Here is a 47,097-nt window from a genome sequence, read left to right as displayed (position 1 = left end):
TAGATAAAGGTTCAGTAGAAATTACAAAAGTGGACAAAGACAGCCAGAAGGCATTAGAAGGCGTAACATTCGAAGTGCAAGATGAAAAAGGCAAAGTAGTAACGAAAGTAAAAACAGGTAAAGAAGGAAAAGCGAAAATTTCAGATCTATCTGTAGGGAATTACAAACTAGTAGAAGTAGAGAATTTACCAGGATACAAAAAATTAACAGAGCCAGTATCATTCGAAATTAAAAAGGGTATGACAGAAGTCTTATCATTAAAAGTAGAGAATGAACAGTTAGACAAAGGTTCAGTAGAAATCACAAAAGTAGATAAAGATAGTCAAAAAGTATTAGAAGGCGTAGTTTTCGAAGTACAAGACGAACAAGGTAAAGTAGTAACGGAAGTAAAAACAGATAAAAATGGTAAAGCAAAAATCTCAGACTTATCTGTAGGAAAGTACAAATTAGTAGAGAAAGAAAGCTTACCAGGATACAAAAAATTAACAGAGCCAGTATCATTCGAAATCAAAAAAGGAATGACAGAAGTTCTATCATTAAAAATAGAAAATGAAATGGTAGATACGGGAAATGTAGAAATTACAAAAATAGATAAAGATAATAAGGCACCGTTAGCAGGTGTAGTCTTTGAAGTTCAAGACGACAAAGGCAAGGTGGTAACGAAAGTAACGACAGATAAAGCTGGAAAAGCAACAGTTTCAGATTTATCAGTAGGAAAGTACAAGTTAGTAGAAGTAGAGAGTTTACCAGGCTACAAAAAATTAGAAAAGCCTGTACCATTTGAAATTAAAAAAGGTATGACAAAATCTTTAACGTTCACTGTAGAAAATGAAATGGTAGATACGGGGAATGTAGAAATTACAAAAATAGATAAAGACAGTAAAGCACCATTAGAAAATGTTGTATTTGAAGTACGTGACTCAAAAGGAAAAGTAGTTGCAAAAGTAACAACGGATAAAGAAGGAAAAGCAAACGTTTCAGATTTATCTATTGGAAAGTATGAGTTAGTAGAAGTAGAAACACCGACAGGATACAAGCCACTAGAAAAGCCAGTTTCATTCGAAATTGAACAAGGTAGAGTTACAGCATTACAATTGACTGTAGAAAATGAATTAGTGGATGTAGGAAATGTAGAAATTATAAAAGTAGACAAAGAAACGAAAGATGCTTTAGCTGATGCTGTATTTGAGATTCAAGATGAAGCAGGACAAGTAGTTGCTAAAATAACGACAGATAAAAAAGGACAAGTACAAGTTACTAATTTATCAGTTGGAACATACAAGTTAGTAGAAGTAAAAGCACCAAAAGGATATAAGCAATTGGTAGATCCGATTACTTTCCAAATTGAAAAAGGCATGACAAAATCTCTTACTTTAACAGTAGAAAATGAAATGTTAGACAAGGGAAATGTAGAAGTAACAAAAGTAGATAAAGATAGCCAAAAAGTATTAGAAGGCGTAGTCTTCGAAGTACAAGATGAGCAAGGCAAAGTAGTAACAGAAGTAACGACAGATAAAGAAGGAAAAGCAAAAGTTTCAGATCTATCAGTAGGAAAATACAAATTAGTAGAGACGAAGAGCTTACCAGGTTACAAGAAGTTAACGGAACCAGTATCATTCGAAATTAAAAAAGGTATGACAAAAGTCTTATCATTGAAAGTAGAGAATGAAAAGTTAGACAAAGGTTCAGTGGAGATTACAAAAATGGCCGCTGAAAGCAAGGAAGTCTTATCAGGAGCTGTGTTTGAAGTCCATGATGACAAGGGAAAAGTAGTAGTGAAAGTAACAACAGATAAAGATGGAAAGGCAAAAATCGCAGATCTATCTGTAGGTAACTACACACTAGTAGAAGTAGAAGCACCAAAAGGATATGAAAAATTAACTAATCCAATTCCATTTGAAATTACAAATGGAATGATAAATGCAGTTCAATTAGAAGTATTAAACAAATTGAATCATTTAGCACCACCAGGTCCAGAAACACCAGATCCAGAAAAGCCTGGAACACCAGATCCGGAGAAACCTGGAACACCAGATCCAGAAAAACCTGGAACACCGAATCCAGAAAAGCCTGGAACACCGAATCCAGAAAAGCCTGGAACACCAAATCCAGAGAAACCTGGAACACCGAATCCAGAAACACCTGGGACACCAGATCCAGAAAAACCTGGAATACCGAATCCAGAAAAACCAGAAAAAGAATTACCAAAGACAGGGCAGAAAATGCCTGTGGAACCATATATGGGAGCACTTCTTGTAATGATGAGTTTTGGGTTACTCGTATTAGGTAGAAAACAGCAGAGATAATAAAGGTGAAAAGGTATCCTCAAAGTATTTGAGGATACCTTTTTTATTTGACATAAAAAAGGTATTTAGCAAAAGAACTCGATACAAATAAAAACAAAAAGGAATACAAAGTTTACCCTATTTTCTTAATGTGGCTATATCAAAAAAGTTAGTTATATATATTTAATGTGAAAGTAAAAGATTAAAGGCCTTCTTAATGTTTGGATGAAAAAAGAGTTATCTTTTTAATTAATTTGAGTACTTTAGGAAAGAAGTCTATTTCCTAAAGTACTCAAAGGATGATAGTCCAATAGCAGGTGGGAGATGAAAATCGTTTTAGCACTGTAGTAGCACCTTAAAATGTAGATAGGGGAAAATAATGTAAAAAAACTATTGTATATTTAAAAACCTTATGTTACATTTGTGTTACAAAAAAGTTACAAACTGTAACTTACATTACGGTTTGTTTTCTTTTGTTTTCCGGTATGTTACGAAATGAGATTCGTAGCAAAACAACCGAGAATATGTAAAGTTAAAAAAATAGCAACCTAAAAATAGTTTTTCTATGTGTATAAGAGTGTGTGTAGTAAAGGGCCTGGTGAGATCTTTACGCACATTATTAAAAATCCTTTCTGTCTTAAAAGAAGAAGAAACCAACTATTTAGGGGTTTTAAGTAATGATAGTAAATGAAATGTACTTCCTTTCCCACACACAACGTAGTACATATTTACTTTCAGTCTAATTACTACACAGACTTTTATACATATGCTGTTATTGTTTTAGGGATATATAGGAGGAGAGAAAATGAAAAAGTTATTAATGGTAATTGGACTTACGTTTTTAATGTTAGCTGGATGTAGTAATGGTAATTTTGAAAAAGCAATGGATGAAGGAAAGACCGCGTTAACAAATAAAGAATATAAAAATGCCTTATCATCATTTGAACAAGCGCTAGATGAGAAAAAAGATGATTCAGATGCAAAAGTTCTAGTAGAACAAACGAAAGCAATGATTGAAGCTGTAAAGTTAAAAGAAGAAACAAAGATAGAAGAATCAATCAAGTCATTTGAAAAAGTAGAGAACATGAAGAATGGAAATACTACGCTTATAAAACAAGCAAAGGAAGAACGAACAGCATTACTAGCCATCTTAGAACAAAAAAAGAAGTATAGCGAGCAACTGACGAAAAGTGAAGAGTTAATAAGTAAGAAAAATTATGCAGAAGCAAAAGATATATTAAATAAGCTAGTTGCAGAAACAAAAGATAACAAGAAACTTGAAGAATATAATAAAAAAGCGGTAGGATTAGTTACTAAAATTAATGAAGAAGAAAAAAATGCAAAAAGTGAAGCACCAGCGAAGGCACAAAAAAACACTGCAGTAACGACTCAAAAGGTAGCAACAGAAAAGAATCAAAAAGCAGAGACAGAAAAAAATCAAAAGGTAGCGACTGAAAAGAACCAAAAAACTGAGACAGAAAAGAATGAGAAGGTAGAGGCAGAAAAAAATCAAAATGCATTTACTTTTGAGAAAGCTAAAGAATATATTAAAAATGAATATAAAGAAGACTATGATTACACGCTAGAGAATACGCAAGTAGAGAATGGAAAGAAATATTATCAAATTAGAGTGCGTACGACATATAAAATAGAAGGCGCAGCTGGACCAGGATTTACTGGAGTATTCAAAGTATTCGAAGATGGTACAATTATTGAACTGCACTAAATTGATGGAAAAGGTATCCTCAAAGTATTTGAGGATACCTTTTTTAGCATAAAAAAAAGCATCTAGCAAAAGTACTAGATGCAAATAAAAACACAAGGGAAGACAAAATTCTTCCCTTTTCCCGTATGTAATTATATCAAAAAATTTATAAAAAACTAGCTATATTTAAAATATAATTTTTAAAAAAATTATATACATAAATAATTGCAATACTCGCAGTTTTATCTTTCTGAAAAATCCATTTCTTTAATTTTGAATATTAAGACTAATGTTGATAAATCTTCAGATAATTAGAAAATATATCCAAAAGGATATATAATATTGCTTAAGAGATAGTGTTAATGGATTACATATATTTCATTTGGTGTATTAATTGAATATCATAATTTTTAATTTTATTAAGCAAGAATCTCGGTTACTTATTGCATTTCTAACATAGGGTGAGATAGAAAAATACAATAGTGTGGAGGTTTTTATAATGACGTTTGTTCTTAGTAAAATGAGTGGATTTAGCATAGAAGAAAAGGTACATGAATTTGAATCTAAAGGATTCCTTGAAATCTCAAATGAAATCTTTTTACAAGAGGAAGAGAATCATCGCTTATTAACACAAGCACAGTTAGATTATTATAATTTGGAAGATGATGCGTACGGTGAATGCCGTGCTAGATCTTATTCAAGGTATATAAAGTATGTTGATTCACCAGATTATATTTTAGATAATAGTAATGATTACTTCCAATCTAAAGAATATAACTATGATGATGGCGGGAAAGTTAGACAGTTTAATAGCATAAATGATAGCTTTTTATATAATCCTTTAATTCAAAATATGGTGCGTTTCGATACTGAATTTGCATTTAAAACAAATATAATAGATACAAGTAAAGACTTAATTATAGGTTTACATCAAGTAAGATATAAAGCTACTAAAGAAAGACCATCTTTTAGTTCACCTATTTGGTTACATAAAGATGATGAACCAGTAGTGTTTTTACACCTTATGAATTTAAGTAATACAGCTATTGGTGGAGATAATTTAATAGCTAATTCTCCTCGGGAAATTAATCAGTTTATAAGTTTGAAGGAGCCGTTAGAAACTTTAGTATTTGGACAAAAGGTCTTCCATGCCGTAACGCCACTTGGAACAGAATGTAGTACGGAGGCTTTTCGTGATATTTTATTAGTAACATTTTCTTATAAGGAGACAAAATGAGAGAGAATAAAATAATTATGATTTCTGGAGCCAATAGCGGTATAGGTCATGCTTGTATAAAATACTTTTTAGAAAAATCATTTCATGTAATAGCTCTTGATATTAATAATAATAACTTAATAGATTATATGAAAACAGATATGCCTTTGAAAGTAGTGCAAATTGATTTAAGTAATAGCGAAGCGATTCATAATCTTTTTACTCAATTAGATTTAGAAAAGCTTTCTCCTGATATATTAATAAATGCAGCTGGTATTCGAGAGATAACACCTGTTTTACATTTATCCGATGATATGTTTAAAAAAGTAATTGATGTAAATTTAGTAGCCCCATTTATCCTTTCTAGGGAAGTAGCTAAGCGATGGTGTGAATCGAAAATAAAAGGTTGTATTGTGAATATAGCATCGGTTTCTGGATTAATGGCTGAACCAGAGCGAGCTGCTTATGTGGCATCAAAGCATGCCTTAATCGGATTGACTAAACAGATGGCTATGGAATTTGGGAAGCAAAATATAAGAGTAAATAGCATTTCTCCCGGTGTTATTAGAACTGAACTTACAGAAGAATACTTTAGTAATAAAGCCTTGATGTCTATGATAAAAAGTAATCAATCTTTAGATACTTGGGGGTTGCCGCAGGATATTGTTTCATGTATTGATTACTTGATTTCTGATCAGGCCCGCTTTATTACTGGTTCTAATTTTGTAATTGATGGTGGTTGGACTGCAGGGAAAAATTTGTAATTGAGTGTTTTTGAGGAAAAGCACCTGTCCTTTTTTAGGCTGGTGTTTTTCTCACTATAAACCGAGTTTTTATTGGAGGGGGATTAATTTGCTTCAAAAAAGTTTTAAGCAAGAGAAAACGGTACCGGCCTTAAAGATGATAGCATCAATGGTTATCTTTGGATCAGTTGGATTTTTTTCTGTTCAAACAAACTTACCTTCGTTTGAATTAGTGTTTGTAAGGTGTATTTTTGCGACAATATTTTTAAGTGTATGCTGGTTGCTTACAGGGCAATATAAACAAGATAAATGGGAACGAAAAGAAGTTATTCAAGTTTTAATATGTGGTTTTTTCTTAGTATTTAATTGGGTTTTCTTATTTAAAGCCTTTGAAAATATGTCAGTTACAATTGCTATCTCAGTTTATCATCTTGCACCAGTAATTGTACTGTTAATTGGAAGTATCGTCTTTAAAGAAAAATTAACATTAATATCTATCATTTCAATAGTTGTGTGTTTTGTGGGAGCTTTATTAATTGCTGGTATCGATGGGAGCTTTTCTTTCGGTTCATTAATGTCTTCAGGTATGATATGGGGATTTCTTGCAGCTCTCTTTTATGCATTTACAACTTTATTTGGTAAAGGGATTAACAAAATGAGTGCGTATGCAATGACATTTTTACAAACATTCTTGGGGATATTTCTTTTAATACCATTTATAGATTTAGATGCTTTTAGTGGCCTCACTCAAAGTAATTGGACATATATTATAGCTACTGGTTTTATTCACACAGGGATAGTGTATTATCTGTTTTTTGATAGTTTACGCCATTTATCTACAAAAACAATCTCAATATTAGTTTTTTTAGATCCGGCAGTGGCAATATTATTAGATACTGTACTTACTGGATTCCGTCCAACTTTAATGCAAATAACAGGAATTCTTTTTATTTTTATTGGCATGACTTTAACATTAAAAAAATCTAAAGATAAAAAACTGAGCCAAAAAGAAAAGCGAATTGAAAGCGATGCTAGTATATCTCAACAATAATGAAATATATTGTGTATAAAACGATAAACCTTGCATGAATCATGCAGGGTTTATTTGGTTCAATATAATTCATATTTATAATATGTAATTTTAAAAACTGAGGTATGTTTTTTAACATGCTTTTGATTCAACTATTTTTATTTGACTATAAATTTACAAAATTGTATATAAAACCTTATTTTTTGATAATATATAAGTAATAAATTCATAGAATTGGAGTGATGAGATGCAGCCGTTAGAAAGGGAGATTCATTCTAATATGCTGAAAGTGTGGAGGATTCACGCTTTAATTGGGGCGGCAGTCATACTAACAGTCGTAATTGCGTATTTCTTTTTTATGATTAACTTTAACTGGTGGGGCTGGTTGTTTGGACTATTAGTAACAGGAGCCATTATATTTATTCCACTTGATTATTTTGTGTTTCCAAATTTACGTCAGCGCTATTATAGTTACAGATTAAATGAAGAAGAGATTGAGATTCAAAAGGGAATGTTCGTTGTAAAACGCGTACTTATTCCGATGATCCGTGTGCAGCACGTAACGATTGAGCAAGGGCCGATTATGAGAAAGTATAATTTAGCAGAATTACACATTTCAACAGCCGCAACTTCTCATAGTATCCCAGGTTTAACGAAAGAAGAAGCAGAACAGCTGAAAAGACAAATTGGAGAACTTGCGAAAGTGAGTGATGAGGATGTATAAGAGGCAACATCCGATCACGATATTGTTAGGTATTAGGGTTGCGAGTTTGTTGCCACTTATTATTCTTGTTTTATTTAAACCTGATGAACAAGTGGAACCTTGGTATTTATTTTATCTTTTTCTTCTGGTTGTTTTATTCATCATGGCTATTTTTTCAGCAATTAAATGGTATTTTAAAGTGTACTGGATTGAGAATAATATTTTACATATAAAGCACGGTGTTTTTGTAAAGAAGGAAAGCTATTTAAATAAAGAGCGTGTACAAAATATTAGTACGTCTTCTAACATCATTTATCAAATGCTCGGACTTATGAAGTTAAATATAGAAGTAGCCGGTGGTGGTAATGAACCAGAAGTGATGTTGGCTGGTATTAAAGAAGACGAGGCAAAACATTTAATTTCTTTATTACATAAGAAAGAAACTACTGTAAAAGAAGAAATAGAAGAGGAAGAAAGCAAGACGGTTTATCAGTTAACAGCGAAAGAGGTTTTAGCCGCAGCGATTACATCTGGTCGGTTCGGACTAGTGTTCTCTGGGCTAGTACTTCTTTACACAAAGTTTGATTTTGTTCTTCCTGAAGGATTCACAAGTAAAGTAGAAGCGTATGTGATGGGAAACGGTGTTTATAAACTAATTGTAATTGCATTAATTTTAATGGCAATTTCGTGGATTATTTCCACGGCTGGATATGTGTTGAAATATGCAAACTTTAAAATTGAGCGAAAAGGGGAAGAGATTCGTATCGTTCAAGGATTATTTGAAAAGAAAGAGTTTGTCTTAAAATTGCACCGCATTCAAGCGATTACTGTAAAAGAAGGTATGCTTCGCCAGCCGTTTGGCTATTGTGCTGTTGAAGTGGAAGCAATTCAAAGTATTGGAGCAGCAAGTAACGAAGTAATGTTGCATCCATTTATGAAGAAAAAAGATGTACAGCACCTGATCACATATTTAGAGTTACCATATGAAATCGAAGCGGAGATCGTTCACTTACCCAAAACAGCGTTGCGTCGTTATTTCATTATGGGCTGGTTAATAAGTATCATACTCACAGTTCTAATTGCCAGCGTGAGTATATATTTTAAACAATATATTGCGTTGTTTGTTATTTTACCGTTATTTATCGTGTTTTCGTTACTTGCGTATGCTAGATATAAAAGTGGCGGTTATGAATTAAGAGAAAATCAACTAACGGTTGTATATCGTAATTTTTCGAAATATACAGGAATAATGCGAAGAAGACATGTTCAAGCAGTAGGTTATAATCAATCGTATTTTCAAAGAAAAGATGAATTATGTACAACTCTTGTAGCGGTAGCTGGGCGCGGTTATGAAGTAAAGCATATGAGAAAAAAAGATTCACTTCGTATATATAATTGGTACAAAGAAAAAGGAAACACCGGTGTGTAATGGTGTTTCCTTTTTGTTATTAAATGGATATCTTTAGTCGAATCGTTGATATATTTCAAGATGTGATAGATATATTCGAAAAATCGTTGATATATTTCAAGATGTGATAGATATATTCGGAAAATCGTTGATATATTCAAAGATGTGATAGATATATTCGGAAAATCGTTGATATATTCAAAGATATGATAGATATATTCGAAAAATCGTTAATATAATTTCACGTACTGCTAGTGTTGTATTACTTTTTAATTAAACTAACACATCAAAAGTAGTCACAAAAGAAGGACGAGAGAAAATACTCTTTTGCTGTTCGGCATGTGGATGCGCTGGAGCTTGTCCTTCTGCTTGTGTGGGACGTTTTTTATGAGCATTTTCGAATGAACGTGATTCTGTCCAGTCTTTAAAGTTTTGCTCTGTTTCCCACATCGTTAAGATGACATATGTATCGTTACTTAATGGGCGTAAAACACGGATCGCTTGGAATCCTGGTTCGTTTTCAATAAGGCCTGCGCGGTTTTTAAAGCGGTTTTCAAATACTGGGCGACCTTCGTCTGTGACAGAAATGTTGTTACAAACGATATAGCCAGATTGTCCTTTAAATTCACCGACAGCATCTAGTACGTCATACTGAAGTGAGCCTTCTACAGATTCTTCTGTATTTTCTTTATAAAACATATTTTTCTCATCATTTTTTGCAGTGAAATGTGATTGTTCTAGAGGTGTTTCGTATGAAATAATCGCCTTCATTTTAATGCCCCCTTAATAGTTTGTTTCTATTATATCAACTCTCTTAAAAAACTTCGAAGATTATATACATAAAGATACTTCTTTTTCAAATAATAAATGTACCATCATTTGGAAAGAAGGACGATGTATGAAGAAAGTAAAGTGGACTTTATTAGGCGGCGTCGCAACGTTTGTAGTAGCAATTGTACTCTATAAACTTATCGTGTTAGCTGGTGGCTATATGATGGATGAAAAGCAGCTCGTTTTCCACTCTTCATCACGTATTGTTGACCAGAAAGGAAAAGAAATTACGAAATTATACGTAGAAAATAGGGAACTCGTACCAGTCGAGCAAATTCCGAAGTATGTGCAGCAAGCGTTTGTTGCGGTGGAAGATTCCCGTTTTTATGAGCATCAAGGAATTGATTATCCGTCTATATTCCGGGCTCTTTATAAAGATACGTTAGCTGGAGAAAAGGTAGAGGGCGGTAGTACCATTACGCAGCAACTCGCTAAAAACGTCTTTTTAACTCGTGAAAAAACATTTACGCGCAAATTGAAGGAAGTTGCAATTTCTCTTCAATTAGAGCAAAAATATACGAAGCAACAAATTCTTGAAATGTATATGAATCATATTTATTTTGGTCATGGGGCTTACGGTATTCAAGCGGCAGCAAAGTTGTATTTTAATAAAAATGTTGAGGATTTAACAGTAGAGGAAGGGGCAATGCTTGCAGGCCTTCCGAAGTCACCAAACGGATATTCACCGTACTATTCTGCAGAGAAGAGTAAGGAACGCCGTGATCTAGTGTTGTCACTTATGCATAAACAAGGCTATTTGACTGCAGAAGAAAGCGTTCGTTATCAAGGGAAGACAATTGCTCTATATAAAAATTTAGATGAGAATGAGCTTGCATATATGCCGTATATTGATATGGTCATAGATGAAGCCGCCCGTTTATACGGATTGTCTCATCAAGAAGTACTTCGCGGAGGATATACGTTTGTCGTACCTATGGATGAAAAGATTCAAAAGGTAGCATATAACCAGTTTCAAGATGCAAGGAATTTTCCTGGGAAAGAAGAAGGGGCGCAAGGTGCGTTCTTATTAATGGATAATCGTACGGGAGGGATTAAAGCGGCGATTGGGGGAAGAAAGTACGTCCCGAGAGGATTTAATCGTGTTTTTGCCAAAAGGCAGCCCGGATCTGTTTTAAAACCACTTATCGTTTATGCACCAGCACTAGAAACGAAAAAGTATAATCCGTATTCTTTATTAACAAATGAAAGAAATTCTTTTGAAGGGTATGAACCTCGAAATTATAATCATGAGTATTCAAAAGAAATGACGATGTATGATGCGATTTTAGAGTCGGCAAATGTACCGGCAGTTTCTTTATTAAATGAGTTAGGGGTAGAAGAAGGAAAGCAATATTTAGAAAAAGGGAATGTTCATATTGCAGATGCTGGTTTAAGTACAGCACTTGGCGGATTGAAAAATGGTGTTTCAACATTTGATCTTGTAAAAATGTATCGTTCATTTTTAGCAAATGGAAATATTATCGAGCCGCACGTTATTGATAAAGTATTAAACAGACACGGTGCAGTCATTGGGGAATCTCCAAAAGTAGAGACGAAAATCTTTTCGAAGCAGACAGCATGGTATATGACGAAAATGTTAGAAGGAGTTGTGAAGGAAGGAACAGCGAGAGTTGGTGTATATAACGGTGCGTTAGCTGGGAAAACAGGTACAACTTCATTGCCAAATGACGATAAGGGAGCAAGAGATATGTGGTTCGTCGGCTATACACCGAACTTAGTAGGCGCTGTTTGGATTGGTTATGACCGCACGGATAAGGAGCATCAGTTGCAAGGAGAAAGTGCATCTGCGACAAAATTATTTAAGAAAATTTTAACGAAGGCTAATGTAGAACATAAAGAGAAGTTTATGAAGCCTGAAGGTGTGGAAACAATCGGTGCTCCGATTCGGCTGCGAAGAATTGAAGATGTAAAAATGAAACTATCATTTAGTCCTTTCGGTTTATTTAAAGCAAAATTAAGCTGGACGCCACTTCCAGATAACAGAATTATGTACCGAATCTATAGAGTGGAGAATGGAATTCATACGCATGTTAGCACTGTAAACGGTGCTGGAGAATATGAGGAAAAGTTCGTTAACATATTTTCAAAACCGAGCTTTTACGTTGTACCATATAACACACAAACGAATCGCGAAGGAGAAAAGTCAAAAGTAGCTAAACCATAGTTTTTCTCTGTGTTATAATAAGAATGTTGTGAAAATAGTAAGCGTTTTTAAGAATGTTTGTGTCAATTTAATGAACAACGTACATAATATTATGCATTTTGTTTTTACAAGCTGTATAGTAAAAAAAGATAAATATCGAGCGTATTCGAAGCATTGGTAAGGAAGGGAGCAACGGTCTTGGTAAGAACTATAAATGAGACATTTTTAAAAGCATGTAGGGGGGAGCGTACCGATTATGTACCAGCATGGTATATGCGTCAAGCAGGTCGTTCACAGCCGGAATATAGAAAGATTAAAGAAAAGTATTCTTTATTTGAAATTACACACAATCCAGAGTTATGTGCTTACGTTACAAAATTGCCGGTTGATCAATATAACGTAGACGCAGCAATTCTTTATAAAGATATTATGTCACCACTACCTGCAATTGGTGTGGACGTAGAAATTAAATCAGGTATTGGCCCAGTTATCGATAATCCAATCCGTTCTTTACAAGACGTAGAAAAACTAGGGGAAATCAATCCAGAAGATGACGTACCATACATACTAGATACAATTCGTTTATTAACGACAGAAATGTTAGACGTACCGTTAATCGGTTTTTCAGGAGCTCCATTTACATTAGCGAGCTATATGATTGAAGGCGGTCCATCTCGTAACTACCATAATACGAAAGCGTTCATGTATGCAGAGCCAAAAGCTTGGTTCGCTTTAATGGATAAACTAGCAGATATGGTTATTACATATTTAAAAGCGCAAATTAACGCAGGAGCAAAAGCAGTTCAAATTTTCGATTCTTGGGTTGGAACAGTAAATGTAGCAGATTATCGCGTATTTATTAAACCAGCAATGGAGCGTATTTTTGCAGAAGTTCGTAAGATGGGTGTACCGATGATTATGCACGGCGTAGGAGCTGCACACTTAGTGAATGAGTGGCACGACTTACCGCTTGATGTAGTCGGCTTAGACTGGCGCTTACCGATTGAAGAAGCACGTGCACGTGGCGTTCATAAGGCGGTACAAGGTAATATGGACCCTTCATTCTTACTTGCCCCATGGTCTGTTATTGAAGAACATGTAAAAGGTATTTTAGATCAAGGGATGAAACAGCCGGGTTATATCTTTAACCTAGGTCACGGTGTATTCCCAGAAGTAAATCCAGATACATTAAAACGTTTAACTACATTTATTCATGAATACTCTAAAGGGCAGTTAGCGAAGTAAAGGAGCATTGCTGTATGAAAAAGAAAATTGGTTTGCTTGTAATGGCATACGGAACGCCATATAAAGAAGAAGATATTGAACGTTACTATACACATATTCGCAGAGGAAGAAAGCCAAGTCCTGAAATGCTGGAAGATTTAACAGAGCGTTACCGTGCAATTGGTGGTATTTCTCCTTTAGCTACTATTACATTAGAGCAAGCTAAGAAGTTAGAGAAGCGTTTAAATGAAGTACAAGATGAAGTAGAGTACCATATGTATCTTGGCTTAAAACATATTGAACCGTTTATTGAAGATGCGGTGAAAGATATGCATAACGACGGAATACAAGATGCAATCGCACTTGTTCTTGCACCTCACTATTCTACGTTTAGCGTGAAATCATACGTTGGACGAGCACAAGAAGAAGCTGAGAAACTTGGAAACTTAACAATTCACGGCATTGATAGCTGGTATAAAGAGCCGAAATTCATCCAGTACTGGGTTGATGCAGTGAAAGGCATATATAACGGTATGTCAGATGCAGAGCGTGAAAAAGCAGTATTAATCGTATCTGCACATAGCTTACCAGAGAAAATTATTGCAATGGGCGATCCATATCCAGATCAATTAAATGAAACAGCGGATTATATCGCGCGCGGAGCTGAAGTAGCAAACTATGCAGTAGGCTGGCAAAGTGCAGGAAACACACCAGATCCTTGGATTGGTCCAGATGTACAAGATTTAACGAGAGAACTAAATGAAAAGCACGGTTATACTTCATTCGTATATGCACCAGTTGGATTTGTTGCGGAACATTTAGAAGTTTTATATGACAACGACTTTGAGTGTAAAGTTGTAACGGATGAAATTGGTGCGAAATATTATCGTCCAGAAATGCCAAATGCATCGGACGCATTTATTGATTGTTTAACAGATGTTGTATTAAAGAAAAAAGAATCTGTACTGTAAGAAGAAAGGGGGAGCCTGCTTGAGGAAAAAAGTTGTGATCGTCGGCGGAGGCATCACTGGATTAACAGCAATGTATAACTTACAAAAAAATATTCATGAAAAAAACTTGCCGATTGATACATTACTTATAGAAGCATCGGGTAAACTTGGCGGAAAAATTCAAACCGTTCGAAAAGATGGATTTACAATTGAGCGCGGACCAGATTCTTTCTTAGCACGAAAAGAAAGTGCAGCTAGATTAGTGAAAGAATTAGGTCTCGGCGATGAAGTTGTAAATAATCAAGCCGGTCAATCATTTATCCTCGTAAACAATCGGTTACATAAAATGCCGAATGGATCAATGATGGGAATTCCAACGCAAATTACGCCGTTTCTATTTTCCGGGCTGTTCTCCCCAATTGGTAAACTAAGAGCTGGCTTTGATCTATTAATGCCGAGGTCAAAGCCAGTATCTGACCAATCACTCGGACAATTTTTCAGACATCGTCTTGGAAATGAAGTGGTTGAAAACTTAATAGAACCGTTATTATCGGGTATTTATGCAGGGGATATTGATGAAATGAGCTTAATGTCAACATTCCCGCAAATGTATCAAATTGAGCAGAAACATCGCAGTATTTCACTCGGTATGCGTACGCTCGCTCCGAAAGAAGAGAAAGCTGAACCGAAAAAGGGAATGTTCCAAACAGTGAAAACAGGTTTAGAATCTATCGTAAAATCTCTCGAAGCAAAGATGCATGAAGGTACGATAATAAAGGGAACTCGCATTGAAAAAATTGCAAAACAGGGTGATGGTTATACGATTACTCTTAGTAACGGAAAAGAAATAGAAGCGGACGCCATCGTAGTGGCAACTTCGCATAAAGTATTGCCGTCCATGTTTGCTCAGTACAAGCAGTTTCGTTTCTTCCGTAATATTCCATCCACATCCGTTGCGAATGTCGCACTTGCTTTCCAAAAGTCCGCAATCCAGCGCGATATTAATGGTACAGGATTTGTCGTATCACGAAATAGCGATTACACCATTACAGCATGTACGTGGACGCATAAAAAATGGCCACATACAACGCCAGAAGGAAAAACACTCCTTCGCTGTTACGTTGGACGTGCTGGTGATGAAGCGGTTGTAGAACAAACTGAAGAAGAACTCGTTCAGCTTGTACTAGAAGATTTAAGAAAGACGATGGATATTACAGAGGATCCAGAGTTTACAATCGTAAGTCGCTGGAAAGAAGCGATGCCCCAATATACAGTAGGTCATAACGAGCGAATGAAAAAGCTCACAACATTTATGGAGAAAGAGTTACCTGGTATATATTTGGCAGGTAGCTCCTATGCTGGTGCTGGACTTCCAGATTGTATTAATCAAGGTGAGGAAGCTGCAAAGCGTGTATTATCTCATTTGGAGAAAGTAATAGATGCTGAATTAATCGCACAATAAACTATAAGAAACGCCTTCAATCATATTGAAGGCGTTTCGTTTATTATATAAAATATTTATTCGCCAATAAACATATATAAGTTATTTGGCTTTATAACGGCATCTCCTGCATAAATAACCCACTCTGTTAAGTTATCAAAATCTAAATGATAACTATTTCCTTCACTCATATCTTTTATAAAATATGGTTCATTAATGAGTATTCCTTGAATGAAATCTTCCGTAATGTTTTGCATTTCAAACCACATATGTTCACTTTTTCCTTCTTCGTAGGAGACACCAAACTTAGTAAGGAAACGAAAATCTTCATTTGATTGTTCAATATGAAAAATGTTGCTGAAATACCCGAAAGTATTTTTCGCATTGTAAGCCATACGAGCCGTTTCACTATTTGTTTTATAGAACATGAGCCCTGTAGCTTCCTCGTGTTCTTTGAAAAAACTTTCAATATATTCTTCTGAAGTATTAAATTTGAATAAGAGAACGGATGGAGATTGATGGTATTCATCTCGGGCATCCATTCCGCCTAAGAATGTATTTTGTGCATCTATTGGTTGTAGTTTCACTTCTTCATCCTCGATTGAAGATAATTGGTCCATACTCGTTTTATGCCCTATATAAGATAATCCTTTTTCCCACGGAACAGCGACTGTATGTATAGAACCTTGCTGACTATGCGCGATAACGATAGGCTCATTCATAGGGACTTGTCCATTCTCAACGGCATTATTAGCAAATGTTTGAAAGAGATCGCCAATGCCGTAGTAGGAAGAAATGCGATTTGGAATAATTAACTCTATTTCAGTTACGCCTGCTCTTAAAAGACCATGTGTATGAAACCAATATTGCGTAGGCTCATCATCTTTATCGTCTTCATAAACAGAATGAATAACGTACAAGTCAGGAATGTCAGGTAATAATTCATTTTCAACGTGATATTCAATATAGCTTCTAGATATCACTTTCATTGCTGCACTTGAATCGATTACAAATAACAAATCTTGGGCGAGATTCCATAAAAACTGTAACTGCTGGAAAAAGCAGTCCAGTACATCGCCTACAAATAGCGTACGAGTGAAAATTTCAGTGCCGAAAGCCACATCTTCAAAATTACGATCTACAATTGTAGAATCTTGTCTATTGTACATTTTATATTCTTCTGGGTCGTTCGCCTCATCAATATGCAGTTCATACGGTATGACTGTTTCACCCATATGTAATTCAACAATAAGGCTTGTCTCATCACTATAAACAATTTTTAACTCATCAACTTTAGTAGCGATAATTTCTAGTCGGTGTTTTAACTGCTCAATTGTAATTCTAGTTGGTATAACAGCAATCATATCTGAAAAATGACGTTCTAATGTTCCATTCATAGCTGCGCGGTATGTTTCTGTTTGCACTTCCATCCAATCACTCCTATTCAAATGAATCCATTTTACATGCCAATCAAATATCGATATTTTCTGTTTTCTCTCTCTAACATTATAGAGTGCATTTGTAGAAGGTGTAAAATTATTATTTTGTATTATAGTTTGAAAGCTTGTAAATTAAATAAATCTTTTGTAAAATTTGTCGAAATATAGTTCTATATAACGAATCATTTGTTATGATAGAAATGCTGAGAAAATATGAAATAGGGAGAGGAAAATGGCTGTGAAGAAATTGTTAAGCGTCTTTTTATCATTCTTGCTATTGCTTTCATTTACTGGAACTTTAGCGCAAGCAGAAGAAACTGCTTCTATGTCAGTAGAAAAAGCAATTCAAGTATTTAAGCAGCAAGGGAAAACGAAGGGGATTGTGGAAGGATATATTGTTGGATATACGCAAAGTTCTTCTAAATATACGAAGGATCCAGCTAAGTTTGATGATACAAACGTAGCAATTGCAGATTCGCCAAACGAAACGAATCCAGACAAAATCATGCCCGTTCAGTTGCCAAAAGGTGATGTGAGAACGGCAGTGAATGTAAAAGATCACCCTGAAAATATCGGGAAGAAAGTTAGTTTGACTGGGACTCTTGAATTATATTTTAGTAACCCAGGTCTAAAATCAGTAACAGCTTATAAGTTTCAAGGTGAAGGACAAAACCGTGTTAGCGATGTAGTAGCTTCACCGAACGGCGGAGAAGTTGCTAAAGGAACAGCGGTAACGTTAACGACGAATACAGAAGGGGCAACAATCTACTATACGTTAGATGGCTCTAATCCTACTAATAAAAGCGTTCGTTATAATGGACAAATTATAGTGAATGAAAATAGTGTAGTGAAAGCAATCGCAGAAAAAGAAGGACTTACTTCTTCAGCAATTTCGACATTTTCATTTATTATCGTAAATAATGAACAGGTTCGTATTCATGACATTCAAGGAAAATCACATATGTCTCCTTACAACGGGAAGAAAGTAAACAATGTGGAAGGCGTTGTCACAGCGCTTGATAAAAACGGCTTTTATATAGAAGATAATCAGCCGGATAATGATCCAGCTACTTCAGAAGGTATTTACGTATATAAAAAAGATGCGAATGTAGCAGTAGGAGATCTTATTCAAGTTGATGGAGTAGTAGAAGAATATGTTGGACCAGGATATGCAGAGCGATTTGAAACAGACTTAACGACGACAGAAATTAAGGCGAGTCGCGTTGCTGTAATCGCAAAAAATCAAACTTTGCCAGCACCGATTGTACTTGGAGAAAACGGTGTGAAAATCCCGGACCAGATTATTGATAATGATGCATTTGGTTTATTTGATCCAAATGAAGATGCAATCGACTTCTATGAAAGTATAGAAGGTATGCGTGTTACGATGCCAACACCAAAAATTATTACACCTCAGAAAAACGGGAATTTATATGTAACAGTAAAAAATGGTGGAGATAAAATAGTAACACAATATGGGACACCTCTATTAGATGAAAATCAATTAAACCCAGAGCGTCTTTCTGTAAAAGTACCTCGCGATTATGTAGCAAAAGTAGGAGATACTTTCACTGGAGATATAACAGGGGTAGTAGGATATGATTACGGTTCTTTCCGTATTTCGCCAATAACAGAACTGCCAGCTGTAGTGGATGGTGGATTTAAGCAAGTAGGCGCAAATATTCAGCCACGTCTTGATAAGTTAACGGTTGCTACATATAACATTGAAAACTTCTCAGCGAATAAAAAAGAAACAACAGATGAAAAGGTAAAAGCGTTAGCGTATTCTATTAAATACAACTTAAAAATGCCAGATATTATCGGTGTAGAGGAAATGCAAGATAATAACGGATCAATTAATGACGGTACAACAGATGCGTCATTAAGCGCAAAACGTATCATTGATGCAGTCCTAGAAATTCGTGGACCGAAGTACGAGTATGTAGAAATCGCTCCAAACAATAATCAAGACGGAGGAGCACCTGGAGCGAATATTCGCGTAGGCTTCTTCTATAATCCATCACGCGTGAAATTAGCGACGGTACCAAAGTTACTTGATAAAAATGTTGTTCGTATTGGAGACGAAAATCCATTATTTGAAAGTACCCGTAAACCGTTAGCGGCAGAATTTACGTTCCAAGGACAAAACATTGTTGTCGTTGCAAATCACTTAAACTCAAAACTAGGAGATGCAACGCCATTTGGAAAAGTGCAGCCGCTCGTATTAAAAAGTGAAGACAAACGAATTCAGTTAGCACAAGAAGTAAATCATTTCGTGCAAGGAATTCAGAAAAAGAATACGAATGCACCAGTTGTCGTGTTAGGTGATATGAACGATTTCGAGTTCTCTAAACCACTAAAAGCACTAGAGGGAACAATCTTAAAAGATATGTTAAACGCAGTGCCAAAAGAGAATCGTTACACTTACATTCACGAAGGAAATGCACAAGTGTTAGATCATATTTTAGTAACAAACAATATCGCACCGCACACAATTGTAGATCCAGTGCACTTAAACTCAAACATAATGAAAGAGCACGGACGTGTAAGCGACCATGACCCAGTACTTGCTCAAATTGATTTGAAGAAAGCTTCTTAAAGAAAGGAACGCTTAGGTGACTAAGCGTTCTTTTTTTTCATTGTTATAGAATAGTATAAAGAGATGATTCCTTTTTTTGTAATCTAATGATAAAATTGATTGAATATTTAGTTTTTTAAAGGGGGACATCAATGCAGTTACAAATAAATGGAAAGTTAATGAATCAGCTTGCAATTTTTTTTAGTACGATCGTCATGCTTCAGTTTGTAGCTGATGTAACAGGACTTACAAGCAATCTAGATATTACGTATAACTTAATTAATATAACAGCTTCTTATATAACATTTAGTTTGGCGGTTATTTTCACTTTAATAGGTGCAAGAAGAGAATTAAGTAAATATGCAATTGTTTCATTATGTTTAGTAGTAGCGATTAAAGCGATTTATTTTGTAGCGGTTGTTATTTTATGGGGATTGGCTGGTACACCGTAAGTGAATAGTAAATAAAACCCTAATTTCCAATATAGTAAGGAAATTAGGGTTTTATTATACTTGAAACGCCTTTCTACACCGCTCTCTTCTTTGCAACCTTCTTCTATATTTTTTTCTATCACGTTTTACTCCTTGTATATACATGATTAAGCTAACGAGGAGGAAGAAAGTGCATTGCATCGTTAAAATATATGGCGACATGCCATGCAACGGTTGTTTTGGGTCATATAAATGAAAAGGCGCTCCGCCTATTGTAGGGAATATCGTATTTAGCAGGACGTATGGAATGGAGGCAACTGCAAATGGGAAAAGAATCGCCATATAGTCCTTTTGTGACCACGCAGATGCTGCAAGTCCTAAAAGGGCCATTAAACCTGCAAATAAAAAATTAATTCCGATATATACAGCAATGTAAGTGAGGGGAGATTCGTAATATAAGTTTGCAAACATCCCATTATCATTTATAATGCCTGAACCAGCAGTCGGTTCTCCGTCTGGAATGGTTAATTTGCAAAATAATAACGATAAGATGAATGGAAATGTATAAAGAAATCCGCCACAAAAGAATGTAACGATATATTTCGTTACTGAATAAGGGAACAAAGAAATCCCTTTACTTACAAACGGTTTAAAACCATCTGATTTATCCGAATTGTAACTTGTACTAAAGGGGAAACTAGCAATAACGGGCATTAATAATAAATAAACATCCATTTCATTGTCGCGAAATCCAATCCATTTAACAGCTGTTGTTACAAACGCATCCGTTCCATCCCCAATGTAACGAATTACATAATAATAATGGTAAATAAAAATAAGAGCTAGTCCACTAAACATAATAATTAAAGAAACACGATTACAAAAAGCTTGCTTTATATTTAAACGAAGCGCACGCATCATGACTGAAAAAGCCTCCACTATTTTGATAAACTTGTCTATTTTCTATATTACTATTAATTGTAAAGATTTTCTTGTTTTTTTATTTGATTATTTGAAAAAGAGGAATTTTGTTGTTGTGAAGTAAGGTTTAGCTGAAATTAATTTTTCTAAAATATGGTTGACAATTAAGTATTACATTTGTAATCTTAATTGTAGATTACAAATGTAATACTTAGGAGTGAAACATACGATGACAAATCAATTACCTAAAATATCTGAAGCGGAATTAGAAATTATGAAAGTACTTTGGTCGAATTCTCCACAAACAGCGAATGAAATTATAGAAGAACTGGAAGATGCAATGGACTGGAAACCGAAAACAATCCGCACATTAATTAATCGATTAGTACAAAAGGAAGCCGTTTCTTACCATCAAGATAAAGGGCGAATGTATGCTTATTATCCGTTAGTATCACAAGATAATTATTTGCAAGTGGAAACGAAATCTTTACTAAAGCGTTTTTGCGGTGCAGCGTTTAAACCGTTACTTGTTAATTTTTTAAAAGAGGAAAAATTGTCTTCAGAAGATATTAATGAATTAAAACGCATTTTAGATGAGAAGACAGAGGAGAATAAGAGGAAGGATCGATAAAAATGATAAACACGCTTCTAAATGTATACCTTCCTCATTTTTTTGATTGGCTTATAGAAACGTCACTTATGGCCAGCATATTAGTTGGATTTATTTTATGTATAAAAGTTCTATTTAGAAATAAATTAACACCCCGGTGGCAATATATGCTGTGGATCGTATTAATGATAAGACTCCTTTTACCGTGGTCGCCAGATAGCTCTTATAGCATTTACTCATTACTTTCTTATAGTTCTAGCGTATCGGAAGTTATTCCAAAAAATATGCCGGCTACTGAGAATATAGTGAACATAGAAAGCGATCGAAAAGTGGAATTGGAATCAAATTCTGAAACTGTGACAAAAAATAGTGAACCTGAAGTAAACGCGAGTTCGGAACAACAGACTACATTGTCTTTATACAAAATTGCTTTGTATGTTTGGCTAGCTGGGGTAATCGTATTAGCAGCCATCACGTTTCTTACAAATAGACGTTTATATTCTTACATAAAGAAACAACCGGATATTACGGATGAACAGGCCATTACAGTGTTTAATCGCTGTAAGCAATCTATGAAAACGAAGAAGGCAGTTTCGTTACGTCTAGCGGGAAAGATTGCAAGTCCAACTGTGTTTAGTTTCTTCCGCCCAAAAGTATTACTATCAAAAAAACATATGAAAGTATTAAATGAGCAACAATTACAATATGTCTTTTACCATGAGTTAGCTCATATTAAAAGAAACGACGTAGCTGTAAATTGGATTATGTACAGTTTAATCCTATTAAATTGGTTCAATCCAATTCTTTGGTATGCCTATTTTTGTATGCGAGAAGATCAAGAATTAGCCTGTGATGCATATGCACTTACTTTTATTGATAAAGAGGAGCAAATTGCATACGGTCATACAATTATTACCCTCTTAGAACACTATTCCTATCAAGTACCAAGCCTAGCAAATTTAAGTAGAAATAAACGAACACTAAAAAGGAGAATCATTATGATTAAAAAATTCCAAAAGAAATCGTATCGTCTTTCTTTACTTGGAGTGATTGCGATAGCAGCTATAGCAGGCGGATTTTTATTAAATGCAAGGATAACCGAGGGAGATGAAAGACAGAAGGAAAAGGTTGTAGAAAATAAGCAATCTAAAGCGGCATTTGAAAAAGCGATAGAAACAGTATATGGTACACCAGAGAATGCAAGTAGAGAATGGGGTATGTCGATAAAGTCATATAAAAGAGATACAGATCTTTTGTATTTGGCAGAAAAGAATTTTACAAAAAAAGAATTTGAACAATATGTCCAATTATTTAAAGAGGCTAGCGAAATTCAGAAACAAGCAATGGTTAAGAAAAATGTGCCTGAGAATTATGATGGAGATACAAAGGAAATTAATCTTGAACGTTTGAATAAAACTGATCAAGAAAAATTAGCTAGTATTCAGAAGAAATTAAACCCTTTTAATGATAAATTGCAGAAGTCTTTAACATATACTATAGAAGAAGCAAAAGAACATGTACCGTATCAAATTAAGGAGCCAACTTATATACCTGAAGGTTATGAATTAAAGAGAGAATGGGCTGATTCATATTTTGGAAGAGATGTAGAATTAGTTATTAAATCAGAATATACAAAAGGGAAATATGGTTTTACAATTTACCAGTCAAGGATGTATATGGATGGTAATGTTAATGGTGGTAAGGATCCACTACACTACATGATGCCTGGAGAAGAGAATCTAGAAAGTTATAGTTTAGACGGGAAAGAAATGGTATATAATAAATATTCTCAAGGAGAGAGTAAGTTAAAAGGACTCAAAATGTTTGTACCAGCACAAGGTAAGAATAGTGAGTATCAGATTGTCATAGTGAATGATATTTTTACAAGAGATACAAAGATATACGAAGAGATAATCGATGATGAGCTAACTAAGAAAGAAATGGAGAAAATATTACTTTCTATGTCAAAATAATAGACAGTGTTCTTAAACTTTTAGTTTTAAGAACACTGTCTATTTTATTAAATTTCTAGTGGGATCTAGCCAGCAATTATTATGAATATATTCTAGCTTTCCATACAAGTATACTTTTTGATACACTATGGACAGTATGATATAACTTGACTGAAATCTTTTATACTGGAAATAATAAAAAGAGAACTTGTATAGAATGTAAGCGTGTGGTAATATCAAAGATGTACTGATTGACTATATTATCCAATTGGTCATTTTTGGAGGTGACAATGTGGCGATAGATCGAAAACGTTCTATTATTGAAGCTGCAACAAAGTCTTTTTCAGCGTTCGGTTATAAAGCAACAACGATGGATCAAGTAGCGAAGTTAGCGAATGTAGGAAAAGGAACGATTTATACTTTTTTCAAAAATAAAGAAGAGCTATTTGGTGAAATTATTTCTAATTTAATTACAGAAATGAAGCAAGTTGCAGAAAATGCAATTCGTTCAGATGTTTCATTTTTTGAAAATGTACATAGAGCATTATATAGCATCTTGGAATTTAGAAAAGAACATCAGCTCATGATTAAATTAATTCAAGAAGAGCGCGATATGGGAACGAAAGAAGTACAAGAAGTTATGCAACAAGTTGATGTGGAAATCGTTTCTGTTATTCAATCGTATTTAAAGATTGCGATTGAAAAAGGTGAAATTAGCAAATGTGATCCAGAAATTACAGCATTTATTATGCTTCGTCTATACGTATCGCTTATTTTTGATTGGGAAAAAAATCATGAACCGCTAGAAAAAGAAAAAATTGCAGAGTTATTTGAACTTTATTTACTAAAAGGATTGTCAAACTAAGATAATCCTTTTAATTTTATAAAAAAATGACCGAATGAACAATGTGGTCATATATTTAAGTTAAGGGGGGATATAGAAAAATTATAATCATAATGAGAAAAAGTTGCATAGTAATAAATTCGGGGATAAGGCATATGTATGAACAAGTATAGCCTTTTTGTTTGGGTAAAAATGACTATATGAACATTTTGGTCATTTTATAAAAGGGGGAGAAATTATGAAAGGGAATCAGTTACTTCGGAAAGAGTTCACGGAAATTATAAAAAGTAAAAAAATATTAATTCCAATTATTGCGGTCTTATTCGTACCGATTTTATATGCAGGGATGTTTTTGTGGGCCTTTTGGGATCCGTATAAACAGTTAGATGACTTACCAGTTGCAGTAGTCAATTTAGATAAAGGCGCAGTATTTGATGGGAAACCAATTGAGGTCGGAAAAGGGCTCGTTGATAATTTAAAAGATAATAAAAGTTTTAAATGGGAGTTTGTAAGTGAAAAAGAAGCAAAGAAAGGAATGGAAGGTAGAAAGTATTACATGTTAGTGCGCATTCCAGATGACTTCTCAAGTAACGCTACAACGTTACTAAAAGACAATCCAAAGCCATTAAACTTAGAGTACATTCCAAACGAAAGTTTAAACTTCTTATCTTCACAAATTGGAGGAACAGCCATTGAAAAGATTAAAACTGAAGTATCAAGCACGTTAACGAAAACATATGCAGAGAAAATGTTCGATTCTATTAAAGACGTCTCAAAAGGATTAGCAGATGGAGCGGAAGGGGCAAGTAAACTACACGACGGATCAAGTGAATTGCATGATGGTTCAAGTAAAGTGACGGATGGCCTTCATACACTTCAAGGGAAATCTGGGGAGATGAAGGATGGAGTTGGGAAACTATTTGATGGATCTGGGAAAGTGACAGCAGGTTTAAATACGTTAAATAGCAAAACCGGTGAAATGCAAATAGGTATCGGGAAATTAGTAGATGGATCAGGAAAAGTAACAGATGGTTTACATGTATTAAATAGCAATGCAGGTATCGGAAAATTAGTAGATGGGTCAGGAAAAGTAACAGCAGGTTTAAATACATTAAATAGCAAAACGGGTGAATTGCGTGATGGATCTGAGAAAGTGACCGGTGGCTTGAACAAATTAGTAAGTAAATCCGGTGATTTAAAAACAGGAACAACTGATTTATCAAATGGTATGGGAAAACTTGTTGAAGGGCGAAGTCAATTAGAAAAAGGGTCTCAAGAAATTCAAAAGGGATTGCAAGATTTAAATAGTAACGTACAAAAGTCTGCTGCAGGCTTAGAGGAAATGCAGTCGAAAGTTCCTTCTATATTGAATACAGTAAATGAAAAAATAGATGGAGCTGGGGCGAATATAAATCAGTTAAATGAACTTACGCAATCAACAGTAGGAGATGCTAAAACTGCAGCACAAGATGTAGCGAATTTACAAAAGCAAATTGAAAGTTTACCAAAAGAATATCAAGAGCAGTTACAACCGTTCATAACAAGTGCTGTAAAAAGTACAGCGACAGTTCAGCAAAAGGCTGCCGGAGTAGCAGGTGGAACAAATAAACTAAATGAAGAAGTAAAACAATTAAAGGGCGAAATACATCAAACAACAAATGGATTGCAAAATAAATTACCAAATCCAGCAGGGATGAAAGCTCTGGCAGATGGTGTTGAGAAACTAACGAACGCACAAAATGAATTTGTTAGTAAGTTTCATGGATTTGGTGAGGGATTAGATAATGCAAAAATAGGTGCTGATAAATTAAAAGATGGATCAGTTCAATTAATTGATGGAGTAACGCAATTACAAAGCGGCTCTGGAAAAGTAACAGATGGATTAGGTCAATTATCTGCAGGAGTAAATCAATTAGCAGATGGCTCAAGCCAAGTAACAGGTGGTTTAGGAACATTATCTGCAGGAGTAAATCAATTAACGGATGGCTCAAGCCAAGTAACAGGCGGTTTAGGTACATTATCTGTAGGAGCAAATCAAATGGCAGGTGGAGTAAATCAATTAGCAGATGGCTCCGGTCAAGTAACAACAGGCTTAGGCACATTATCAACTGGCTCAACCCAGCTAATTGATGGCGTTAATAAACTAGCAGACGGATCAGGAAAAGTAACGGATGGTCTCGTAAAAGTAAACGATGGTTCAGGTGAACTTGCAGAGAAACTTGGCGAAGGAGCAGAAAAAACTGGTGAAGTAAAAGGGACGGATAAAACGTATGATATGTTTGCAAGTCCTGTAAAAGTGAAGACGGAGAAAATGGCGGAAGTTCCAAACTACGGAACTGGATTTACGCCGTACTTCTTATCACTCGGTTTATTCGTTGGGGCATTACTATTATCAATTGTATATCCATTACGTGATACAGTTGGCGTTCCGAAATCAGGATTTAGTTGGTTTATTAGTAAGTTCGGCGTGTTACTATCAGTCGGTATTATTCAAGCGATAGTAGCAGATGTTATATTACTGTTCGGATTGGGTGTAGAAGTACAAAGCATTCCATACTTCATACTCTTTAGCATCATTACAAGTTTAGCGTTTATTGCATTAATTCAATGTTTAGTAACAGCATTCGGTGATGCAGGCCGTTTTATCGCCATCATCACATTAATTATGCAGCTTACAACGAGTGCTGGAACATTCCCACTAGAGTTGATTCCGAAGTTTTTACAACCATTCAATGCGTGGTTACCGATGACATACTCTGTATCAGGATTTAAAGCAGTCGTATCAAGTGGAGACTTTAACTTCATGTGGCAAAACATAGGAATGCTCATGATCTTTATCGTTGTATTATCACTTGGAACAATCGCCTCCTTAACTTTGATGCACAAACGAAAATTTAAAAATGTGGTTGAAAATCAATCGGTTGAAGCGTAAAAAAAAGCACCTTTTTGGTGCTTTTTTATTTTAATAGAGGGCATTTTTTCCTTAGTTCATCTATAAATCTTTCTAAAAGCTATAGAAACGAAAGAAAAGGAATTACAACAATTTACAGAGAAACATAGGGTAGAGGAGTTGATATGATGAGAGGCAATCTTACTTATTATTTTATCGTAAATCCGCTAATCATCTTTCTTGTTTATGCCCTTTCACCTATATTGTTTGATAAAGAAGTATATACAAGTATGAAAGATGCATTTGGAATACTTACGTTCTACTATGTGTTAATGGGTGGATATTACTTTATTGATATTTTAAGTGAAAAGATAAAGAAAACAAGTGATGGAGGATAAAAAATGACTGAAAGTGAAATGAAATTCCGCGATACGACCATTCGTAACTTTTTCGATAAAGAGGATCGTTTAAAATCGATTCCAGGTCAAAAGAAGAAAAAACTAGTATTGTTGGAGCATTTAATAAGCAAGTTAAATGCTGAAAATCAATATACAGAAAAAGAAATTAATACATTTATAAAACAATATCATGATGATTTTTGTACAATTAGACGTGAATTTATTGTACAGGGGTTTATGGATAGAGAGGATAATATGTACCGTATAAACGGGAGAGAAGTTTGGACGAAGTGGGAGGAGTTAAAATAATGAATCAGCGAGGGGATCCCCGCTGATTATAAGCCTGTGCTAGTCTTGCTGTTTCTTTGTAGTAAGTCTATGAACGCTTCAACATTCGAACTTGTAATGTATCCAAGCGTTATATATTCATCTTCATAGTAAAATATTATTTTTTTGTCAAAGATTCTTCTCTTCGTTTCTACGGATAATATTTTTTCATAATCAAATTCGGCAATGAATGTGTTTTTATATTGGCTAAAAAAGAGAAGTCTTCTATTAGTAGCAAGTAACATGCCAGGATACGGGACTTTATGCGTAATCATATAGCCAGTAAGTGAACATTTTAAAGTAGATAAAACCTTTTCTTCTTTATGTAATAGTTGTTTTGCAGCTGTTAAGATTGGATTCATTGCATACATTCCTTTTATTTTGATGTATGAATATTGTATCAAGAGTAAAAAGATTCTCAATATGTAATATTGCATATTGGACGTTTTATAGTTTTAATATTATTTTTAAAAAGAAAAAGTACGAGGTGATTCAATGATACGGTTAGTAAAAGAGACTGATGCAGAAGCAATTATGAATATTAGAAAAGAAATTATATTATCGGAAACTACTACAAAATTTTTCATAGTATCCCCACAGAAGTTACCGAATGATAGTAATGCAGAAAGAGAAAAGATACGGAAAAGCAATGAGAAAGGTAATCTTTATATCGTGTATGAAGTAGATAGGAAGGTAGTTGGCTTTTTACTTTTCACCCGATATGAACTAGAACGGTTACAACACGCAGGCACAATGGGAATGGGGATTAAAGAGGCGTATTGTAATCAAGGCATCGGCACGAAATTAATTGAATTTCTTATTAGTTGGGCTAAAGGGCAGAAAGGTTTAGAGAAAATTTGCTTAGGTGTAGTTTCTGTTAATGATCGGGCAATTAAAGTGTACAAACGTATGGGTTTTGTAGAAGAAGGAAGACAAAGAAAGCAAATAAAGTATGAAGATGGATCATATGGAGATGACGTATTGATGGGGTTTTATATTGAATAAAGGATATATGGTATTAAGAAAAGGAATGTACATAACGTAAATTTCTAAAAGTAGTATATTGCCCCTGCATTAACAGACTTTTTCCTATGTATAATATTAATATAGTAAAATCATAACAACCGATATTGCAGTTTCCAATAATATACTATATAATCAATTTAAGAAAACGTTTTCATGCAAAGGGGGAGAATTTCGTGTCGACTATAGAGGACGTGGCGAAATTAGCGGGGTTATCAAGGACAACGGTTTCTAGGGTGATTAATAATCATCCATATGTTTCAGATGAGAAGAAAAAAAGGGTTCAATTAGCAATGAAGCATTTAGGCTTCGTTCCTAATTCTGCGGCGAGAAGGCTTCGTAAACAAAAAACGGAAACAATTGCGGTGCTAGTTCCAAGGATTACAAATCCTTTCTTCAGTAGATTTATCGAAGCAATCGAGATTGCTGCTTCTGAACATAAATATAAACTGATTATTTGTCAAACAAGATATTTACCGGAAAAAGAGATGGAGTATTTACAATTATTATCTACGAAGCAAGTAGATGGGATTATTCTATGTTCACTAGAAAATCCGTGGGAAGATGTAGAGCCATACTTACAGCACGGTCCAATCGTGTTGTGTAATGAATATATTGAGGAAGCAAATATTCCAACAGTGAAGTTTGATCATGCGCAAGGAGCATACATAGCTGCGAAGCATGTGTTAGATCAAGGATATCGTAATCTTATTTTTTGTCGTGGTAACGAAACCAAAGTCGTTAGCCAGCAGCGAAAAATGGGCTTTTTACGTGCAATAACTGAGAAGAGCCGCCAAGTAGAAGCGATTGACTTTCTTGAAAACGCTTTCTCTTGGGAAGATGGAAAACGAATATTCCATGAAGTGTTAAAGGACAAAAAAAATCCTACCGCGATTTTGGCAGGAGGCGATGAGGTAGCAGCTGGAATTATCTCAGAGGCGAAGCACCATAACTGGAGCATTCCAGATGATCTCGCTGTTATCGGTTTTGATAATCAAATATTATCGCAGATTACAGAACCAGGTATTACGACAATTGAACAGCCAATTGATGAAATGGCCCGAAAAGTTGTCGACCTGATGATGGATAAAATCCATACGAAAAATTATCGAAAAAAAGAATTGTATGAGTTTGAACTGGAGCTCTTGGTGAAAGGTTCAACGATGAAGGATAAGATGTTATTAGCCTAGTAGACTATGTCTGCTAGGTTTTTTATGTTCACAAACTACTATTCTTCGTGAACGCAATCGTCACATTTGTTATGGTATGCTTCGTGTTGCTCATCAATTTCTTTCCCACAGTGCGCACAAGTTTTCGTCGGTAAATTTCTGAAAAACTCCATTGGTTGATCGATCATGTCAATCCCTCCATTTCCATTTCTTACTATCATTGTATTAGTACAAAAAATAAAAGTCAACAACTGTTTTATAACAAAATTGAAAATTAATGAAAAAGTTTAGGAAATGGATTATAGTTAACAATGTAGGATGTAAGTAAAAAACTTTCTCAAGTACGGAGAAAAACTGCATTCCTACTCGGTTTTAGAAAGGATGGATACATATGAAAATGACTGTTGTCGGCTTTTGGGGCGGCTTTCCAGAAGCGGGAGAAGCAACGTCGGGGTATTTGTTTGAACACGATGGTTTTCGTTTACTTGTAGACTGTGGTAGTGGTGTACTAGCACAGCTTCAAAAATATATAACACCATCTGATATAGATGCAGTTGTACTGTCACACTATCATCACGATCATGTTGCGGACATTGGGGTATTGCAATATGCGAGATTAATTACGAGTGCGACAACAAGGCAACTACCGGAATTACCAATATACGGTCATACGTTTGACGAGAATGGATTCCATTCTTTAACACATGAACCACATACGAAAGGAATCGCGTACAATCCAGAAGAAACATTTCAAGTTGGACCGTTCTCGATTTCGTTCTTAAAAACTGTTCATCCTGTTACATGCTTTGCGATGCGTATTACAGCTGGAGATGATGCTGTAGTATACAGCGCTGATTCAAGTTATATTCCTGAATTCATTCCATTCACAAAAGATGCTGATCTTTTCATTTGTGAGTGTAATATGTATGCACATCAAGAGGCTGCAAAAGCAGGGCATATGAATAGTACAGAAGTAGCAAGTATTGCAAAACATGCGAATGTAAAAGAACTTTTATTAACGCACTTACCGCATACAGGCAACCCATCTGATTTAGTAACAGAAGCAAAACAAATTTTCAGTGGCCATATTACGCTAGCGCATAGTGGCTACGTATGGAACTCATGAGGTGATATGATGTTATTTATTGATAATAAAGGAATTACAGACCCTAGAATAAACTTAGCGATTGAAGAATATTGTGTGAAAAATTTAGATATTAACGAAACATATTTACTGTTCTACATTAACGAACCTTCGATTATCATTGGTAAAAACCAAAACACAGTAGAAGAAATTAATGCAGATTACGTAAAAGAAAAAGGTATTCATGTCGTTCGTCGTCTATCAGGCGGAGGTGCAGTATATCATGATTTAGGAAACTTAAACTTCAGTTTTATTACGAAAGATGATGGAGATAGTTTCAGCAACTTCAAAAAATTCACAGAGCCTGTAACGAAAGCGCTTGGTAAATTAGGTGTAAATGCAGAACTAAGTGGTCGTAACGACATTTTAGCTGAAGGTAGAAAAATTTCAGGTAACGCGCAGTTCTCAACGAAAGGTCGTATGTTCAGCCACGGTACGTTACTATTTGACTCTGAAATCGATCACGTCGTATCAGCGTTAAAAGTAAAAATGGATAAGATTCAATCAAAAGGTATTAAATCAATCCGTAGCCGCGTTGCGAACATTACAGAGTTTCTAAACGAAGAAATGACGACAGAAGAGTTTAGACAACTGCTTCTAGAAACAATTTTCGAAGGAGAAACAGAAATCCCAACGTATGAATTAACAGAAAATGATTGGAAAGAGATCCACAAACTTTCTGAAGAACGTTACCAAAATTGGGATTGGAACTACGGAAAATCACCGAAGTTCAACTTACAACATTCACACCGCTTCCCAGTTGGACAAGTTGATGTTCGTCTTGAAGTGAAAAAAGGAACAGTAACAGAATGTAAAATTTACGGCGACTTCTTCGGTTCACTAGATGTTCATGATATCGAAGAGCGTCTAACAGGCGTTCAGTTCGATAAAGATGCATTCACTGCAGCTTTAGAAGGCGTAGATATCGCACGCTACTTCGGTAACATTACAACAGAAGATTTCTTACATTTATTCTTCTAAAAATGAGGGAGGCTGCCATAAAGGCAGCCTCTTTCTTTTTGTAGTTTTGTCGATATAATTCCATTTACCACAAAATGTATACTTACAGGACATCTGCCTCTTATAAAGGAATATATATATGAAAAGGAGGCGGATCGATATGAAAAGGGTCATACACATTGTAATATTGCTCGGATTCGTCATTGGGATTGCAGCGTGTAACAGTGAAACTTCCTCAAGTCGTACCCTGTTATCTATTGGAAAGCCAGCGCGGGATAATGTTATATATTTTACGCATACAGATAACAAACGAAAGATACAGGATATACAGGACAGGTTTCAAAATAAGGAATGGGAAAGAAATGAAACATTCAGCACTGTTAATAAAACGCCAGATGTCGTCTTATCAATAGATGAAGACAATACAGGGTTACCGACATTATATGTTACGGTGTATTTTCATGCAGATGGAGCGGACGCGATCAACTTGTTTGGAGAGCATACAATGTTAAATAAAGAGGAACTTAATAAACTTAGAGAAAAGATGAATGCATATTATCCTAAAATGATTTCTGGTCTAGTTTCATAAATTACTTGCGAATAAAATCCCCTTATTTTTCCAAAGTAAACTAAGAGAAGGTGATCTGTCTATATGCAGTTAATAGAATATCACTTGCTACTTTAATTTTCTTTTAATATAATTAATTTAGAATTTTTAAATATTCTAAATTTTATAAAGGTGGGGTTTTTGTGAATCTCGTTCAATCTTTGGCTGAAACGGCAAAAAAGAAGGGGGATAAACCGGCTTATATATTTATGGATCAGTCGGTCTCATATGACCAATTAAACAAAATGGTCACAAGGTTTTCTAGCAATTTAGCAGAAATGGGCATTGGAAAAGGGGACAATGTCGCATTAGTTGTTGGGAACTCACCACATTTTTTGGTCGGTTTATACGGAACAATGAAAGCTGGAGCAACTGTTATTCCAGTTAATCCAATTTATACAGCAGACGAAATGCATTACATTTTACAAAATGGAGATGTAAAAACAATCATCGTACTCGACGTCCTTCTACCTGTTATACAATCTCTTACAACAAGACTTCCTTCATTAGAAAACATCATCATATGCGAAACCTCATCAGATTTTAACCATACAGAAACCGAAAAAATGAAAACGTTTACTAGTTTTGTGGGGGCTGGAGACTTACAATACGAAGGCCCTGAACTAGATGAAGAAGATGTAGCGGTTATCCTATACACTTCAGGTACAACTGGAAAACCAAAAGGCGCTATGTTAACACATAAAAATTTATATAGTAATGCGAATGATGTTGCGTCTTATTTACAATTTACTGCTGACGATCGCGTCGTTGCGGCACTGCCAATGTTCCATGTGTTCTGTTTAACAGTTGCGGTAAATGCACCGATTGTGAACGGGGCAACAATTTTAATGTTACCGAAATTTAGTCCGAAAGAAGTATTCCGTATTTGTCGCACGTACGAACCAACGATTTTTGCTGGCGTACCGACGATGTACAATTATTTATATTTATTTGAAGAAGCAAGCGCAGAAGATGTGAAGACGCTTCGTCTTTGTATTTCTGGTGGTGCATCGATGCCTGTTGCTCTTCTGCAAAACTTTGAAAAACGTTTTAATGTTATTGTTTCAGAGGGATACGGTTTATCAGAAGCATCACCAGTTACTTGTTTCAATCCGCTAGATCGTCCTCGTAAACCAGGATCAATTGGCACAAATATTTGGCATGTAGAAAATAAAATTGTAAATGAACTTGGGGAAGAAGTACCTGTCGGCGCAGTCGGCGAATTAATCGTTCGTGGACCTAACGTTATGAAAGGATACTATAATGCACCAGAAGATACAGCTGCGACATTGAAAGACGGCTGGCTATATACAGGTGACTTAGCGAAAATGGATGAAGAAGGTTACTTCTATATCGTTGATCGTAAAAAAGATATCGTTTTAGTTGGCGGTTATAACGTATACCCTCGTGAAGTAGAAGAAGTATTATATACGCACGAATCAGTAGCGGAAGTTGTTGTAATCGGTGTTCCTGATGAAAACTTAGGAGAAGCAGTGCGAGCTTACGTCGTTCTGAAACAAACGAACGTAACAGAAGAAGAACTAATGCATTACTGTACGTTACATTTAGCGAAATATAAAGTGCCGAAAAGCATTGAGTTTTTAATAGAATTACCGAAGAATACGACTGGTAAGTTGTTAAGAAGAGCATTGAGAGAGAAAGCGATGCAAGTGTAAAAATGAGGCAACCATCTTTGAAGGTGGTTGCCTCATTTTTTTGTGCATTGATTAAGCTGTGGTGCCATATATTTAAAGCTTCATATGACCAACAAGGAGGAGATATACATAGAACAGAAGGGATTAACGCTTACGGCGAGTGCAATATCTTATTTGTGAAATTATGGATGAACTCTGAAAATGATAAGAACGGTAATTTTAATCAAAATGGAGTAATGAACCGTGAATCAATGGCTACGGTGTTAGTAAATGCATATAAATTAGAATGGAATGGAAATAGTAAGTTACCAAAAGAATTTGCTGATTTGAAAAATCATTGGGCTCGAAGTATGCCAATATTTTAGTTTAGTAAGAAAATCCAAATTCCAAGTTGACACATATGAATTACAGAATTAAAATGAAAAGAAATCGAATACAATACATTAGAAGCTAATCAGATAAACTGAAGGCGCACAATGTTCACGTTTGTGAATATATTGTGTGCCTTTTTCTATTGTATAAACTAGGGGGGCTTAACGATGAAAAAGTGGGGTAAGACAGCGTTTATGAAAAGTACAGGTGTTTTATTATCAGCAGTTGTACTTTTATCAGGGTGTGGTTCGGCAACATCCACTAGTAATTCTGAAGGAAGTGGAGATAAACAAACAGTTGAGCTTTTAAATGTTTCGTATGATCCAACGAGGGAGTTATATCAAGATTTCAATAAAGATTTTGCGAAGTATTGGAAAGAGAAGCATGGGCAAACAGTAAATGTAAAACAATCACACGGGGGATCTGGAAGTCAAGCGCGCTCTGTTATTGATGGCTTAGAAGCAGACGTTGTTACACTAGCACTTGCTTATGATATTGATGCGATTAGTAAGAAAAAACAATTAGCAGAAGATTGGCAGAAGCGACTTGCGAATAATTCCACTCCGTACACGTCAACAATTGTATTTCTTGTTCGAAAAGGAAACCCGAAAGGAATTAAAGACTGGGATGATTTAACGAAAAAAGGTGTGTCTGTCATTACACCAAACCCAAAAACATCAGGCGGGGCACGTTGGAACTATTTAGCGGCGTGGGGATACGCACTGAAAAAATATAATAATAGTGAAGATAAGACGAAAGAGTTTGTTAGCCAAATTTATAAAAACGTAGAAGTATTAGATTCAGGAGCGCGCGGAGCAACGACAACATTTGTTGAAAAAGGAATTGGTGACGTATTAATCGCATGGGAAAATGAAGCGTTATTATCTCAAAAAGAGCTTGGAAAAGATAAATTTGAAATTGTAACCCCTTCTATTAGTGTACTTGCAGAACCACCAGTAGCGGTTGTAGATAAAGTCGTTGATAAAAAAGGAACGAAAAAAGTAGCAGAAGGGTATCTTGAATATTTGTACTCAGAAAAAGGACAGGAAATTGCGGCGAAAAACTTTTATCGTCCGCGCAATGAAAAAGTAGCAGAAAAATATGCATCCCAATTTCCGAAAGTTCAATTATTTACTGTAGATGAACTATTTGGTGGTTGGAAAAAAGCACAGGAGAAACACTTTAATGACGGCGGCGTATTCGATAAAATTTATCAAAAATAATGCGTACTGCTAAAGGGGGATGAGGTGAAAGAGGATGAGGAAGAAACGTGTTTTACCAGGGTTTGGATTATCGCTTGGATTTACAATGTTGTACATGAGTTTATTCGTACTTATACCACTTTCTATCGTATTTATTCAAACTTCACAGTTAGGTTGGAAGAAGTTCGCTGGGGTTATAACGAACGAGCGTGTGTTGCATTCCTATCAAGTTAGTTTTACAACTTCATTTGCAGCTGCTATTGTAAATGCCATTTTCGGTTTATTAATAGCTTGGGTGCTCGTACGCTACAAATTTCCAGGGAAACGACTATTAGACGGACTCATTGATTTACCGTTTGCACTTCCGACAGCTGTAGCTGGTATTACACTTACAACGCTTTATGCGGAAAATGGATGGATTGGGAAAATATTTAGTCTGTTTCACATAAAAGTAGCTTTTACACCACTCGGAATTATCGTTGCGCTTACTTTTATCGGTTTACCATTTGTCGTTCGAATGGTGCAACCAGTGCTGCAAAATATTGATAAAGAAGTAGAAGAGGCAGCTTCGAGTTTAGGTGCATCCCGCTTGCAAATATTTGTGAAAATCATTTTACCAGAGATCTTTCCCGCTCTTCTTGCAGGTTTTTCACTCGCATTTGCAAGAGCATTAGGAGAATACGGATCTGTCGTTTTCATCGCAGGTAATATGCCGATGAAAACAGAAATTGCGCCACTGATGATTATGACGAAACTAGAACAATATGATTATGCGGGGGCAACAGCTGTAGCGACCGTGATGCTTATTATTTCTCTCCTTTTCCTTCTTCTTATTAATATGATTCAAAGCTGGAGTAGAAGGCATGAACTAAAAAGTGAATAGGAGGAGAGAAAATGGAACCAACATTATTAGAAAAGAAAATAGTAAAAAGCGCATCAGCTAAAAAAGAATCTAAGCTTGTACCAGGCATATTAATTACGATTACAGTTTTATTTTTATCTCTCTTTCTATTACTGCCACTCATAACTATTTTTCTAAAAGCCTTTGAAAGAGGGATGGATGTATACATTGCCGCTATTACAGATCAAGAAGCATTTTCAGCAATTAGATTAACGCTTCTCGTTGCGTTAATCGTTGTGCCGCTTAATACGATATTTGGGGTAGCGGCCGCGTGGCTTATTACAAAGTTTCAGTTTAAAGGAAAACAAGTATTACTCTCTCTTATTGAACTGCCGTTTGCTGTGTCACCAGTTATCGCAGGATTAGTATTCGTTTTACTTTTCACACCGAGGGGTGCTCTTGGCGAATGGTTACTTGAACATGGAGTGAAACTCATTTTCTCTGTACCAGGCATTATTATTGCAACAATCTTTGTAACCTTCCCGTTCGTTGCACGTGAATTAATTCCCATTATGCAGGCGCAAGGGAAAAGTGAAGAAGAGGCAGCTTTATCACTTGGCGCAAGTGGCTGGAAAATGTTTTGGCGCGTTACGCTTCCAAATATAAAATGGGGTCTTTTGTACGGCATGATTCTATGTAATGCCCGTGCTATCGGTGAGTTTGGAGCCGTTTCTGTCGTATCAGGTCACGTGCGTGGCATTACGAACACGATGCCGCTTCATATTGAAATTTTGTACAATGAATATCAATTTTCAGCAGCATTTGCAGTAGCGACGTTAATGTCATTAATTGCAGTGTTTACACTCGTTATAAAAAACTGGATTGAATGGCGAATGGAAAAACGACAATAAGAGGGGGATTACGGTGAGTATTCAAATTCAAGGTGTATCAAAGCAATATGGTACATTTCAAGCACTAACAGACATTCATTTGGATATTCCAAAAGGTGAACTTGTTGCCTTATTAGGCCCGTCAGGTTCTGGGAAAACGACGTTATTACGCATTATTGCAGGATTAGAAGAAGCGGATGGAGGCTCTGTTTCATTTGATGGAGAAGATTTAACAGACATTCACGTGAAAAACAGGCAAGTCGGTTTCGTCTTTCAGCACTATGCGCTCTTTAAACATATGAATGTATTTGAGAATGTCGCTTTCGGTTTAAAAGTAAGAAAGAAAAGCTTAAGACCGTCAGCAGAAGCGATAGAAGAAAAGGTAACAGAATTATTAAAGCTCGTAAAAATGGATGGCTTTGCTAAACGTTATCCAGCGCAATTATCTGGTGGACAACGTCAACGTATTGCACTAGCCCGGGCACTTGCAGTCGAACCGAAAATTTTATTACTTGATGAACCGTTCGGTGCACTCGATGCGAAGGTGAGAAAAGAATTACGCAGATGGCTCCGAAAATTACATGACGAATTTCAAATTACGAGCGTATTCGTAACACATGATCAAGAAGAAGCGTTAGACGTTGCAGACCGCATCGTTGTAATGAATGAAGGTTGCATTGAACAAATGGGAACACCGGAAGAAGTATATGAAAACCCAGCAAGTCCGTTTGTATATGACTTTTTAGGAAATGTAAATTTATTTCACGGCCGCGTTCATAAAGGAAAGCTAAATGTAGGATCAATCGAACTAGAAGCACCAGAGCATAAGCACGTTTCCAACGTAGACGGAATAGCCTACGTAAGGCCGCATGACTTATCAATCTCTCGTACGAAACAAAGCGTAGATGCAATCCCGGCAAAAGTATCTTATTTTCACGCAGTCGGACCTGTCGTATATGTAGAATTAAAACGAGATGGAACAGATGAGTACTTAGAAGCAGAAATAAGTAAAGAACAGTTCAAGCATCTCAGCATTCAAGCGGGTGATGTTGTATACGTACAGCCGAAAGAAGTGAAGGTGTTTATTCCGGAGGATTTTGTGATTTAAGAGTGTTTACTCTTAAATTACAAAATCTATTAATAAGAAAAGGTCTCCTAAAAAATATTTTAGGAGACCTTTTCTTTGTTTATCGTAATAACTTTTTCTCATATGAAATGTAGTCGGAAGTTTGTATATATAATAGCGGAGCGTGTTCAACTATTTGATACGAGTAGTAATGAAGATGTTTCTCTTACTTTCTTAAACACAGTTATTACAATTAGAAGACCCACATTTATGCTATTCCAATGAAACTTAATGTATTAGCTTCATTGGAATACTAGAACAAAAGTGAATGTAAAAGTTTAGTTGAATCATGTTCATATTCTGTTGTTAGTAAATAATAATAGATGTGATTATTGTAATCTTAAATTATATAACAGAATTAATTATCTGTAATGATATTTTAAAAATTGTTATTAAATTGTCGTATTTTGTGCACAGAATCTTCAAAACTTTAAAACTGTATTTACTTTACTCTTTAGTTTATATAAATTGTGATATGTAACATTATATATGTTAAAAATATTTCAGTGAGGTGAGTTTATGGAAGGTAAGAAACAAAGGAAGTGGTATCAGTATTTAATACAACTTATCGTAGTTGCATTAATTGTTACTTCTATACCACTGAATGGGTTGGCAGAAACGGCACCACCGTTTACACCATCTCCAAATTCAGAACAAAGTCCAGAAGTGGAAAAGAAAGAGGAACAGGAACAGGAATTACCAGCTCCGCATCCAGATCAATTAAAGAAGGATAAGGCTAAAACACAGGCGAGTCCGACTGAGATTGTAGAAGAAAGAACGGAAACCGAAAAGGTTTTTGATAACAATGATGGTACTTTTACAAAGAGGGTATATACGGAACCGATTCATGCAGAGAAAGATGGAAAGCTAGAAGAGGTTTCACCAAAATTAGTAGAAGCACCAAATGAAAAAATTGTAACGGAAAATACAACATTAGAACCAGAGTTCGAGAAAGCGACACAAGATGGAAAGTACGTTCAATTTAAAGTAAAAGATCATACTATTCAGTATAAACTAATAAGTGCAAATGGTGAAAAAGGTGAAATGAAGCCATCACCAGTAACCGCAACACATGAAAATAATACAGTATGGTATAAAGGGGTCTTCCCAAATATTGATTTAAAGAGTACGACATTCAATGAAAATGTAAAAGAAGATTTTGTATTACGTGAGTATACAGGACACCACATTTTTACATTTGCATTAGAAACAGATTTAACACCTAGCTTACAGGAAAATGGTTCAATCGACTTCCAAGATGAGAAAAAAGAAAAAGTATTCACATTGCCGAAACCATATATGAATGATTCCAATGTGGATCAGCAATCAGGTGAGGCTGTAACGTCAGATGCGGTTCGCTACAATATTGAGAAGAAAGATGAAAAAACATATACATTAACTGTTACTGCCGACCCGCAGTGGTTACAAGCACCAGAGCGAAAATATCCGGTATATGTAGATCCTTCAATTGAATTGGATAATTTTGAAAATGCTTACGCTTCAAGTGCGTATCCAACTGTCAATTATTCAGGGGGAAAACTTTGGGATTCAGGTCAAAATGCTTATACGTTAAAAGTTGGATATTATGATGGAGCATCTGGAACTAATTTTTCATTTATTAAACCAGATGTTTCAAACTTAAAGGGTGCAAAGATTGAAAGTGCAACATTCCATGCCTATGCAGTTTGGCATTATTATGCGAATCAACCAAATGGTGTTTGGTTAGATGAAGTAACAAGTGGATGGAATGTTGGAAGTGTAAACTGGAATAACAAACCAGGTTCTAACAACATTGCACACGCTGATGTGGGCCGCGGAAAATGGGCCCAGTTCAATGTAACGAATACAGTGAAAGCATGGGTAGAAGGCGCAAGACAAAACAATGGCTTTAAGCTACATGCAAATGGTAATGGTCAAAACCATTGGAAGAAATTCATTGCAGCTGAAAATGGAACGAATGCACCATTCTTGGAAGTGAAATATTCCTACGCAAAACCAAATAAGCCAAGAGTACAAGCTTACTCAAATGGGAGTGGGAGTGGTTCAGGTCACTTCAATGTACAATGGGACGCAGTTCCAGGAGCAACAGGTTATAAAGTTGCCATTTTTAATGGATATGACTATGAATATATTCCTGTTGGGAATGTGACAAGCTGGACGACGAAAGATAAAAAAATATTCCCGACGCCAGAAGAAATTGCACAAGGGCGTTACTGGATACATGATGACGGAAAAGGTGCAGAAGCGCCTACTAACCCAGGACAAATATATAAAAATGCTTACGAGTCAGGAGGTCCATACGGGGATTATAGCGGAAGAAGTAGCTACTGGATTCGTATTGTAGCAGAGTATCCGTTTGGGGATAGTCCACTTTCAGATGAAATAGTTCCATTTATTCCATTAGAACAAGTGAAAAAGCCAGACGGATCGGCCTATATTAATGCGACAGATAAGGAAACAGGATATGTCACATTAAAGTGGGATGCAGTTCCAGCGGCTGCAGGCTATAAAGTTTGGATTTATAACGGAAAAGATTACGAAGCGTTCGATGTAGGGAATAAAACAAATTGGACAACGCAAAATGAGAAAATTTGGCCAACGAAAGATGAAATTGCAAAAGGCCAATATTTACTTCATCATGATAAAAAAGGTGCAGAATTAGCAGTTGATCCATCACCTGTGTATAAGAATTCTGGCGGAATTTATGCTGGCTTTAAAAATTATTGGTTCCGTGTAACAGCGTATAGTAAAGCCGGACATGCTGAAAGTGAAATTTCGCATGAGTTTGTACCTAAATTTGCTCAAGATTTTGGGTTTATAGGGATGTTTGATTACTGGGCATCAGTTCCGGTACTAAATGGTAAAGTAAATGCTACAAATGGTAACTTTATCATGAGTGAAAAAGATATTACGTTATCAGGGCGCGGACCGGATGTATCAGTGGAAAGAACGTATAATAGCCAAAGTAAAAAAGTAGGTTTATTTGGTACAGGTTGGTCTAGTGGATTAGAAGAAAGAATTTTGGCTGAAGGAAATGGAAACTTACTATTAATTTCTGCCGATGGCGCAAATATTACTTTTACTAGAACGGGAGATAATACGTATCAAGCCCCTACTGGTATATATTTAGAAATTAAACAAGTATCAGGCGGATATGAAATAAAAGATAAAGACCAAACCGTTACTTTCTATAAATCTGGAGATGCACAAGGTCGTATCCAGTATACAAAAGATAAATACGGAAATACGACGACATATGAGTATGATGGGGAATCACGTTTATCAAAAGTAAAGAACGCTTCTGGTAAAGAGTTAGTCGTACAATATGATGGAAATAATAAAAAAGCAGCAAGAGTAATCGGCCCAGATAGCAAGACGATTACATTTAAATATGATGGAGATTTACTCGTTTCTTCTACAACACCAGAAGGAAAAGTATATAAATACGGATATGATAATGGATTACTAACATCTATTTATGATCCGCAACATACCGATGCAAAACCATATAAAACATCGTATGCATACGAGAATAATAGGTTAGTAAAAGTAACCGATCCATTAGGAAAAGCTACGACATTAGCATATAATACAGATGCGAAAGAAGTTACGTTAACGAATCCTAAAGGGCGTAAAACTGTTTATACGTATAACGATGCTGGAAACCCAGTCAAAACAGTTGAAGATTCTGGACGTCTAAATTTAACAACAACATATGAATATAATGCAAATAACCTAGTAAAAACAACAACTCCTAAAAATCAAACAGAAACAGCGACCTATGATGGTAATGGGAATGTAACTTCTGTTACTGATGAAATGGGAACAGAAAAGTTTGAGTACAATAAAGACAACGGGCTTATAAAAGCGACAGATAACGAAAATCGTGAAACAACAGTTGCTTATAAGGCTGCAAATACAGAAGTATCTGAAACAGACCAAGCAGCAAATACATCATCTTTCATGCAGTATGATCAGTTTGGAAATCCAATTGCGACAACTAGAGAGTTGGGAACAGGAGAAAACCTGATTCAAAATCCAAGCTTTGAAATGAACGGTACGGAAAAATGGGTACCAGTAAATGTGAATAATTCCGGATCTATTACAAAAGATGCAACACCGGCACCAGGTGGTCTGGGCGGAGAATCATCACTTAAAATTTCAACAAAAGCAACGAATAATGATTGGGGCTATATTGCTGCAATTCAAGAAGTAACGTTAGAACCAAATACAACGTATACGTTAAGCGGTATGATGAAAACGGATTTAGCCAATGGTGCTGCTTTCTTCAATGTACAGTTATTAAATGAAAACGGTGCTGGTGTAGATGGTGGATGGCATGATACTCGTCACAATAAAGTTCAAGGAACGAGGGATTGGGTTAACCGTCAAGTTACTTTTAAAACAACAGAACAAACGAGAAAAGTAAAAATCTATTTACAAGTAGAAAATGGCGGTTCTGCTACGAGCGGTTCTGTCTGGTTTGATAAGATTCAACTAGAAAAAGGTGAAGTTTCTTCTAGCTTTAACCCAATTGAAAATAGTAGTTTAGAAAATATGGCGGGAAATGGCTGTATGCCAGGTTGGATTCGAGGAGATGGAACAAGCTGTGATCCGAAAGATGTTTCTCAGCAAGAGAGCTTTACGGGACATTCATCTATTGTATTAGAGCGTAGCCAATATGGTGGTTTAGATGTAGGATATGGCAAGCATATCACTATAAATCAGAAAAAAGCAGAACCAATTACGCTAACAGGAATGTCTAAATCAGTAAATGTAGAAAATACTGCACCAGATAAACTCTCTCGAGATTACTCTATTTGGGCAGATGTACATTATCAAGATGGTAGTGGGGAAAATTTCCAAGCGAAATTCCCAAGTGGGACAAATGATTGGAATCGTAGTGCGGTTGTAATCCCTGCCACTAAACCAATTAAACGTATGGAAGTTTATATGCTCTTTAGAAGAGAGAATAAAGGAAAAGTTTGGTTTGATGATATACGCCTATTAGAAGGAAATGCTCTTATAAAAAATGAGTACGACAACGATGGAAATGTTGTTGCGACGTATGATGAAGAAGGACAGAAAAATACATTCGCATACGATGCATCAGGAAATAAAAAGAGCGAGACAGATGAAAAAGGAAATACAAAACTATATGATTATAACAAAGATAATCTATTAACGAAGGTTACATTAAAAAATGGTACCTCTGTAAATTATCGTTATGATCATAATGGAAACACAACAGAAAAATCTGTTATGTTTGGTGGGAAAACACAAACACACAAATATGAGTATGATGTAGATAACAAAAATACAGTGTATATCGATGCGTTAAACCGTCGTATTGAAAATACGTACGATGAAAATGCAAACAAGATTAAAACAAAAATGCCAAACGGCTCTATTCTAGAATCTGTATATGATACAGCAGATCGTGTCGTTGGTGAAAAGCGCAACGGAAAAGATTCATTTACATTTGAACGTGATCAAAATGGACAAGTTACGAAAGTAAAAGACCATGTCAATGGTGTAGAACGCACGAAAACATACGATAAGGCTGACCGTGTCACAAGTGCAACAGATAGCCGAGGCGGAAAAATTGACTGGGCATACCACGACAAAGCAAACAGTAAGACAGAAAAACTAAAAGAACAAACAGTAACACAAGGCGGATACACAAATAAAGTATCGTATGACTATAACACGCTAGATCAAAACATTCGTGTAACAGACGGTTCTCAAACGTATCGATTTGATTATGACGATCAAGGAAATGTTCGTACGTATACAGCTGGAAATGGTTCAGGTTCTACTTTCAACTATGATCATGCGAACAAAATTAAAGATTTAGTAGTAGGTACGTCAAATAGTATTCTACTTTCTGAACGATATGAATATGACCAAGCGGGTAACCGTACGAAGATTAAACATGAAGGTGCGGGCGGAAAAGTAACGGAAACAAACTTTGTATATGACCCGATCAACCAACTATTAAATGAAGCATTACCAAACGGAACAACTAAATCATACACATATGATGGATTTGGAAACCGTACAAGTGTGAAAGTTGTAGAGAATGGAAAAGAAACAAAATCTATAGCGGCAACATTCAATGAAGGAAATCAGCTTGTCAAATTCGGAAATGAATCATTAACATATGATGCGAATGGGAATCGTACATCTGATGGAAAGTACAAGTATACATGGAACGAAGATGACCAACTTGTAGCCATCACAAAACAAGGTGAGAGCAATGCATTCGCAACTTATAAGTATGATGAGGATAATCGTCGTATTGAAAAGAGTATAAATGGTCAAGTAACACGTTATTTCTATGATGGAGACAGCATTAACCCATTATATGAGACAGATGGTAGTGGAAATGTTCTTCGTCAATATGTATATTCCACAAGTGGTACACGCTTAGCTATGAAATCAAAAGGGCAAACGCTATACTATCACTATAACCCACGTGGTGATGTAGTCGCGATGACAGATCAAAATAGAGAAGTTGTAGCAACGTATGAATATGATGCATGGGGTAACGTATTAAAGAGTGATACGAAAGGTATCGCAGCAGACAATCCGTTTGGATATGCCGGATACATGTATGATAAAGAGATTGGCATGTATTACCTGATTGCGAGATACTTTAATCCAGACCATGGTGTGTTCTTATCGGTGGATCCTGATCCGGGTGATGAAGATGATCCGGTTACGATGAATGGGTATACTTATGCGGATAATAATCCGGTGATGAAGGTCGACCCTGATGGTCACTATGCAGTGAATATTAAGACAAAATGGTTTCAAGCTTGGGGGAACTTGGATAGAAAAGTAACACAATGGAGTAAAAATGGTTATGTGGGTAAGCATGTAGCTGCAAAAACAGCAAAAGGAGCAAGAAATGGTGCTGTTATCGGTGGTTTGGCAGGTGCTGGATATACTCAGTTCAATAGATTTTTTAAAGTTGGCCGAGGTGTAGGCGGATTGGGTCCTAAAAAATTCACTCCCACAAATGTAGGGATTATTGGTGGAGCGGTAATTGGGGCGCATGTAGGTGCTACAAAGGGTGCTATTAGTGGATATGCACAACACTGGATAGGAAAGGGATATGTGAAGGTTAAACCAAAGGCTATTTCATGGTGGAATAGTAGAGGGAAAAGAAAAAAATGAATATTTTAATCGATAAAAAATTATGTGGCAACACATATAGATAGATATCTTATATCTCAGCTGTCCTCCAATTATTAAATGTAATCTTTGGAGGACAATTTTATGTGATAGTAAGGTATCAAATGTAGTATTAAAATAAACGCAAAAATAAAGTATAGTTGTAATCACAAGTATAGTCAGTTTTATAAAAAATTAATGGAGTGACATCAATATGGCAATTGTAATAACTGTGGGTTTAATATTGTTAGGTTTCATTTTTATTTGTCTAAGTATTTATAAATTCGTAAAAGAGATTAAAGAACAGGCAACAAAGAAAGATAAATGGGGTATTGTGTGGGCTCATATTTTAGAACTATTTAATAATCCTTTATATGGACCACCATTTTATTTTCTATTGGGAGGAATTTTTTTTATAATAGGTTTTTTGCTCTTATTTGTGGGTATAGGATGGGTTGAAGGATAAGAAATTGGCATGTATTACTTGATTGCTCGTTACACTACAAAAAGGACTATTCTAAATTAAATTTTAGATAGTCTTTTTTATTGTAAAAATAGGTACTGAATTAATACTAACCACAAATGGTGTAGAACACACGAAAACATACGATAAAGCTGACCGCGTCACAAGTGCAACAGATAGCCGAGGCGGAAAAATTGATTGGGCATACCACGACAAAGCAAACAGTAAGACAGAAAAACTAAAAGAACAAACAGTAACGCAAGGTGGATATACCAATACAGTATCGTATGACTACTACAACACGTTAGATCAAAATATTCGTGTGACAGACGGTTCTCAAACGTATCGATTTGATTATGACGATCAAGGAAATGTT

At 35.5% G+C, this 47,097-nt stretch carries 38 protein-coding genes and 1 pseudogene; 34 read left to right on the top strand and 5 right to left on the bottom strand.

Translation table 11 applies throughout. From position 1 onward, the window contains the following. The 7 genes from IBT51_RS26215 to IBT51_RS26185 form a co-directional block, all read left to right on the top strand. On the top strand, nucleotides 1-2,306 hold a 2,306-nt coding region (locus tag IBT51_RS26215), incomplete at its 5' end, for an MSCRAMM family protein (RefSeq protein WP_200483302.1). Nucleotides 2,307-3,090: 784 nt separating this feature from the next. Further along, a complete protein-coding gene (locus IBT51_RS26210) occupies nucleotides 3,091-4,011 on the top strand; it encodes a hypothetical protein (RefSeq protein WP_200458444.1) in 921 nt (306 codons plus the stop codon). Between the two features lie 478 nt (nucleotides 4,012-4,489). Then, entirely contained in the window at nucleotides 4,490-5,227 is a 738-nt protein-coding gene (locus IBT51_RS26205; RefSeq protein ID WP_053565070.1) for a 2OG-Fe dioxygenase family protein, read from the top strand. Beyond that, complete coding sequence (locus IBT51_RS26200; protein ID WP_001208939.1) at nucleotides 5,224-5,970, top strand: SDR family NAD(P)-dependent oxidoreductase; 747 nt, start codon at nucleotides 5,224-5,226, stop codon at nucleotides 5,968-5,970. Before IBT51_RS26205 ends, IBT51_RS26200 begins: the two co-directional genes overlap by 4 nt. Before the next feature lie 88 nt (nucleotides 5,971-6,058). Beyond that, the gene (locus tag IBT51_RS26195; protein WP_000939632.1) at nucleotides 6,059-7,000 is read left to right on the top strand and encodes a DMT family transporter; all 942 of its coding nucleotides are present in this window, start codon (nucleotides 6,059-6,061) and stop codon (nucleotides 6,998-7,000) included. Nucleotides 7,001-7,226: 226 nt separating this feature from the next. Beyond that, nucleotides 7,227-7,703, top strand: coding sequence for a PH domain-containing protein (locus IBT51_RS26190; RefSeq protein WP_001182719.1), 477 nt, complete (start codon nucleotides 7,227-7,229; stop codon nucleotides 7,701-7,703). Continuing rightward, complete coding sequence (locus IBT51_RS26185; protein WP_063246207.1) at nucleotides 7,696-9,111, top strand: PH domain-containing protein; 1,416 nt, start codon at nucleotides 7,696-7,698, stop codon at nucleotides 9,109-9,111. Before IBT51_RS26190 ends, IBT51_RS26185 begins: the two co-directional genes overlap by 8 nt. Before the next feature lie 252 nt (nucleotides 9,112-9,363). Here the strand turns inward: IBT51_RS26185 and hmoB are convergent, their stop codons facing one another. After that, the gene (gene hmoB / locus IBT51_RS26180) at nucleotides 9,364-9,861 is read right to left on the bottom strand and encodes a heme-degrading monooxygenase HmoB (protein WP_000644097.1); all 498 of its coding nucleotides are present in this window, start codon (nucleotides 9,859-9,861) and stop codon (nucleotides 9,364-9,366) included. A 127-nt stretch (nucleotides 9,862-9,988) separates the two neighbouring features. On the opposite strand from hmoB, the gene IBT51_RS26175 reads away from it, so the two are divergent. The 4 genes from IBT51_RS26175 to hemY all read left to right on the top strand — a co-directional run bounded on the left by IBT51_RS26175 (nucleotide 9,989) and on the right by hemY (nucleotide 15,721). After that, nucleotides 9,989-12,106: a transglycosylase domain-containing protein gene (locus tag IBT51_RS26175; protein WP_053565068.1), complete on the top strand. Its 2,118-nt coding sequence runs from the start codon at nucleotides 9,989-9,991 to the stop codon at nucleotides 12,104-12,106. Between the two features lie 177 nt (nucleotides 12,107-12,283). After that, nucleotides 12,284-13,330, top strand: coding sequence for a uroporphyrinogen decarboxylase (hemE, locus tag IBT51_RS26170; RefSeq protein ID WP_000252605.1), 1,047 nt, complete (start codon nucleotides 12,284-12,286; stop codon nucleotides 13,328-13,330). A gap of 14 nt (nucleotides 13,331-13,344) precedes the next feature. Next, complete coding sequence (gene hemH, locus IBT51_RS26165; protein WP_000726775.1) at nucleotides 13,345-14,280, top strand: ferrochelatase; 936 nt, start codon at nucleotides 13,345-13,347, stop codon at nucleotides 14,278-14,280. A gap of 19 nt (nucleotides 14,281-14,299) precedes the next feature. Continuing rightward, nucleotides 14,300-15,721, top strand: a complete 1,422-nt coding sequence (gene hemY, locus IBT51_RS26160; RefSeq protein WP_053565067.1) for a protoporphyrinogen oxidase — start codon at nucleotides 14,300-14,302, stop codon at nucleotides 15,719-15,721. Between the two features lie 56 nt (nucleotides 15,722-15,777). On the opposite strand, the gene IBT51_RS26155 is transcribed toward hemY, so the two are convergent. After that, nucleotides 15,778-17,130 carry a DUF4026 domain-containing protein gene (locus tag IBT51_RS26155; protein ID WP_200458443.1) on the bottom strand — a complete coding sequence of 451 codons (1,353 nt, stop codon included), beginning with the start codon at nucleotides 17,128-17,130 and terminating at the stop codon, nucleotides 15,778-15,780. Nucleotides 17,131-17,371: 241 nt separating this feature from the next. Here IBT51_RS26155 and IBT51_RS26150 point away from each other — a divergent pair, with 241 nt between their 5' ends. After that, nucleotides 17,372-19,738, top strand: coding sequence for a DUF6359 domain-containing protein (locus IBT51_RS26150; protein ID WP_088022538.1), 2,367 nt, complete (start codon nucleotides 17,372-17,374; stop codon nucleotides 19,736-19,738). A gap of 131 nt (nucleotides 19,739-19,869) precedes the next feature. Then, nucleotides 19,870-20,169 carry a hypothetical protein gene (locus tag IBT51_RS26145; RefSeq protein WP_023521387.1) on the top strand — a complete coding sequence of 100 codons (300 nt, stop codon included), beginning with the start codon at nucleotides 19,870-19,872 and terminating at the stop codon, nucleotides 20,167-20,169. 54 nt (nucleotides 20,170-20,223) lie between these two features. Here IBT51_RS26145 and IBT51_RS26140 read toward each other — a convergent pair whose 3' ends face one another. Further along, the gene (locus tag IBT51_RS26140; protein WP_063546744.1) at nucleotides 20,224-21,069 is read right to left on the bottom strand and encodes a hypothetical protein; all 846 of its coding nucleotides are present in this window, start codon (nucleotides 21,067-21,069) and stop codon (nucleotides 20,224-20,226) included. Nucleotides 21,070-21,298: 229 nt separating this feature from the next. On the opposite strand from IBT51_RS26140, the gene IBT51_RS26135 reads away from it, so the two are divergent. The 6 genes from IBT51_RS26135 to IBT51_RS26110 all read left to right on the top strand — a co-directional run bounded on the left by IBT51_RS26135 (nucleotide 21,299) and on the right by IBT51_RS26110 (nucleotide 28,072). Continuing rightward, nucleotides 21,299-21,700 (top strand): BlaI/MecI/CopY family transcriptional regulator, encoded by a 402-nt coding sequence (locus tag IBT51_RS26135; protein WP_000184503.1) that lies wholly within the window; start codon nucleotides 21,299-21,301, stop codon nucleotides 21,698-21,700. A gap of 2 nt (nucleotides 21,701-21,702) precedes the next feature. Beyond that, nucleotides 21,703-23,652: a M56 family metallopeptidase gene (locus IBT51_RS26130; protein ID WP_200458442.1), complete on the top strand. Its 1,950-nt coding sequence runs from the start codon at nucleotides 21,703-21,705 to the stop codon at nucleotides 23,650-23,652. A 271-nt stretch (nucleotides 23,653-23,923) separates the two neighbouring features. Beyond that, on the top strand, nucleotides 23,924-24,496 hold the full coding sequence (locus IBT51_RS26125) for a TetR/AcrR family transcriptional regulator (protein WP_000963378.1): 573 nt from the start codon (nucleotides 23,924-23,926) through the stop codon (nucleotides 24,494-24,496). A gap of 217 nt (nucleotides 24,497-24,713) precedes the next feature. After that, entirely contained in the window at nucleotides 24,714-27,407 is a 2,694-nt protein-coding gene (locus tag IBT51_RS26120) for a YhgE/Pip domain-containing protein (protein ID WP_200458441.1), read from the top strand. 143 nt (nucleotides 27,408-27,550) lie between these two features. After that, on the top strand, nucleotides 27,551-27,763 hold the full coding sequence (locus IBT51_RS26115; RefSeq protein ID WP_200458440.1) for a hypothetical protein: 213 nt from the start codon (nucleotides 27,551-27,553) through the stop codon (nucleotides 27,761-27,763). Nucleotides 27,764-27,766: 3 nt separating this feature from the next. Further along, a complete protein-coding gene (locus IBT51_RS26110; RefSeq protein ID WP_000140289.1) occupies nucleotides 27,767-28,072 on the top strand; it encodes a DUF2087 domain-containing protein in 306 nt (101 codons plus the stop codon). A gap of 26 nt (nucleotides 28,073-28,098) precedes the next feature. On the opposite strand, the gene IBT51_RS26105 is transcribed toward IBT51_RS26110, so the two are convergent. Then, a complete protein-coding gene (locus tag IBT51_RS26105) occupies nucleotides 28,099-28,452 on the bottom strand; it encodes a PH domain-containing protein (RefSeq protein WP_053565061.1) in 354 nt (117 codons plus the stop codon). Between the two features lie 133 nt (nucleotides 28,453-28,585). On the opposite strand from IBT51_RS26105, the gene IBT51_RS26100 reads away from it, so the two are divergent. Next, the gene (locus IBT51_RS26100; RefSeq protein WP_053565060.1) at nucleotides 28,586-29,095 is read left to right on the top strand and encodes a GNAT family N-acetyltransferase; all 510 of its coding nucleotides are present in this window, start codon (nucleotides 28,586-28,588) and stop codon (nucleotides 29,093-29,095) included. Between the two features lie 194 nt (nucleotides 29,096-29,289). Then, a complete protein-coding gene (locus IBT51_RS26095; protein WP_064532838.1) occupies nucleotides 29,290-30,303 on the top strand; it encodes a LacI family DNA-binding transcriptional regulator in 1,014 nt (337 codons plus the stop codon). 38 nt (nucleotides 30,304-30,341) lie between these two features. Here the strand turns inward: IBT51_RS26095 and yhfH are convergent, their stop codons facing one another. Then, complete coding sequence (yhfH, locus tag IBT51_RS26090) at nucleotides 30,342-30,470, bottom strand: protein YhfH (RefSeq protein WP_000567010.1); 129 nt, start codon at nucleotides 30,468-30,470, stop codon at nucleotides 30,342-30,344. A gap of 203 nt (nucleotides 30,471-30,673) precedes the next feature. On the opposite strand from yhfH, the gene IBT51_RS26085 reads away from it, so the two are divergent. From IBT51_RS26085 to IBT51_RS27280, 13 genes and pseudogenes are all read left to right on the top strand, one after another. Continuing rightward, nucleotides 30,674-31,408: an MBL fold metallo-hydrolase gene (locus tag IBT51_RS26085; protein WP_200458439.1), complete on the top strand. Its 735-nt coding sequence runs from the start codon at nucleotides 30,674-30,676 to the stop codon at nucleotides 31,406-31,408. Between the two features lie 9 nt (nucleotides 31,409-31,417). After that, nucleotides 31,418-32,407: a lipoate--protein ligase gene (gene lplA / locus IBT51_RS26080; protein WP_059304035.1), complete on the top strand. Its 990-nt coding sequence runs from the start codon at nucleotides 31,418-31,420 to the stop codon at nucleotides 32,405-32,407. Nucleotides 32,408-32,546: 139 nt separating this feature from the next. Next, nucleotides 32,547-32,975 carry a hypothetical protein gene (locus IBT51_RS26075; RefSeq protein WP_053565059.1) on the top strand — a complete coding sequence of 143 codons (429 nt, stop codon included), beginning with the start codon at nucleotides 32,547-32,549 and terminating at the stop codon, nucleotides 32,973-32,975. 161 nt (nucleotides 32,976-33,136) lie between these two features. Beyond that, a complete protein-coding gene (locus tag IBT51_RS26070) occupies nucleotides 33,137-34,669 on the top strand; it encodes a fatty acid--CoA ligase family protein (RefSeq protein WP_053565058.1) in 1,533 nt (510 codons plus the stop codon). A 167-nt stretch (nucleotides 34,670-34,836) separates the two neighbouring features. Continuing rightward, entirely contained in the window at nucleotides 34,837-35,013 is a 177-nt protein-coding gene (locus IBT51_RS27355) for a hypothetical protein (RefSeq protein ID WP_002195255.1), read from the top strand. A gap of 174 nt (nucleotides 35,014-35,187) precedes the next feature. Continuing rightward, nucleotides 35,188-36,243: a sulfate ABC transporter substrate-binding protein gene (locus tag IBT51_RS26060; protein ID WP_200458438.1), complete on the top strand. Its 1,056-nt coding sequence runs from the start codon at nucleotides 35,188-35,190 to the stop codon at nucleotides 36,241-36,243. A gap of 34 nt (nucleotides 36,244-36,277) precedes the next feature. Next, nucleotides 36,278-37,105 (top strand): sulfate ABC transporter permease subunit CysT, encoded by an 828-nt coding sequence (cysT, locus tag IBT51_RS26055; protein WP_001227879.1) that lies wholly within the window; start codon nucleotides 36,278-36,280, stop codon nucleotides 37,103-37,105. Nucleotides 37,106-37,116: 11 nt separating this feature from the next. Beyond that, nucleotides 37,117-37,974 (top strand): sulfate ABC transporter permease subunit CysW, encoded by an 858-nt coding sequence (gene cysW / locus IBT51_RS26050; protein ID WP_200458437.1) that lies wholly within the window; start codon nucleotides 37,117-37,119, stop codon nucleotides 37,972-37,974. A gap of 13 nt (nucleotides 37,975-37,987) precedes the next feature. After that, nucleotides 37,988-39,061 (top strand): TOBE-like domain-containing protein, encoded by a 1,074-nt coding sequence (locus tag IBT51_RS26045; protein WP_200458436.1) that lies wholly within the window; start codon nucleotides 37,988-37,990, stop codon nucleotides 39,059-39,061. Between the two features lie 75 nt (nucleotides 39,062-39,136). Beyond that, on the top strand, nucleotides 39,137-39,304 hold the full coding sequence (locus IBT51_RS26040; RefSeq protein ID WP_170924962.1) for a hypothetical protein: 168 nt from the start codon (nucleotides 39,137-39,139) through the stop codon (nucleotides 39,302-39,304). Nucleotides 39,305-39,598: 294 nt separating this feature from the next. Continuing rightward, nucleotides 39,599-46,261, top strand: coding sequence for a DNRLRE domain-containing protein (locus IBT51_RS26035; protein WP_088022529.1), 6,663 nt, complete (start codon nucleotides 39,599-39,601; stop codon nucleotides 46,259-46,261). A gap of 211 nt (nucleotides 46,262-46,472) precedes the next feature. Next, entirely contained in the window at nucleotides 46,473-46,724 is a 252-nt protein-coding gene (locus IBT51_RS26030; RefSeq protein ID WP_088022528.1) for a hypothetical protein, read from the top strand. A gap of 115 nt (nucleotides 46,725-46,839) precedes the next feature. Then, nucleotides 46,840-47,097 (top strand): annotated as a pseudogene (locus IBT51_RS27280) (hypothetical protein); the annotation flags it as partial.

Origin of the sequence: Bacillus sp. S71 (assembly GCF_016625265.1) — a bacterium.
In the GTDB taxonomy this organism is placed as follows: domain Bacteria; phylum Bacillota; class Bacilli; order Bacillales; family Bacillaceae_G; genus Bacillus_A; species Bacillus_A cereus.
This window is presented reverse-complemented; position numbering and strand designations above follow the sequence as displayed.

Excerpts from the sequence above, each read along its gene's own strand:
- IBT51_RS26185 (WP_063246207.1), top strand. The coding sequence starts at position 7,696 with ATGTATAAGAGGCAACATCCGATCACGATATTGTTAGGTATTAGGGTT.
- cysT (WP_001227879.1), top strand. The coding sequence starts at position 36,278 with ATGAGGAAGAAACGTGTTTTACCAGGGTTTGGATTATCGCTTGGATTT.
- lplA (WP_059304035.1), top strand. The coding sequence starts at position 31,418 with ATGTTATTTATTGATAATAAAGGAATTACAGACCCTAGAATAAACTTA.
- IBT51_RS26115 (WP_200458440.1), top strand. The coding sequence starts at position 27,551 with ATGATGAGAGGCAATCTTACTTATTATTTTATCGTAAATCCGCTAATC.
- IBT51_RS26210 (WP_200458444.1), top strand. The coding sequence starts at position 3,091 with ATGAAAAAGTTATTAATGGTAATTGGACTTACGTTTTTAATGTTAGCT.
- IBT51_RS26110 (WP_000140289.1), top strand. The coding sequence starts at position 27,767 with ATGACTGAAAGTGAAATGAAATTCCGCGATACGACCATTCGTAACTTT.
- IBT51_RS26145 (WP_023521387.1), top strand. The coding sequence starts at position 19,870 with ATGCAGTTACAAATAAATGGAAAGTTAATGAATCAGCTTGCAATTTTT.
- IBT51_RS26150 (WP_088022538.1), top strand. The coding sequence starts at position 17,372 with ATGGCTGTGAAGAAATTGTTAAGCGTCTTTTTATCATTCTTGCTATTG.
- hemH (WP_000726775.1), top strand. The coding sequence starts at position 13,345 with ATGAAAAAGAAAATTGGTTTGCTTGTAATGGCATACGGAACGCCATAT.
- IBT51_RS26120 (WP_200458441.1), top strand. The coding sequence starts at position 24,714 with ATGAAAGGGAATCAGTTACTTCGGAAAGAGTTCACGGAAATTATAAAA.
- IBT51_RS26075 (WP_053565059.1), top strand. The coding sequence starts at position 32,547 with ATGAAAAGGGTCATACACATTGTAATATTGCTCGGATTCGTCATTGGG.
- hmoB (WP_000644097.1), bottom strand. The coding sequence starts at position 9,861 with ATGAAGGCGATTATTTCATACGAAACACCTCTAGAACAATCACATTTC.
- IBT51_RS26130 (WP_200458442.1), top strand. The coding sequence starts at position 21,703 with ATGATAAACACGCTTCTAAATGTATACCTTCCTCATTTTTTTGATTGG.
- IBT51_RS26205 (WP_053565070.1), top strand. The coding sequence starts at position 4,490 with ATGACGTTTGTTCTTAGTAAAATGAGTGGATTTAGCATAGAAGAAAAG.
- IBT51_RS26030 (WP_088022528.1), top strand. The coding sequence starts at position 46,473 with ATGGCAATTGTAATAACTGTGGGTTTAATATTGTTAGGTTTCATTTTT.
- IBT51_RS26140 (WP_063546744.1), bottom strand. The coding sequence starts at position 21,069 with ATGATGCGTGCGCTTCGTTTAAATATAAAGCAAGCTTTTTGTAATCGT.
- IBT51_RS26100 (WP_053565060.1), top strand. The coding sequence starts at position 28,586 with ATGATACGGTTAGTAAAAGAGACTGATGCAGAAGCAATTATGAATATT.
- IBT51_RS26155 (WP_200458443.1), bottom strand. The coding sequence starts at position 17,130 with ATGGAAGTGCAAACAGAAACATACCGCGCAGCTATGAATGGAACATTA.
- IBT51_RS26105 (WP_053565061.1), bottom strand. The coding sequence starts at position 28,452 with ATGAATCCAATCTTAACAGCTGCAAAACAACTATTACATAAAGAAGAA.
- cysW (WP_200458437.1), top strand. The coding sequence starts at position 37,117 with ATGGAACCAACATTATTAGAAAAGAAAATAGTAAAAAGCGCATCAGCT.
- IBT51_RS27355 (WP_002195255.1), top strand. The coding sequence starts at position 34,837 with ATGAACTCTGAAAATGATAAGAACGGTAATTTTAATCAAAATGGAGTA.
- IBT51_RS26135 (WP_000184503.1), top strand. The coding sequence starts at position 21,299 with ATGACAAATCAATTACCTAAAATATCTGAAGCGGAATTAGAAATTATG.
- IBT51_RS26035 (WP_088022529.1), top strand. The coding sequence starts at position 39,599 with ATGGAAGGTAAGAAACAAAGGAAGTGGTATCAGTATTTAATACAACTT.
- yhfH (WP_000567010.1), bottom strand. The coding sequence starts at position 30,470 with ATGATCGATCAACCAATGGAGTTTTTCAGAAATTTACCGACGAAAACT.
- IBT51_RS26060 (WP_200458438.1), top strand. The coding sequence starts at position 35,188 with ATGAAAAAGTGGGGTAAGACAGCGTTTATGAAAAGTACAGGTGTTTTA.
- IBT51_RS26175 (WP_053565068.1), top strand. The coding sequence starts at position 9,989 with ATGAAGAAAGTAAAGTGGACTTTATTAGGCGGCGTCGCAACGTTTGTA.
- IBT51_RS26085 (WP_200458439.1), top strand. The coding sequence starts at position 30,674 with ATGAAAATGACTGTTGTCGGCTTTTGGGGCGGCTTTCCAGAAGCGGGA.
- IBT51_RS26190 (WP_001182719.1), top strand. The coding sequence starts at position 7,227 with ATGCAGCCGTTAGAAAGGGAGATTCATTCTAATATGCTGAAAGTGTGG.
- IBT51_RS26200 (WP_001208939.1), top strand. The coding sequence starts at position 5,224 with ATGAGAGAGAATAAAATAATTATGATTTCTGGAGCCAATAGCGGTATA.